General features: G+C 72.1%; 56 protein-coding genes, 1 tRNA gene and 1 riboswitch (2 of these 58 cut by a window edge). Of the genes, 26 read left to right on the top strand and 31 right to left on the bottom strand.

Annotated elements, in window-relative coordinates:
- The 6 genes from JOD95_RS13235 to pstB form a co-directional block, all read left to right on the top strand.
- A protein-coding gene (locus JOD95_RS13235) for an RNA degradosome polyphosphate kinase (protein ID WP_066656733.1) crosses the window boundary here: on the top strand, positions 1 to 86 show its 3' end. Its footprint begins 2,080 nt before the window's first position; 86 of the gene's 2,166 nt are visible here — the last part of the coding sequence; its start codon lies beyond the left edge, outside the window; it ends in the stop codon at positions 84 to 86.
- Complete coding sequence (locus tag JOD95_RS13230; protein ID WP_066656734.1) at positions 83 to 1,030, top strand: NUDIX domain-containing protein; 948 nt, start codon at positions 83 to 85, stop codon at positions 1,028 to 1,030. Before JOD95_RS13235 ends, JOD95_RS13230 begins: the two co-directional genes overlap by 4 nt.
- Before the next feature lie 409 nt (positions 1,031 to 1,439).
- Positions 1,440 to 2,546, top strand: coding sequence for a phosphate ABC transporter substrate-binding protein PstS (locus tag JOD95_RS13225; protein WP_066656735.1), 1,107 nt, complete (start codon positions 1,440 to 1,442; stop codon positions 2,544 to 2,546).
- Positions 2,547 to 2,723: 177 nt separating this feature from the next.
- Positions 2,724 to 3,674 carry a phosphate ABC transporter permease subunit PstC gene (pstC, locus tag JOD95_RS13220; RefSeq protein ID WP_066656736.1) on the top strand — a complete coding sequence of 317 codons (951 nt, stop codon included), beginning with the start codon at positions 2,724 to 2,726 and terminating at the stop codon, positions 3,672 to 3,674.
- A 13-nt stretch (positions 3,675 to 3,687) separates the two neighbouring features.
- Positions 3,688 to 4,773 (top strand): phosphate ABC transporter permease PstA, encoded by a 1,086-nt coding sequence (gene pstA / locus JOD95_RS13215; RefSeq protein WP_209685394.1) that lies wholly within the window; start codon positions 3,688 to 3,690, stop codon positions 4,771 to 4,773.
- 101 nt (positions 4,774 to 4,874) lie between these two features.
- Entirely contained in the window at positions 4,875 to 5,654 is a 780-nt protein-coding gene (gene pstB, locus JOD95_RS13210; protein WP_066656740.1) for a phosphate ABC transporter ATP-binding protein PstB, read from the top strand.
- A 153-nt stretch (positions 5,655 to 5,807) separates the two neighbouring features.
- Here pstB and JOD95_RS13205 read toward each other — a convergent pair whose 3' ends face one another.
- From JOD95_RS13205 to JOD95_RS13195, 3 genes are all read right to left on the bottom strand, one after another.
- The gene (locus tag JOD95_RS13205; RefSeq protein WP_209685392.1) at positions 5,808 to 6,725 is read right to left on the bottom strand and encodes an anti-sigma factor domain-containing protein; all 918 of its coding nucleotides are present in this window, start codon (positions 6,723 to 6,725) and stop codon (positions 5,808 to 5,810) included.
- The gene (locus JOD95_RS13200; protein ID WP_066656745.1) at positions 6,722 to 7,321 is read right to left on the bottom strand and encodes a sigma-70 family RNA polymerase sigma factor; all 600 of its coding nucleotides are present in this window, start codon (positions 7,319 to 7,321) and stop codon (positions 6,722 to 6,724) included. The genes JOD95_RS13205 and JOD95_RS13200 overlap by 4 nt, the downstream gene beginning before the upstream one ends.
- Before the next feature lie 766 nt (positions 7,322 to 8,087).
- Positions 8,088 to 8,717: a DNA-directed RNA polymerase subunit beta gene (locus JOD95_RS13195; protein ID WP_209685390.1), complete on the bottom strand. Its 630-nt coding sequence runs from the start codon at positions 8,715 to 8,717 to the stop codon at positions 8,088 to 8,090.
- A gap of 126 nt (positions 8,718 to 8,843) precedes the next feature.
- Between JOD95_RS13195 and JOD95_RS13190 the strand changes: the two genes are divergently transcribed.
- From JOD95_RS13190 to JOD95_RS13180, 3 genes are all read left to right on the top strand, one after another.
- Complete coding sequence (locus tag JOD95_RS13190; protein WP_139197360.1) at positions 8,844 to 9,005, top strand: DUF2207 domain-containing protein; 162 nt, start codon at positions 8,844 to 8,846, stop codon at positions 9,003 to 9,005.
- Between the two features lie 53 nt (positions 9,006 to 9,058).
- Positions 9,059 to 9,131 (top strand) — tRNA-Lys (locus JOD95_RS13185).
- A gap of 180 nt (positions 9,132 to 9,311) precedes the next feature.
- Entirely contained in the window at positions 9,312 to 9,632 is a 321-nt protein-coding gene (locus JOD95_RS13180) for a hypothetical protein (RefSeq protein WP_066656746.1), read from the top strand.
- A gap of 292 nt (positions 9,633 to 9,924) precedes the next feature.
- Here JOD95_RS13180 and JOD95_RS13175 read toward each other — a convergent pair whose 3' ends face one another.
- Entirely contained in the window at positions 9,925 to 10,860 is a 936-nt protein-coding gene (locus tag JOD95_RS13175) for an aldose 1-epimerase family protein (protein WP_209685388.1), read from the bottom strand.
- On the bottom strand, positions 10,857 to 11,708 hold the full coding sequence (locus tag JOD95_RS13170; protein WP_209685386.1) for a DeoR/GlpR family DNA-binding transcription regulator: 852 nt from the start codon (positions 11,706 to 11,708) through the stop codon (positions 10,857 to 10,859). The genes JOD95_RS13175 and JOD95_RS13170 overlap by 4 nt, the downstream gene beginning before the upstream one ends.
- Before the next feature lie 64 nt (positions 11,709 to 11,772).
- Here JOD95_RS13170 and galT point away from each other — a divergent pair, with 64 nt between their 5' ends.
- On the top strand, positions 11,773 to 12,870 hold the full coding sequence (galT, locus tag JOD95_RS13165) for a galactose-1-phosphate uridylyltransferase (RefSeq protein WP_209685384.1): 1,098 nt from the start codon (positions 11,773 to 11,775) through the stop codon (positions 12,868 to 12,870).
- On the top strand, positions 12,867 to 14,003 hold the full coding sequence (gene galK, locus JOD95_RS13160) for a galactokinase (RefSeq protein WP_209685382.1): 1,137 nt from the start codon (positions 12,867 to 12,869) through the stop codon (positions 14,001 to 14,003). Before galT ends, galK begins: the two co-directional genes overlap by 4 nt.
- 199 nt (positions 14,004 to 14,202) lie before the next feature.
- On the opposite strand, the gene JOD95_RS13155 is transcribed toward galK, so the two are convergent.
- The 3 genes from JOD95_RS13155 to glyA form a co-directional block, all read right to left on the bottom strand.
- Complete coding sequence (locus JOD95_RS13155; RefSeq protein ID WP_066656753.1) at positions 14,203 to 14,652, bottom strand: hypothetical protein; 450 nt, start codon at positions 14,650 to 14,652, stop codon at positions 14,203 to 14,205.
- 153 nt (positions 14,653 to 14,805) lie between these two features.
- Complete coding sequence (locus JOD95_RS13150; RefSeq protein WP_066656755.1) at positions 14,806 to 15,729, bottom strand: tetrahydrofolate dehydrogenase/cyclohydrolase catalytic domain-containing protein; 924 nt, start codon at positions 15,727 to 15,729, stop codon at positions 14,806 to 14,808.
- Entirely contained in the window at positions 15,726 to 17,015 is a 1,290-nt protein-coding gene (gene glyA / locus JOD95_RS13145; protein ID WP_374109584.1) for a serine hydroxymethyltransferase, read from the bottom strand. The genes JOD95_RS13150 and glyA overlap by 4 nt, the downstream gene beginning before the upstream one ends.
- A 51-nt stretch (positions 17,016 to 17,066) precedes the next feature.
- A riboswitch (ZMP/ZTP riboswitch) is annotated at positions 17,067 to 17,152 on the bottom strand.
- 64 nt (positions 17,153 to 17,216) lie between these two features.
- Here glyA and clpS point away from each other — a divergent pair.
- The 4 genes from clpS (at position 17,217) to JOD95_RS13125 (ending at position 20,044) form a co-directional block, all read left to right on the top strand.
- Positions 17,217 to 17,516, top strand: a complete 300-nt coding sequence (clpS, locus tag JOD95_RS13140; protein WP_209685381.1) for an ATP-dependent Clp protease adapter ClpS — start codon at positions 17,217 to 17,219, stop codon at positions 17,514 to 17,516.
- Positions 17,513 to 17,986 carry a DUF2017 family protein gene (locus tag JOD95_RS13135; RefSeq protein WP_066656760.1) on the top strand — a complete coding sequence of 158 codons (474 nt, stop codon included), beginning with the start codon at positions 17,513 to 17,515 and terminating at the stop codon, positions 17,984 to 17,986. The genes clpS and JOD95_RS13135 overlap by 4 nt, the downstream gene beginning before the upstream one ends.
- Before the next feature lie 202 nt (positions 17,987 to 18,188).
- Positions 18,189 to 18,608 carry a MarR family winged helix-turn-helix transcriptional regulator gene (locus JOD95_RS13130; protein ID WP_209685378.1) on the top strand — a complete coding sequence of 140 codons (420 nt, stop codon included), beginning with the start codon at positions 18,189 to 18,191 and terminating at the stop codon, positions 18,606 to 18,608.
- Entirely contained in the window at positions 18,497 to 20,044 is a 1,548-nt protein-coding gene (locus JOD95_RS13125; protein ID WP_280915866.1) for an MFS transporter, read from the top strand. Before JOD95_RS13130 ends, JOD95_RS13125 begins: the two co-directional genes overlap by 112 nt.
- Before the next feature lie 9 nt (positions 20,045 to 20,053).
- Here the strand turns inward: JOD95_RS13125 and JOD95_RS13120 are convergent, their stop codons facing one another.
- Both JOD95_RS13120 and JOD95_RS13115 read right to left on the bottom strand, forming a co-directional pair.
- Positions 20,054 to 20,686 carry a nucleotidyl transferase AbiEii/AbiGii toxin family protein gene (locus tag JOD95_RS13120; protein WP_307810449.1) on the bottom strand — a complete coding sequence of 211 codons (633 nt, stop codon included), beginning with the start codon at positions 20,684 to 20,686 and terminating at the stop codon, positions 20,054 to 20,056.
- 26 nt (positions 20,687 to 20,712) lie between these two features.
- Positions 20,713 to 21,036, bottom strand: coding sequence for a hypothetical protein (locus JOD95_RS13115; RefSeq protein WP_066656763.1), 324 nt, complete (start codon positions 21,034 to 21,036; stop codon positions 20,713 to 20,715).
- A gap of 176 nt (positions 21,037 to 21,212) precedes the next feature.
- Here JOD95_RS13115 and purU point away from each other — a divergent pair, with 176 nt between their 5' ends.
- The 4 genes from purU to JOD95_RS13095 are packed head-to-tail and all read left to right on the top strand — an operon-like array spanning position 21,213 to position 23,973.
- Positions 21,213 to 22,073, top strand: coding sequence for a formyltetrahydrofolate deformylase (gene purU / locus JOD95_RS13110; protein WP_066656765.1), 861 nt, complete (start codon positions 21,213 to 21,215; stop codon positions 22,071 to 22,073).
- Positions 22,074 to 22,080: 7 nt separating this feature from the next.
- The gene (locus tag JOD95_RS13105) at positions 22,081 to 22,488 is read left to right on the top strand and encodes a YrdB family protein (protein WP_209685373.1); all 408 of its coding nucleotides are present in this window, start codon (positions 22,081 to 22,083) and stop codon (positions 22,486 to 22,488) included.
- A gap of 50 nt (positions 22,489 to 22,538) precedes the next feature.
- A complete protein-coding gene (gene nagA / locus JOD95_RS13100) occupies positions 22,539 to 23,699 on the top strand; it encodes an N-acetylglucosamine-6-phosphate deacetylase (protein ID WP_209685511.1) in 1,161 nt (386 codons plus the stop codon).
- 31 nt (positions 23,700 to 23,730) lie between these two features.
- Complete coding sequence (locus JOD95_RS13095; RefSeq protein WP_209685371.1) at positions 23,731 to 23,973, top strand: VOC family protein; 243 nt, start codon at positions 23,731 to 23,733, stop codon at positions 23,971 to 23,973.
- 27 nt (positions 23,974 to 24,000) lie between these two features.
- Here the strand turns inward: JOD95_RS13095 and JOD95_RS13090 are convergent, their stop codons facing one another.
- The 3 genes from JOD95_RS13090 to JOD95_RS13080 form a co-directional block, all read right to left on the bottom strand.
- Entirely contained in the window at positions 24,001 to 25,545 is a 1,545-nt protein-coding gene (locus JOD95_RS13090; protein WP_209685370.1) for an alpha-L-fucosidase, read from the bottom strand.
- 83 nt (positions 25,546 to 25,628) lie between these two features.
- Positions 25,629 to 26,129 (bottom strand): hypothetical protein, encoded by a 501-nt coding sequence (locus JOD95_RS13085; protein ID WP_209685368.1) that lies wholly within the window; start codon positions 26,127 to 26,129, stop codon positions 25,629 to 25,631.
- A 54-nt stretch (positions 26,130 to 26,183) separates the two neighbouring features.
- Complete coding sequence (locus JOD95_RS13080; RefSeq protein ID WP_209685366.1) at positions 26,184 to 27,011, bottom strand: helix-turn-helix transcriptional regulator; 828 nt, start codon at positions 27,009 to 27,011, stop codon at positions 26,184 to 26,186.
- A gap of 122 nt (positions 27,012 to 27,133) precedes the next feature.
- Here JOD95_RS13080 and JOD95_RS13075 point away from each other — a divergent pair, with 122 nt between their 5' ends.
- Together JOD95_RS13075 and JOD95_RS13070 are read left to right on the top strand one after the other, a co-directional pair.
- Entirely contained in the window at positions 27,134 to 28,072 is a 939-nt protein-coding gene (locus tag JOD95_RS13075; RefSeq protein WP_209685364.1) for an SDR family oxidoreductase, read from the top strand.
- A gap of 31 nt (positions 28,073 to 28,103) precedes the next feature.
- Entirely contained in the window at positions 28,104 to 29,273 is a 1,170-nt protein-coding gene (locus JOD95_RS13070; protein ID WP_209685362.1) for a MalY/PatB family protein, read from the top strand.
- Between the two features lie 16 nt (positions 29,274 to 29,289).
- On the opposite strand, the gene nagB is transcribed toward JOD95_RS13070, so the two are convergent.
- Positions 29,290 to 30,075 carry a glucosamine-6-phosphate deaminase gene (gene nagB, locus JOD95_RS13065; protein WP_209685360.1) on the bottom strand — a complete coding sequence of 262 codons (786 nt, stop codon included), beginning with the start codon at positions 30,073 to 30,075 and terminating at the stop codon, positions 29,290 to 29,292.
- A gap of 58 nt (positions 30,076 to 30,133) precedes the next feature.
- On the opposite strand from nagB, the gene JOD95_RS13060 reads away from it, so the two are divergent.
- Complete coding sequence (locus JOD95_RS13060; protein ID WP_209685358.1) at positions 30,134 to 30,613, top strand: NUDIX domain-containing protein; 480 nt, start codon at positions 30,134 to 30,136, stop codon at positions 30,611 to 30,613.
- Between the two features lie 169 nt (positions 30,614 to 30,782).
- Here JOD95_RS13060 and JOD95_RS13055 read toward each other — a convergent pair whose 3' ends face one another.
- From JOD95_RS13055 to JOD95_RS13040, 4 genes are read right to left on the bottom strand one after another with little or no spacing between them, the layout of a single operon-like run.
- Positions 30,783 to 31,853, bottom strand: a complete 1,071-nt coding sequence (locus JOD95_RS13055) for an ABC transporter ATP-binding protein (RefSeq protein ID WP_209685356.1) — start codon at positions 31,851 to 31,853, stop codon at positions 30,783 to 30,785.
- Entirely contained in the window at positions 31,850 to 32,698 is an 849-nt protein-coding gene (locus tag JOD95_RS13050; protein WP_307810447.1) for an ABC transporter permease subunit, read from the bottom strand. The genes JOD95_RS13055 and JOD95_RS13050 overlap by 4 nt, the downstream gene beginning before the upstream one ends.
- 23 nt (positions 32,699 to 32,721) lie before the next feature.
- On the bottom strand, positions 32,722 to 33,807 hold the full coding sequence (locus tag JOD95_RS13045) for an ABC transporter permease subunit (RefSeq protein WP_307810446.1): 1,086 nt from the start codon (positions 33,805 to 33,807) through the stop codon (positions 32,722 to 32,724).
- Between the two features lie 5 nt (positions 33,808 to 33,812).
- Entirely contained in the window at positions 33,813 to 34,952 is a 1,140-nt protein-coding gene (locus JOD95_RS13040) for an ABC transporter substrate-binding protein (RefSeq protein ID WP_066656808.1), read from the bottom strand.
- A 295-nt stretch (positions 34,953 to 35,247) separates the two neighbouring features.
- On the opposite strand from JOD95_RS13040, the gene JOD95_RS16480 reads away from it, so the two are divergent.
- The gene (locus JOD95_RS16480) at positions 35,248 to 35,685 is read left to right on the top strand and encodes a YdeI/OmpD-associated family protein (RefSeq protein WP_271826393.1); all 438 of its coding nucleotides are present in this window, start codon (positions 35,248 to 35,250) and stop codon (positions 35,683 to 35,685) included.
- 154 nt (positions 35,686 to 35,839) lie between these two features.
- On the opposite strand, the gene JOD95_RS13030 is transcribed toward JOD95_RS16480, so the two are convergent.
- The 9 genes from JOD95_RS13030 to JOD95_RS16740 form a co-directional block, all read right to left on the bottom strand.
- The gene (locus tag JOD95_RS13030; protein ID WP_209685352.1) at positions 35,840 to 36,724 is read right to left on the bottom strand and encodes an NAD(P)H-hydrate dehydratase; all 885 of its coding nucleotides are present in this window, start codon (positions 36,722 to 36,724) and stop codon (positions 35,840 to 35,842) included.
- Positions 36,714 to 37,454 carry a histidine phosphatase family protein gene (locus JOD95_RS13025; protein ID WP_209685350.1) on the bottom strand — a complete coding sequence of 247 codons (741 nt, stop codon included), beginning with the start codon at positions 37,452 to 37,454 and terminating at the stop codon, positions 36,714 to 36,716. The genes JOD95_RS13030 and JOD95_RS13025 overlap by 11 nt, the downstream gene beginning before the upstream one ends.
- 141 nt (positions 37,455 to 37,595) lie before the next feature.
- Entirely contained in the window at positions 37,596 to 38,555 is a 960-nt protein-coding gene (locus JOD95_RS13020; RefSeq protein ID WP_209685348.1) for a hypothetical protein, read from the bottom strand.
- Positions 38,556 to 38,938: 383 nt separating this feature from the next.
- Positions 38,939 to 42,067: a glycoside hydrolase family 38 C-terminal domain-containing protein gene (locus JOD95_RS13015; RefSeq protein WP_209685347.1), complete on the bottom strand. Its 3,129-nt coding sequence runs from the start codon at positions 42,065 to 42,067 to the stop codon at positions 38,939 to 38,941.
- Positions 42,068 to 42,128: 61 nt separating this feature from the next.
- On the bottom strand, positions 42,129 to 43,028 hold the full coding sequence (locus JOD95_RS13010) for a carbohydrate ABC transporter permease (protein ID WP_081985110.1): 900 nt from the start codon (positions 43,026 to 43,028) through the stop codon (positions 42,129 to 42,131).
- Between the two features lie 2 nt (positions 43,029 to 43,030).
- Positions 43,031 to 43,981, bottom strand: coding sequence for a carbohydrate ABC transporter permease (locus JOD95_RS13005; protein ID WP_081985112.1), 951 nt, complete (start codon positions 43,979 to 43,981; stop codon positions 43,031 to 43,033).
- Between the two features lie 103 nt (positions 43,982 to 44,084).
- A complete protein-coding gene (locus JOD95_RS13000) occupies positions 44,085 to 45,449 on the bottom strand; it encodes an extracellular solute-binding protein (protein ID WP_066656825.1) in 1,365 nt (454 codons plus the stop codon).
- A 379-nt stretch (positions 45,450 to 45,828) separates the two neighbouring features.
- The gene (locus tag JOD95_RS12995; protein WP_066656827.1) at positions 45,829 to 46,671 is read right to left on the bottom strand and encodes a PhzF family phenazine biosynthesis protein; all 843 of its coding nucleotides are present in this window, start codon (positions 46,669 to 46,671) and stop codon (positions 45,829 to 45,831) included.
- A gap of 139 nt (positions 46,672 to 46,810) precedes the next feature.
- Positions 46,811 to 49,366, bottom strand: coding sequence for a lamin tail domain-containing protein (locus tag JOD95_RS16740; protein ID WP_209685345.1), 2,556 nt, complete (start codon positions 49,364 to 49,366; stop codon positions 46,811 to 46,813).
- 160 nt (positions 49,367 to 49,526) lie between these two features.
- Between JOD95_RS16740 and JOD95_RS12985 the strand changes: the two genes are divergently transcribed.
- Positions 49,527 to 49,955, top strand: coding sequence for a hypothetical protein (locus tag JOD95_RS12985; protein WP_209685343.1), 429 nt, complete (start codon positions 49,527 to 49,529; stop codon positions 49,953 to 49,955).
- Between the two features lie 165 nt (positions 49,956 to 50,120).
- Here the strand turns inward: JOD95_RS12985 and JOD95_RS12980 are convergent, their stop codons facing one another.
- Positions 50,121 to 51,371 (bottom strand): ROK family transcriptional regulator, encoded by a 1,251-nt coding sequence (locus JOD95_RS12980; protein WP_066656834.1) that lies wholly within the window; start codon positions 51,369 to 51,371, stop codon positions 50,121 to 50,123.
- A 98-nt stretch (positions 51,372 to 51,469) separates the two neighbouring features.
- Between JOD95_RS12980 and JOD95_RS12975 the strand changes: the two genes are divergently transcribed.
- Positions 51,470 to 51,925, top strand: coding sequence for a GNAT family N-acetyltransferase (locus JOD95_RS12975; RefSeq protein ID WP_066656837.1), 456 nt, complete (start codon positions 51,470 to 51,472; stop codon positions 51,923 to 51,925).
- A gap of 6 nt (positions 51,926 to 51,931) precedes the next feature.
- Positions 51,932 to 52,312, top strand: a complete 381-nt coding sequence (locus JOD95_RS12970; protein WP_066656839.1) for an MGMT family protein — start codon at positions 51,932 to 51,934, stop codon at positions 52,310 to 52,312.
- Positions 52,313 to 52,316: 4 nt separating this feature from the next.
- On the opposite strand, the gene JOD95_RS12965 is transcribed toward JOD95_RS12970, so the two are convergent.
- The 3 genes in view from JOD95_RS12965 to JOD95_RS12955 are tightly spaced (at most 31 nt apart) and all read right to left on the bottom strand, a layout consistent with a single transcriptional unit that may run on beyond the window.
- The gene (locus JOD95_RS12965) at positions 52,317 to 52,739 is read right to left on the bottom strand and encodes a DUF805 domain-containing protein (RefSeq protein ID WP_209685342.1); all 423 of its coding nucleotides are present in this window, start codon (positions 52,737 to 52,739) and stop codon (positions 52,317 to 52,319) included.
- A gap of 31 nt (positions 52,740 to 52,770) precedes the next feature.
- Positions 52,771 to 54,693, bottom strand: a complete 1,923-nt coding sequence (locus JOD95_RS12960; RefSeq protein WP_245172345.1) for an ABC transporter ATP-binding protein — start codon at positions 54,691 to 54,693, stop codon at positions 52,771 to 52,773.
- A protein-coding gene (locus tag JOD95_RS12955) for an ABC transporter ATP-binding protein (RefSeq protein ID WP_209685340.1) crosses the window boundary here: on the bottom strand, positions 54,690 to 56,082 show its 3' portion. 431 nt of this gene lie beyond the right edge of the window; 1,393 of the gene's 1,824 nt are visible here — the last part of the coding sequence; its start codon lies off the right edge, out of view; its stop codon occupies positions 54,690 to 54,692. The genes JOD95_RS12960 and JOD95_RS12955 overlap by 4 nt, the downstream gene beginning before the upstream one ends.

Below are 56,082 nucleotides of genomic sequence, written 5' to 3'. Positions count from 1 at the left end.
CCACCGACCCGGACGGCCGCCCGCTCGACGACGTGCAGAATGTGCTCATGCGGAAGATCTCGGCCCGGAAGCGTTCGGCTCGGTGAGCGGCGGCCCCACGGGGCCCGTCGTCGCGGCGGGCGCGGTCGTCTGGCGTGAACGGGACGGAGTACCGCTGGTGCTCCTCGTCCACCGGGACCACCACCAGGACGTCTCCCTGCCCAAGGGCAAGGTCGACCCCGGCGAGAGCATCCCGACGACCGCCGTCCGGGAGATCGACGAGGAGACCGGGTACCGCGTGCACCTCGGGGCGCCGCTCGGCACGGCGGAGTACGTGCTCCCGAGCGGTCGCGACAAGGTCGTGCACTACTGGGCCGCCCGCGTCGGCTCGAAGGAGTACGACCGCGCGGGCAAGTTCCGTCCGAACGACGAGGTCGCCGCGATCGAGTGGGTGACCGTCGACCAGGCACGGGCACGGCTCACGTACGAGCGCGACGTGGCGATCCTCGACCGGTTCGCCGACCGCGTCGCCGCCGGTGAGCACCGGACCTTCGCGCTGATCGCCCTCCGGCACGCGAAGACCGTGCCCGGTTCGGACTGGGACGGCCCCGACGCCACCCGCCCGCTGCTGCCGGTCGGACGGTCCCAGGCCAAGGCCGTCGCAGCACCCGTCGCGGCGTTCGGTCCGAAGAAGATCGTCAGCAGTACGGCGGCGCGGTGCCTCGCGACCGTCGAGCCGCTCTCCGCGCGCACGAAGGTCGGTGTCTCCAGCACGACGGACATCAGCCAGGACGCCCACGACCGCGGAGCCGCAGACGTCAAGGGCGTCGTGCAGAAGCGGATCGCGAAGGCCAAGTCCGCGGTGCTCTGCTCCCACGGTCCGGTGCTGCCGGACATCATCGCCCGCATCGCCTCCGCGACCGCGGACGACCGTCGTCGCTTCGACCTGCGCCGCGCCGCGATGCTCTCGGTGGGGGACTTCGCCGTGCTCCACATCGCGGGCGAGAAGCTCGTCGCCGTCGAGACGCACCGCAACACCGTCCCGGCCTGAGTCGACCGGGGCGGAGACGACCGTCCGCTCGGTGAACACCAGGCCGAGAACCGAGGCGGTGGTGAGCCGCGCCTCCAGGCCGGGCTCCGCGACGGTCGTGAGCCGCGCCTCCGGACAGTCCACGACGAAGACCCTTCGGACCAGCGCTCGGCGCGGCGATCCGACCCGCGCCGCCGCCGCGTGAACCGATGCACCTGCATGGGTCTCACCCACGCACGGTGACCCGATCCTGCACCCACCACGGCTCGGTCGTCCGGCACCCGAGCCGGGACAACCCCTCGTTCACCTCCCGTTCACCGAGGAGCGTCATCCCCGTCACCTCGCGTCCCTACAGTCGCTCCCGGGTCAGCACCGGCCCGAGGGACCAGCAGCGGTCCCGCCTGCACTGACATTCCCGAAGGGACCCCTGTTGAACATCAAGCGAATCGGTTCGATCGCAGCGATCGCGATCGCCGGCGCCGTCGTGCTGTCCTCCTGCGCGGCGAACGAGAGCGGCAGCGGCGACACCGCAGCGCCGACCTCGAGCTCGGGCACCGACTACTCGAAGCTCTCGGGCACGCTGACCGGCTCCGGCTCGTCGGCGCAGCAGACCGCTGAGGCCACCTGGGCTGCGAACTTCCAGAACGTCGCCTCCGGCGTGACGGTCAACTACTCGCCGGACGGCTCCGGCGCCGGTCGCAAGAACTTCATCTCGGGTGCCGCGGACTTCGCCGGCTCCGACGCTGCACTGAAGGACGAGGAGCTCTCGGGCTCGTTCGACCTGTGCACGGACAAGGCCATCGACATCCCGGTCTACATCTCCCCGATCGCCATCGCCTACAAGGTGGACGGCGTCTCCGACCTGACGCTCGACGCGAAGACCATCGCGGGCATCTTCTCGGGCAAGATCACCAAGTGGAACGCCTCGGAGATCGCCGACCTGAACAAGGGCGTCGACCTGCCGGACTCGAACATCACCGTGATCCACCGCTCGGACGACTCGGGCACCACGCAGAACTTCTCCGAGTACGTCTCGGCGAACGCGTCGGACGTCTGGACCGAAGAGCCCAGCCAGACCTTCCCCTACCAGGTCGGCGACTCGGCCAAGGGCACCTCGGGCGTCGCCTCGGCGATGGCCAGCGCCTCGAACGCCATCACCTACATCGACGACTCGGGCGCCGGTGACCTCGACAAGGCGAAGCTCATGGTCGGCGACAAGGCCACCGAGATCTCGGCCGAGGGTGCTGCCAAGGTCGTCGCGGACTCCGAGACGGTCTCGGGCCGTGAGGAGAACGACCTCGCGATCGACATCAACCGCAAGGACACCGCCGAGGGTGCGTGGCCGCTGGTCCTCGTCTCCTACGCGATCGCCTGCCAGGAGTACAAGGACGCCGACAAGGGTGCGCTCGTGAAGGGCTACCTCGACTACGTCGTCACGCAGGACGCGCAGGAGGCCGCCGCGAAGGAGGCAAAGTCGGCCGCCCTCTCCTCCGACCTGTCGGAGAAGGCCGCGAAGGCCGTCGCCTCCATCAAGTAAGGCCCGCTGAGCACCCGGACGCCGGTCCCACCCACCCTGACCGGCGTCCGGGTTCTCGCCCGTCCGGCCCGGACGCAGCACCAGCACCACCGGGTACGCCCGGCCTCACCAGCACCACCCCGTCGCCTCCCCCGGCCGCTCCTCCACGAGCCCGGCCTCCCCTCCGACAGGAGTCCCATGACGACCGCACCGGCCCAGCCAGGGGCCACCGTCTCCCCCGCCAAGCCGAAGGCCGTCGTCCGCGTCGGCGACCGGGTGTTCTCGACCGCCTCGGTGGTCGCCGGCAGCCTGATCCTCTTCGTGCTCGTGCTCGTCGCCGCCTTCCTGGTGTGGCAGAGCCTCCCGGCCTTCTCGGCGAAGGTCGGTGAGCTGCCGAACAACGCCTCGAACTTCTGGGTCTACGTCGGTCCGCTCGTCTTCGGCACCGTCTACTCGGCACTCATCGCGCTCGTGATCGCCGTCCCGCTCTCCCTCGGCATCGCGCTCTTCATCTCGCACTACGCACCGCGCCGCATCGCGCCGGTGCTCGGGTACGTCATCGACCTGCTGGCCGCGGTGCCGTCGGTCGTCTACGGCCTCTGGGGCATCGTGGTCCTCGCGCCGCTCCTCAAGCCGTTCTACGGCTTCCTCAACGAGTACCTCGGCTGGTTCCCGCTGTTCTCCGGCCAGGTGTCCGGTACCGGCCGCACGATCCTGACCGCGTCGATCGTCCTCGCGGTGATGGCGATCCCGATCATGACCGCGGTCATGCGCGAGATCTTCCTGCAGGCGCCGACCCTCAACGAGGAGGCCGCGCTCGCCCTCGGCGCCACGCGCTGGGAGATGATCCGCCTGTCCGTCCTGCCGTTCGCGAAGTCCGGCATCGTGTCGGCGATCATGCTCGGCCTCGGTCGTGCGCTCGGCGAGACGATGGCGATCGCCCTCGTGCTGTCGGTCTCGACGAACGTCACCTTCCAGATGCTGACGTCGCTCAACCCCTCGACGATCGCGGCGAACATCGCCCTGCAGTTCGCCGAGGCGTCGGGCACGGCCCTGAACGCACTGGTCGCGTCGGGCCTGATCCTCTTCGTCATCACCCTGGTCATCAACATGCTGGCGCGCTACATCGTGCGCAAGCGGGTCTCCTGAGAGGTCACGCCCGATGTCCCTCGCCCTCCGTCAGACCGGCGCCGCCGGCAACGTCTACGCCAACGGCAAGCTGCACAAGTCCGTGCCGTGGCTCCTCCTCGTCGGCTCCTGGGTCGCCCTGGTCGCGGTCTTCGCCCTGCTGAACGCAGGCGGTGCGGTGAAGGACTTCAACGTCGTCGCCGCCCTGTTCCTCGGCACCGTCCTGTTCGACGTGCTCATCGTCGTCGTCTCGCGCATCGTCGAGGGCGGGCGCAAGGCGGTCGACCGGCTGATCACCTCGCTGGTGGTCACGGCCTTCGTCATCGCGGTGCTGCCGCTGGTGTCGCTGCTCTGGACGGTCCTGGCCGACGGCCTCGCCCGCTTCGACGCCCAGTACTTCAACTCGTCGATGCGCGGTGTCATCTCCGAGGGCGGCGGCGCACTGCATGCCCTCGTCGGGACGCTCGAGATCACGCTGTTCGCCGCGCTCATCTCCGTGCCGATCGGCCTGCTCACCTCGATCTACCTGGTCGAGTACGGCAAGGGCGCCCTCGCGAAGGGCATCACCTTCTTCGTCGACGTCATGACGGGCATCCCGTCGATCGTCGCCGGTCTCTTCGCCTACTCGCTGTTCGCGCTGTTCCTCGGCCCCGGTGCCCGCTTCGGTCTCGTCGGCTCGATCGCCCTGAGCGTGCTGATGATCCCCGTGGTCGTCCGCTCCACCGAGGAGGTCCTGAAGATCGTCCCGATGGAGCTCCGCGAAGCGTCCTACGCACTCGGCGTGCCGAAGTACCTGACGATCCTCAAGGTGGTGCTGCCGACGAGCCTCGCCGGCATCACCACGGGCGTCATGCTGTCGATCGCGCGCGTCATCGGCGAGACCGCGCCGCTGCTCGTGACGGCCGGCTTCACCGCGAGCATGAACTACGACCTGTTCAAGGACCCGATGATGACGCTGCCGGTGTTCGCGTACACGCAGTACTCGCAGCAGGGCGCCAACCCGGTGCCGTTCGTCGACCGGGCCTGGACCGCGGCACTCGTGCTCATCCTCATCGTCATGGTGCTCAACCTGCTCGCCCGCTTCATCACCCGACTCTTCGCCCCCAAGCTCCCCCGCTAGCACCGAGCGCCCGCGCTCCGGCCGACAGCATCGGCCAGCACGGCCCGCCCGCGCACCGCGTCAGCGGAGCGGCAACGACCACCCACCCCGGAGGAAACCACGTGTCCAAGCGCATCGAGGTCGACGGCCTCAACGTCTACTACTCGAAGTTCAAGGCCGTCGAGGGCGTCGACATGACGATCGAGCCCCGCACCGTCACCGCCTTCATCGGCCCGTCGGGCTGCGGCAAGTCCACCTTCCTCCGCACGCTGAACCGCATGCACGAGGTCATCCCCGGCGCGTACGTCGAGGGCTCCGTCAAGATCGACGGCGACGACCTCTACGGCCAGGGCGTCGACCCCGTGCTCGTCCGCCGGCAGGTCGGCATGGTGTTCCAGCGTCCGAACCCGTTCCCCACGATGTCGATCCGCGACAACGTGCTCGCCGGCGTGAAGCTCAACAACAAGCGCGTCTCGAAGTCCGAGGCCGACGACGTCGTCGAGCGCTCGCTGCAGGGCGCGAACCTGTGGAACGAGGTCAAGGACCGCCTCGAGAAGCCCGGCATGGGCCTGTCCGGTGGGCAGCAGCAGCGGCTCTGCATCGCCCGGGCGATCGCCGTGCAGCCGGACGTCCTGCTCATGGACGAGCCCTGCTCGGCGCTCGACCCGATCTCGACCCTCGCCATCGAGGACCTGATCGAGGAGCTCAAGAAGGACTTCACGATCGTGATCGTCACGCACAACATGCAGCAGGCGTCGCGCGTCAGCGACAAGACCGCGTTCTTCAACATCGCGGGGACCGGTGCGCCTGGCAAGCTCATCGAGTTCGACGACACCGCGACGATCTTCTCGAACCCGTCGGTGCAGGCGACCGAGGACTACGTCTCGGGTCGCTTCGGGTGATCGGCACCCGGTCCGTCTCCTGACGGTCGGCCTGGAGGCCCGGTGCACGTCCGCCACGGACCGCACCGGGCCTCCGTCGTGCACTCCGCTGCCCCGCACGGACGAACGGCGGGCAGCGGATGATCCGCCGCCCGCCGTTCGTCCCTGCGGGTGCTACGCCTGGGTCGTGGGGACGGCCATGAGCGGCGTCGAGGTCGGCTGGTCGGAGCCGCCCTCCGGCTCGACCGTCATGCCGATCGCCGCACCCGGCGTGAGCTTGCCGTCGAGGACCGCCGTGTGCACGCCGTTGCGGGCGCCGTCGACCAGACCGGCGGGGACGATCTCGCCACCCTCGGAGCCGATGTACCAGAGCTCGTACGTCTTGCCCTGCGGCGCCTGCTCGACGCCGTCGAGGATCACCGCGGACTTGCCCACGTCGTGCGACCAGACCACGGTCGCGGAGCCCCCACCGGGGACCTTCGCGGTCGTGCGCTGGAAGTCGGACGCGGCGTAGATCGAGTCGAGCGTGCCGGAGGCCTGCGTGGTCCCGGGGCTGGTCCCCTCGGTCTGGCCGAAGTTCGTGCCGACACCGAGCCCGACACCGAGGAACACCACGGCGACGGCGGCTGCGGCGGACAGGGCGGCTGCCGGACGCTGGAACCAGCGGCGGCGGGCCTTCGCGGATGCCGCACCGTCGGCGTACCCGGCGGCGTCAGCCGCTCCGAGACCGATGACGTTCCCGGTCTCGGCGACCGGCGCCGGGGCGGGAGCTGCTCCGACGACGGGCGCGGGGGACGCGGCGGAGGCGAGCGGAGCCTCCAGGCCGGCGACCGGCGCCGTGCGGTCCGTCGGCGCGGCCTGCGGGGTCCGTGCGATCTGTGCCATCAGCGACGCCTTGAGCGACGCCGGAGGGTCGATCGGTTCGACGGCGTACGCGAGCTGCAGCGCGGTCTCGCGGAGCGAGTCCGTCTCGGCCTGCAGTTCCGGCGACGTCGTCAGAGCGTGCTCGAGGAGCGCGCGCTCGTCGTCCGACAGGGCGTCCAGGGCGTGCGACCCGGTGAGCAGGGCAGGGTCGTCGTGGCGTTCGGTCATGACGTCACCCCCATCTCGTCTCGGAGTCGGATCATCCCGTCACGGAGACGGGTCTTGACGGTGCCGATCGGGACACCGAGCCGTTCGGCCATCTCGCTGTGCGAGTAGCCGCCGTAGTACGCGAGCTGCACCGCCTGGCGTTGGAACTCGGTGAGCTTGGCGAGCGCGCGGCTGACGCGTTCGTGCTCGATCCGGATCTCGACCGACTCGGAGACCTGGTCGAAACCGGACTCCAGGTCGCGGATGCCGATCTTGGTGTCCCGGTCGTGCGACGCCTGCGATGCCCGGACCCGGTCGACCGCTCGTCGGTGGGCCATGGTGAGGACCCAGCTGGCGGCGGTGCCGCGCGAACGGTCGAAGCGGGTGGCCTGCTGCCACACCTCGAGGAAGACCTCCTGCGTGACCTCCTCGGACTGGGCGCGGTCCTTCAGGAGTCGCGTCACCAGACCGAGCACACGACCCGACAGGGCGTCGTAGAGGTCAGAGAAGGCTGCCTGGTCGCCGGAGGCGACGCGGGCGAGCAGATCGTCAGGCGACACGGGGGTGGGCTCGGTGGAGCTCCAGGCCTCGGTGTCGTGTTCCACGAGCGCAAGCATTGCAGGTTTCCCCCCTCTCGGTGGCATCGGTTCCGACATGTGCAATCACTTCGCAGGTCGGGTTCGGGTGGTTCGGATCCTCGCGGCGGTGGAGTCTGGGCGAGGGCCGCACGACCCGCAGGGAATTGACCGGCGGGTACCGGACCGGGTCGAGCGGGCCCTCGCTGTGACGTCCGCGAGGAGCGTCACACCAACTGTTCGGCACCGTCGCCCGAGCGGATTGGGCGACGTGCCCGTCCCGGGTGCAGGAACTGTGTCCGGCTCGTGTCTGCTGGTCGCCTGCTGCGCGTCCGCCCGCCCGGTGTGCAGGGTGCGGATGCGCGGTTGTGCGCTTGGGACGTCTGCGCGGCTGCGTGCGCTGCGGCTGCGTGCGCTGCGGCTGCGTGTGTCCGTGACGCGCCCGACCGCGCAACGTGTCCACCGAGAGTGAACACGGCCACGTGCACAGGACGTGTCTCGTAGAATCGATCTCGCCGGGCCGCAGCAAGCCCCGGGCTCCAAAATTCGCCGCTTCGAGCGGCCTCGCGCCGAGAGGCGCTTCTGCGGCCCGGTCTTCGCATGTCCGGGGGCGGTCGGGTCAGGCCGTCCACCGTCGCAGGCCCTGCTCGTCGCCGTCCGCCGTCCGCCGTCGCGGTCTGTCGCTGCGCCCCGCCCTCGCCCGGACGTCGCCCCGTGTGCTCAGGCGTGTGACGTCCGAGCGGGGGCGCGATCCGGCGTGGGCGGTAGCCGGTCTGGAGGCGCGGCGTCGATCCGCCCCGCCCCTCGCTCAGTCCAGGCTGTCGCGACGCCAGAGCGCCGCCGCCTCGGTCAGGTCGGCCGCGAGCTCCGTCAAGCGCAGCGCCCGACGCGTCAGCTCGCTCGCGCGGTCCCCCGCGGTCAGGTCGGCGTCGTCCGCCACCGAGGTCGCGCCCGCCGCGGTCAGCCGGCAGAACGCCGCGCCGCGGTCGAGCGCCACCGCGAGGTCCCCCGTGTAGAGGCCGTGCAGGATGTGGTCCGCCAGGGTCAGGATCTCCGCAGGACCCGTCGGCTGCTCGGCACCCGCGACGGCCTCGTCGATCGTGCCGATCCGCTCCGTGCCCCGCTCGAAGAAGTACGCGATCTCCTCCGGGTTCTGCCGGATGACGACCCGCACCAGGTAGATGCGCCACAGTGCCCCCGGGAGCGTGTGCGCGCCCACGCGGGCCCACAGCTCGGCGATCGCATCGATGCCGTGCACGTCCGTGTACGTCACGAGACGCTCGACCACCACCGGGTCCGGGTCCTGCCGCACGCGGTGGAGCAGCGCGTTCGCCGTCTCGTGCGCGACACGGTTCACCAGTGCCGGGTCCTCGCCGCCCTGGATCGCGGCGAACTCCTGGTCGGTGAAGTGGACGGGACGGTGGTGATCGCGAGACACCCGGCGAGTGTAGGCGCGGCCGCTGACGCCCACGTCCCCCGTTCGCCACGAACGCAACGGGGCGCGCACGGGTACCGTGCTCCGGCAGGGAGGCACTCCTCCCGGACGTTGAGAAGAGGAGACTCCATGAACGCCCTGCTCGTCATCCTGGCCGTGATCGCGGTCGTCCTGCTGTTCGTCGGTGGCTTCACCGCGAGCCTCAAGTTCCTGCTGTGGGTCGGCATCGTGCTGCTCGTCATCGCGGTGGTCATGTGGCTCCTGCGGACGCTCACCGGGCGCCGCAGCTGACCGACAGCACTGGTTCTCGTCTGGAGGCCCTCACCCGCTAGCCTTGCGGGTGAGGGCCTCTAGCTCAGTCGGTAGAGCACCGGACTTTTAATCCGAGGGTCGTGGGTTCGAGCCCCACGGGGCCCACCTCCTCCTTCGTGAGACGCCTACCGGGGTACAACTCCGTCACAGGATGTTCATGGTGCGTCTTGTGCACAGTCCAGACCCTGTTCAGCGGTTTGCCTGAACAGCGCCGATAGTGTCGTTCCCGGTCCTGATCCACGGACCGAACAGCACCGCAGCACCAGAGAACGAACGGGGTACACCGTGACCGAGCCCATCGACGCCACGCAGGCCAGCACCACCGGTGACGCGCGCCGCATCGTCGAGCTCGCCGCAGCGACGAACACCACGATGAGCAACCAGCTCCTCCTCGACACCCTCCGCCGGAACGCCCGCGTCACCACGCGGCACATCCGCACCGACTTCGTCGAGGTCGCCACCGCCACCGCCGTCCTCGGCTACGTGTGCCGGCAGGGCAAGGAGTACACGGCCCTGCGCGGCGACGACCCGGCCTGGGCACAGGAGATCGGGCGCTACGGCACGGAGTCCCTCGCGGTCGAGGCGCTGCGCATGCGCCGCGCCTGACGCACCGGAAGCACGTACGACGAAGGCCGCCCCGGACGGGGCGGCCTTCGTCGTGTCCGGAGGTCTCGTGGTCGCTCACGTGCTGCGCATGCATCTCGCGTTCGCAGGTCTCGTGCCCGCCGTCCTGGTCGCACAACGCGCCGCCCGAGATCGTTCCGGTCGCACGACGTGCCGCTGGCCGAGGACCTGAGCGGCATGTCTCGCGACCAGGAACCACGACCGGGTCCGGCCGGGTCCGGGTCCGGGTCCGGGTCCGGATCCGGCAGAGCGGTCCCAGGCGAGACCGCGGCGCTCAGGACCAGACGCGGCGGATGCCCCAGGTGCCGGTCCACGACTCGTCGGGCTCGAGCCAGCGCAGGCCCTCGCCGGAGTTCAGGGCGTTCGCGGGCGCGGTCATCGGTTCCACCGCCACGGCGAGCCCGGTGCCGTCGCCGCGGGGGAACTCGCGGGACGTGAAGACCTGCACGTACGGGAACGACTCGTCCTGCCAGAGCTCGACGCCGTCGCCCTCCGGGCCGTGCAGCGACGTGCGGCGCACGCCGTGCTCGTCGGCGGCGACGTCCCGGTACGCGGTGTCGAGGTCGGCGTCCCCGGCGCGCTGCCCCGATCGCAGGTCGTAGGGCGTGCCCTCGACGGACACCGTGCCGTCCGGGATCTTGTGCTCGTCGACCGTGAACGCCGTGGCGGCGTCGAGCGTGACGACGAGGTCCTCGGCGGGGGTGTCGCCCGCACGGAGGTACGGGTGCGCGCCGACCGCGAACGGAGCGCGGACGCCGGAGCGGTTGACGATGGTGTGGGTCACCCGGACACCGTCGTCGACGAGCTCGTGGTGCACGCGGGTCTCGAGCGTGAAGGGCCAGCCGTGCTGCGGGTGGATCGTCGCCTGCTGTTCGATCGACGACCCGGTCTGCGACACCACGCGGTACGGCGAGAACCGCAGCAACCCGTGCGAGGCGTTGCCGTACTTGGGCTCGGAGACGTCCAGCTGCTGCCGCTTCCCGTCGAGCTCCCAGACGGCACCGGCGACGCGGTTCGGCCACGGCACGAGCACGATGCCGTCGGCGCCCGGCGGCAGCGACGTCACCGGGAACGGCTCGGTCAGGTCGAACCCGGCGACCCGGAGCTCCCGGATCCCCGCGGCGACCTCGGTGACGACGGCCTCGACGACCCCGTCCGGTCCTGCGTGCCGGAGGTGGTACTGCCCTCCGGTGGGTGCTGCTGCGGTCATGGCTGCGACTTCCTTCCGTCTGGTGCTGCACGGCCGTCCTCGTCCGCCACGACCACCTCGACGCCGGCCGCCCGGATCGGAGCGACCGCGTCCGCCGTGACCCCGGCGGTGACGACGACGTCGATGTCCTCGAGCGGACGGACGACACCGAGGTGGGCCCGGCCGAACTTCGAGCCGTCCGCCACCACGACGGTACGCCGGGCCGCGGCGGCGAGCATCCGCTTCGCCTCGGTCTCGGGCAGGTTCACGTTCGTCAGGCCGTGCCCGACGTCGAGTCCCGTCCCCCCGAGGAACACCAGGTCGGCGGCGATCATCGGCAGCACGGCACCCATGAACGGCGCGACGAGGGAGTGCTGCAGCGGCCGGAGGGTGCCACCGGTGACGACGAGGGTGAAGCGCGGGACCGCCCGCTCGAGCGCGAGTGCGGTGGTGAGCGAGTTCGTGACGACGGTGACGTCGACCAGGTCGGACCGCGCCACCAGGGCCTCCGCGACCGCCGCGGGCGTGGTGCCGACGTCGAGCACGACGCACTGACCCGACCGGACCAGGTCGGCCGCAGCGCGGCCGATCGCGGCCTTCGCCACCTGGTGCTCGACGGCGGTCTCCTCGAAGGGGCGCTCGGTGGAACCGACCCCGAGGCGGACCGCACCGCCGCGCACCCGCCGGATGCGGGCCTCCTGGTCGAGCAGGGCGAGGTCCTGGCGGACGGTCACCTCGCTCGTACCCAGCGCCGCCGCGAGGGCGGCGGTCCGGACCAGCCCGGGCGCGCCCTCGACGATGGAGACGATGCGGTCCTGCCGCAGCGGCGCGGGCAGCGACCCGGCGAGGAAGGAGAGGTCGTCGTCCACGGCACGAGTTTCGCGCACTTACGGAGCCTTTCGCAACGCTTCACGAGCGCGGTAGGGTGGGTCGGTGATCACCAAGCGCGTGACGACGCTCGCCGACGGCCGCGAGCTCATCTACTTCGACGACGCCGACACGCAGCTGCCCGCCGAGCGCAGCATCGACCAGCGTGTCCTCGACCCCCGACCGGAGACGGCTCGGATGCGGCAGGACGTCCTGACCGGCGAGTGGGTGTCCATCGCGGCGAGCCGGCAGAACCGCGTGTTCCTGCCGCCGGCCGACCAGGACCCGCTCGCGCCGCAGACCGCCGCGAACCCGTCGGAGATCCCGAGCCGCTACGACGTCGCGGTGTTCGAGAACCGCTCGCCCTCGTTCGGACCCCTGCTCGAGGCCGAGGACGGCCCGGAGTCGCTCGGATCGCTGTCCGACGTCGGGCTCAACCGCCAGCTCCGGAGCGTCGGTCGTTGCGAGGTCGTGTGCTTCTCCCCCGAGACGAGCGGCTCGTTCGCCTCCATCAGCGAGTCGCGCGCCCGCACCGTGGTCGAGGCCTGGGCGGACCGCACCGCGGCGCTGTCGGCGATGCCCGGCATCCAGCAGGTGTTCCCGTTCGAGAACCGGGGCGAGGCGATCGGCGTCACGCTGCACCACCCGCACGGGCAGATCTACTCGTACCCGTACGTCACGCCCCGCACGCAGCGGCTCCTCGCGTCGATCGAGCGCTTCGGTCCCGACCTGTTCGAGCAGCACCTCGCGAACGAGCGCGCCTCCGAGCGCGTGGTGCTGCAGGGCGAGCACTTCACCGCTTTCGTGCCGTTCGCAGCACGCTGGCCGATCGAGATCCACATGCTGCCGCACCGGCACGTCCCCGACTTCGCCGGCCTGACCGACGCCGAGAAGGACGAGCTGGCGCACATGCACCTGCGGCTCACCCGCGGGCTCGACGCGCTCTACGACACCCCGACGCCGTACATCGCCGCGTGGCACCAGGCGCCGGTGCACACTGCGCGGGACACCGTGCGGCTCATGCTGCAGATCACGTCCCCGCGTCGCGCGGCGGACAAGCTCAAGTTCCTGGCCGGCAGCGAGGCCGCCATGGGCGCCTGGATCGGGGACCTCGTGCCCGAGAAGGCGGCCGAGTTCATCCGAGGAGGGATCGAACGCGCATGACGTTCCAGCAGGTCTACGGGTACGAGCCGGCGGTGCGGTACTCCGCGCCCGGCCGCGTCAACCTGATCGGTGAGCACACCGACTACAACGACGGCTACGTGCTGCCGTTCGCGATCGACCGCCGGACGGTGGCGTCGATCGCGCAGCGCGACGACCGGCTGATCCGGGTCGCGTCGGCCTTCGAGCCGGACGCGGTGCACGAGCTCTCGCTCGACGCGCTGTCACCGGAGAACATGGAGGGCTGGTCTGCCTACGTGTTCGGCATCGCCTGGGCGCTCCGCGAGCAGGCCGGAGCCGACCTGTCCGACAAGACCGGCTTCGACGTCTTCATCGAGTCGGACGTCCCGGTCGGCGCCGGCCTGTCGTCGAGCGCCGCGATCGAGTGCGGCGTCGCGCTCGCCTTCACCGACCTGTGGGAGCTCGGCCTCGACCGCAAGGCACTCGCCCGCGTCGGGCAGTACTCCGAGAACCACGCCGTCGGCGCCCCGACCGGCATCATGGACCAGTCCGCCTCGTTGCTCGGTGAGCAGGACGCGGTCGTCTTCCTCGACTGCCGCACACTCGACACCGCCGTGGTCGACCTCGCGCTCGAGGCGAACGGCCTCGAGGTCCTGGTCATCGACACCCGCGTCCAGCACGCCCACGCGACGGGCGGCTACAAGGCCCGGCGCAACTCGTGCGAGCGCGGCGCTGCGGCCATGGGCGTCGAGGCACTCCGCGACGTCGCCGTCGAGGACCTGCCCCGCGCACAGGAGCTCCTCGACGACGAGACCTTCCGACGGGTCCGGCACATCGTCACCGAGGACCAGCGCGTCCTCGACACGGTGCGCACACTCCGCGAGCAGGGTCCGCGCGCGATCGGCGAGCTGCTCGTCGCCTCGCACGCGTCGATGCGCGACGACTTCGAGATCTCGGTGCCGGAGCTCGACCTGGCGGTCGAGACGGCGATGGCGCACGGCGCTGTCGGCGCACGCATGACCGGTGGCGGCTTCGGCGGTGCGGCGATCGCGCTGGTCGACCGGGAGGCCCGTGGCGCGATCACGGACGCCGTCATGTCCGCCTTCGCCTCGGCCGGGTACCGCGAGCCCACCGTGTTCACGGTGCACGCCGCGCAGGGCGCCCGGCGCGACTGACGCGCGGCAGCGCGTCGCGCTTCCGCACAACCGGAAGCGGCTCGCGCCACGGAGTCCCGTGGCGCGAGCCGCTTCTCGTTGTGCGGGGCCAGGACGGTCTGCAGCGAGCGCTGCACGCTGCACGGCCACGAGCGGCCGACCGGCCCGCCGGCCCGCCGGCCCGCCGGCCCGCCGGCCCGCCGGCCCGCCGGCCCGCCGGTCAGCCTCCGTAGTCGGCGTACCGCGTCGTCTCGACGACGTTCCCGAGCACGAACGGGTGCGTCCGACCGTGCTCGACGGCCCACTGCACCCACGCCGTCTGCACGGGCATGAGCAGCCACACCGCCACGGTGACGCCGAGCACGCCGGCGAGGGTGAGTCCCATCACGGTGTGCTCGTCGAACCGGCTCGCGCCTCGGCGGGCGACCGCGACGGCGAACCCGACGAGGGCGATGCCGACGGTCAGGAGCGTCGTCCCGAGGGCCGGCGACGACCGGAAGTCGAACTCCTGCCCGGCGTGGACGAAGGTCGTGCTCCAGCTCGAGCCGGGCTGCTGGAACAGGATGCAGAGCACCACGATGAGGACCAGCCAGCGGGCGTCCTTCGTGAGCTGCGACGGCTCGGGCCGCGGGCGCAGCACCGGTTCGGTCAGCTGTCGTTCGTCCCCCATGGCGTGACCGTAGCACCGCGGGAGGCGCGTGGCGGGGGTGATCCGCGCCTCCCGTCCGAAGCCGCACACCGAGACTCGGCCGAGCGGACAGTTTCGTCCTGCACAGGGGACGGAAGTGTCCGCCTGGCCGAGTCTCGGTCGACCGGGGTCGCGCTACCGCAGGTGGCGCTCGGCGGCCTCGACGACGTTCTTCATGAGCATCGCGCGGGTCATCGGCCCGACCCCGCCCGGCGTGGGCGACAGGAACCCGGCGACGGACGCCACGGCGGGGTCGACGTCGCCGCGCAGCTTTGCCTTGCCCGTCTCCGGGGAGACGACGCGGCTGATGCCCACGTCGATGACCGCAGCACCCGGCTTGACCCAGTCCGGCTGCACGAGCCCGGCGACCCCGGCCGCGGCGACGATGATGTCGGCGCGACGGCACTCGGCGGCGACGTCCTCGGTCAGCGAGTGCGTGAGGGTGGCGGTCGCCTCGAGCCGGGTGAGCAGCAGGCCGAGCGGACGACCGACCGTCAGGCCCTGCCCGATGATCGTCACGTGCTGCCCGCGGATCGGGACGTCGTAGGCCTCGAGCATCGCGACGATGCCCCGCGGGGTGCACGGCAGCGGGGCGTCGATCGTGCCGGCCCCACCGGGCACGGCGAGCACGAGCTCACCGAGGTTCGTCGGGTGCAGGCCGTCGGCGTCCTTCGCCGGGTTCATCAGCTCGAGCATCGGGATCGGGTCGATGCCCTGCGGCAGCGGGAGCTGCACGATGAACGCGGTGACCCGGGGGTCGTCGTTCATCTGCAGGATCGCGGCGCGGATGTCGGCGGCCGAAGCGGTCTCCGGGAGGTCGATGCGGACCGAGTCGAGCCCGATCTGTGCCGAGTCCTTGTGCTTGCCGGCGACGTACGACACCGACCCCGGGTTCGCGCCGACCATGATCGTGCCGAGCCCGGGCCGGAACCCGTGGTCGTGCAGGCGGTCGATGCGGACCTTCAGGTCGTCGAGCGTGCGCGCGGCGAGGGCGGTGCCGTCGATGCGGACGGCACTGCCCTCCCCCGCCCAGCGCTCACGTGGGAGCGCGGCGCTCACGCGTACAGGGGGAACGCGTCGGTCAGGGCCTTCACCCGTGCCGAGAGCGCTGCGATGTCCGGGTTCGGCATGAGCGTCAGCGCGATGATGTCGGCCACCTCGGTGAACTCGGCGTCGCCGAAGCCGCGGGTCGCCAGCGCCGGGGTGCCGATGCGGACACCGGAGGTGACCATCGGCGGGCGCGGGTCGAAGGGGACGGAGTTGCGGTTCACGGTGATGCCGACCTCGTGCAGCAGGTCCTCGGCCTGCTTGCCGTCGACCTCGGACGCACGGAGGTCGACGAGCACCAGGTGCACGTCGGTGCCACCGGTGAGGACGTCGATGCCGGCGGCCTTCGCGTCGGGCTGCGTGAGCCGGTCCGCCAGCAGGCGGGCACCGCGCAGCGTGCGCTCCTGGCGGTCCTTGAACTCCGGCTGGCCGGCGAGCAGGAACGCGGTGGCCTTCGCCGCGATCACGTGCATGAGCGGACCGCCCTGCTGGCCCGGGAACACCGCGGAGTTCAGCTTCTTGAAGAGCGACTCCTCGTTGGACAGGATGATGCCCGAGCGGGGACCGGCGAGCGTCTTGTGCACCGTCGACGACACGACGTGGGCGTGCGGCAGGGGCGACGGGTGCAGGCCCGCGGCGACGAGCCCGGCGAAGTGCGCCATGTCCACCCAGAGCGTCGCGCCGACCTCGTCCGCGATCTCGCGGAACTTCGCGAAGTCGAGCTGGCGGGGGTACGCCGACCAGCCGGCGATGAGGACCTTCGGCTGGTGCTCGATGGCCTTCGCACGGATGTCGTCGTAGTCGACCTCGAACGTCTCCGGGTCGACGCCGTAGGACACCGCGTTGTAGATGCGGCCGGAGAAGTTGAGCTTCATGCCGTGCGTCAGGTGACCGCCGTGGGCGAGCTCGAGGCCGAGGATCGTGTCCCCGGCGGAGGCGATGGCGTGCAGCACCGCGGCGTTCGCGCTCGCGCCGGAGTGCGGCTGCACGTTCGCGTAGGCGGCACCGAACAGGGCCTTCGCCCGGTCGATGGCGAGCTGCTCGGCGACGTCGACGAACTCGCAGCCGCCGTAGTAGCGCTTGCCCGGGTAGCCCTCGGCGTACTTGTTCGTCAGGACGGAGCCCTGTGACTCGAGGACGGCGCGCGGGACGAAGTTCTCGGACGCGATCATCTCGAGGGTGTCGCGCTGGCGGCCGAGCTCGTTCTGCAGCACGGCGGCGATCTCGGGGTCGACCTCGGCGAGCGGGGCGTTGAACGTGGACTGCGCGGTGGCAGGCGTCAGATCGGTGATGGACACGGGACTCCTCGTTGTCTGAGTCGCCGCGCGGACGCGACGAGGTGGACGGGTGGGCGCGGCCCAGGCGTACGGCCGCGCTCCGTGTCAGGTGTCGCTCCCCGATGGTGACCCATCCAACGCCAGTCGCGACCCGTCGATCGTACCGAGCGCGCACGTTCGTGTCACCCTTGGGGACATGCACCCGAGCATCCCCGTCGACGCATGACGCTGATCAGCCCCGACGTCGAGGAGCGCACCGACCTCGCCGCGCGCCTCGACGTGCCGTGGGTCACCGTGGTCTGGGACGACCCGGTGAACCTGATGTCCTACGTCACCTACGTCTTCCAGAGCTACTTCGGCTTCACGCACGCCCGCGCCGAGCGACTCATGCGCCAGGTGCACGACGACGGTCGGGCGATCGTCGCGACCGGCGCCCGCGAGGCCATGGAGCGCCACGTCGAGGCCATGCACGGCTACGGCCTGCAGGCCACCGTCGACCGCGCGGCGGGACCGGACGCGTGATCCCCTTCAGCCGGCGCCAGGACGGTGTACACCTCGCGATGTCCGAGGGCGAGCGCGCCGTCCTCACGTCGCTCACCGAACAGCTGCAGCAGGTGCTCGGCGGCGACCTCGCGTCCGACCCCGTCGCCGCGCGGATGTTCCCGGACGCCTACCCGTCGGACACCGAGGCGAGCGACGAGTTCCGCCGTTGGACGCAGGCGGACCTGCTCACCCAGAAGACCGCGAACGCCGACGTCGTGCACGACTGGCTGACCGGTGCGCGGGACGGCGCGATGACCCCGCCGGACGAGCAGGCCTGGCTCCGGTGCCTCACCGACCTGCGGCTGACGATCGCGGAGCGGCTCGGCATCACCGACGCCGCGTCGGAGGAGGCCTCGTCCTCCGGGGACGCCGGCCTCGGTCTGCGCGACGTCTACGACTGGATCGGGTACGTGCAGGAACACCTCGTCACGACCCTCACCACCCGCTGACGGGACGGCCGGGAGGCGCGGCGCACGTCCCGCCTCGTCAGTACCGGCCCGTCAGCTGGTCGCGGTGGTCACGGTGGTCGCGGTGGTCGCGATGGTCGCGGTGGCCGCGGTGGCCGCGCATCTGGGCGAGCAATGAGGGGTCGGCACCATCTGATCAGAAGGCAACCTTGCAAGGTGCCCTGTTCAGTCGTACTGTTCCACCGTGGAACCGATCGACACGCTCGCAGACGACCTGCTGACCCTGCACGGTCGCATCCGCCGCACGCTGCTCGCCGGGAAGGCCGACGAGGTCACCGCGTCCCAGACCGCCGCGCTCGGTCGGCTCCTGCGCCACGGCGAGAGCACCGTCGCCGACCTCGCGCGCGCCGAGGGGGTCCGCCCGCAGTCGATGGGCGCGACCGTGCAGGCCCTCGTCGACCTCGGGCTCGCCGAGCGTCGCCCCGACCCGACGGACGGCCGCCGCACGCTCGTCCGGGCCACGGAGACGGGCTCCCGAGCCCGCGCCGACGCATGGACCACCCGGACCCGGGTGCTCGCGGACCGTCTCGCCGCGCTGCCCGACGAGGACCGGGTGACGGTCGCCCGCGCCCTCGCGATCCTCACGCCGCTCACCGACGACTGACCCCAGGAAGAAGCCCCCTCACGTCCACGTCGACCTCCCCCGTCCCGACCGTCCCCGACGCCGGCACCACCGGCGGCAGCGGCTTCGGCCCGAAGCTGCTCGTCCCCGTCCTGGTCGGTCCGCTGCTCAACCCGATCAACACGACGATGGTGTCCGTCGCCCTCGCGCCGATCTCCCGCGACCTCGGCATCGGTGCCTCGCAGGCGATCTGGTTGGTCGCCGCGCTCTACCTGGCGAGCGCGGTCGCGCAGCCGACGATGGGCAAGCTCGCCGACCGGTTCGGCCCGAAGAAGGTCTTCCTCACCGGACTCGTGATCGTCGGCGTCGCCGGCGTCGTGCCCGAGGTGCTGACCGGGTTCGGCGGGGCGGTCGCCGCACGGGTGCTGATCGGGATCGGGACGTCGTCGGCGTACCCGGCCGCCCTCACCACCCTGCGGCAGCACTCCGCCAGGATCGGGAAGCCGACACCGCCACTCGTGCTCGGGGCGCTCTCGATCACCTCGCTGGTCTCCGCTGCGGCCGGACCGCCCCTCGGCGGCGCACTGATCGCGGCGTTCGGCTGGCACGCGATCTTCCTGGTGAACGTCCCGCTCGCCGTGTTCGGCCTCGTCGTCGCCGCGATGTGGCTGCCGTCCGACCGGCTCCGACCCCGTGACGCCGAGCAGCTGCCGGTCCGGACCGCGCTCGACCCGCTCGGCATGGTGCTCATGACCGGCACGGTGTCGGCGCTCCTGGTGTTCCTGCTCGACCTCGGCGCCGGACTCTGGTGGCTGCTCGCGGTCGCCGTCGTGCTGCTCGTGGCGCTCGTGCTCTGGGAGCTGCGCGCGACGAAGCCCTTCGTCGACGTCCGCCTGCTCGTCCGGAACGGCGCGCTGTCCCGCACCTACGCGCGGCTGTTCCTGACCTACCTGCTCGCCTACACGATGACGTACGGGTTCTCGCAGTGGGTGCAGGACGTCGCGGGCTACCCGAGCGACGTCGCCGGGTACCTGCAGCTCCCGGCAGCCGTCGTCGCCGGGGTGGTGTCGTTCATGGTCGCCCGCCGCACCGCCGTCCGCCGGCCGCTCGTCGTCGCGGCGCTCGTCCCCCTGGTCGGCGCCGGGCTCCTGCTCCTGCTGCACGCCGGGTCGCCGCTCGTGCTGCTGCTCGTCGTACCGGCGCTGTTCGGGGTGCCCCAGGCGCTGGCGTCGGTGTCGAACCAGGCGGCGCTGTACACGGTGGTGCCCTCGGAGTACATCGGTACCGCCGCCGGACTGTCGCGCACGAGCATCTACATCGGCGCGATCGCGGCGTCCTCGCTGATCGGCGGGGTGTTCGGCCAGGCCCCGACCACGCCGGACCTGCACGTGCTCGCGTGGGTGATGCTCGGCGTCGGCGTGCTGCTCAGCGTGCTGACGCTCGCGGACCGGGCGCTGGCGCGGGCGGACCGGCGCTGACGTGGCGCGTCAGCGCTCGGCGCCGATCGCCGCTTCGATCTGGTCGGCCCAGTCGGTCAGCCTCCGCTCGACACCCGCCAACTCGGCGGGGGTCACGCCGTACTCACGCACACGCCGCGAACCGATCCTCCGCACCTGTCGGAGCGCCTCGGCGAAGAGCTGTCGATCGAAGCCGTCGTCGTGTTCGGCTGCGCCGTCGAGGAGCTCGGCGTCCGAGAACCTCCCGCTCCGGCGGATCGCGTCGACGTCGAGGTAGTCTCGCGCTTCCGCACGCGAGAACAAGGCTGCAACCTTGTTCGACACCGCGTCGTACTCGTCGAGCACCGGGCCGAGGGCGAGCACGACGGGTTGCCGAGCGCGCCGGTCGGCTCCCAGGTCGACCTCGACCACCTCACCATCGAGCGTGACCCGCAGCCTGGCGAAGAGCTCGAAGCGTCTGGCGACGGTGACGACGAAGCCCTCGGAGGCGAGCTGCGCGATGACATCGCCGAGAGCGCGCTCGAACCCACCTGCGTCCCGTCGGTCGGTGAAGAGGTCCACATCAGCAGTGGGGCGAGCCGTGAACCCGTGCTCACGGATGGCACCCGACCCTGCCAGTGCGAACCCGGAGTCGTCGGTCGCGGCGAGGGCGATCGACGCCACGCGTCGCTGCATCGCCTCGCTCGCGATCACGAGACGAGTTCGGGGAACCGGCTCTCCCACGCACGTCGGATCCGGACGGGCAGGAAGAGCCGCGACCACCATCGCCGGAGGACCGCCGGACTGACCAGGGCCTGGACGTCAGCAAGCGTGCCCTCACGCAGGGTTGCTTCGTACGCCTTCGCGACATCGTCCCAGTGGGCCAGGTCGACGACCGGGTCGGGCCCCCAGTACACCGTGTCGGGGAGCCGGAGCGAGCCCTCGGCCGGGCCCGTGAGATCGTCCAAGCTGGCGGGCACGGCGAAGCCGCGCGTGGCCTGGGTGCGGACCCGCACCGCTGAGTCGATCGTCATCGCACCCTCCCCTCTCCAGGGTACCGATGCCCCCACGACAGGACCAGCCCCTGTGGACGCGGCGCCCGGGGGGGGTCAGCCCCGGCCTGTCGGCGACGTGGACCGCCTGTCGGACGCGCCACGGGCCTCCCGGCCGAACCGCCGGAACGCCGGAGCGCCCCGGTACCCTGATCTCCGTGACCGCCCCGAACCCCACGCACTGGACCCTCACGCTCGTCTGCGACGACCAGCCCGGGATCGTGCACGCCGTCTCCGGAGCCGTGGTCGCGGCCAACGGCAACATCACCGAGTCGCAGCAGTTCTCGAGCGCCGACACGAACTCGTTCTTCATGCGCCTGCAGGTCATGGCGCCGGTCGACCGCGAGACGTTCGAGCAGGCCCTCGCACCCGTCGTCGAACGCTACGGCATGCGGGTCCAGCTCGACGTGGTCGGGCGTCCGATGCGCACCCTGGTGCTCGTGTCGAAGGCCGGGCACTGCCTGAACGACCTGCTCTACCGGCAGCGCGGCGGCCAGCTGCCGATCGAGGTCCCCCTCGTGCTGTCGAACCACGCCGACCTGTCCGGGCTGGCGGCGTTCTACTCCGTGCCGTTCGAGCACCGACCGGTCACCGACGCGGACGCGAAGCGGGCGATGGAGCAGCGGATCCTCGAGGCCGTCGAGGAGCACGACATCGAACTCGTCGTCCTCGCCCGCTACATGCAGATCCTGTCGCCGGAGCTCTGCGCCGCGCTCGAGGGCCGCGCCGTCAACATCCACCACTCGTTCCTGCCCGGCTTCAAGGGCGCCAACCCGTACCGGCAGGCGCACGCGCGCGGCGTCAAGCTCATCGGTGCGACGGCGCACTTCGTGACGAGCGACCTCGACGAGGGCCCGATCATCGAGCAGAACGTCGTCCGGGTCGACCACACGAAGGAGCCCGCCGAGCTGGTCTCGATCGGCCAGGACGAGGAGTCCCGGACGCTGACGCAGGCGGTGCGCTGGATCGCGGAGGACCGCGTCCTCCTCGACGGCGCCCGCACGATCATCTTCAGGTAGGCACCGCATGACGAACGCACCGCAGAGCCCCGTCGACTGGGGCGACGTCCCGCCGCCAACGGACCCGGCACCCGCACGCCGTCGCGTCTCCGGCTGGACGGTGCTGCGCGTGCTCGTGTGCGCGTTCGGACTGCTGTCACTGGCGTACTGGGGCTACCTCGCGTGGCCGTTCCCGTTCCCGGGGGTGCTGTTCATGGTCGGGGCACCGCTGTTCGCCGCGGTCGTCTGGTTCCTCTTCCGTTCGCCGCGCTCGCCGATCGACACCGACGTGGTGGGCAAGGTGGTCGTCGAGACCGCGCTGGTCATCGCGGCCGGCGGCGCCTGGGTGTCGCTCGGGCACCCGGTGGTCGGGTTGGTCTTCGTGCTGGTCGCGGCGCTCTCCGGCGTGGTCGCGTTCCGGCGGGAGACGGCGTGAGCTCCGGGTCTGCGTCGGTGTCCAGCCTCGGCTCCGGGTCCGGGTCCGGTCTGGAGGCGCGGCGCACGCTGGTCCGCGCCGCCCGTGTCGTCGACGCGGCCGGCGTGGTCGACGACGGCTGGGTCCTGCTCGCCGGTGCGGTGATCGAGGCGGTCGGCTCCGGCGCCGACCTGCCGACCGCCGCCTCGTCCCCGGACGTGGTCGACCTCGGCGACGCCGTCCTGACGCCCGGGTTCATCGACCTGCACGGGCACGGTGGTGGCGGCGCGGCCTACGAGGACGACACCTTCGACGCGGCGCTCGCCGTGCACCGGACGCACGGGACGACCCGTTCGGTCCTGTCCCTCGTCGCGAACCCCTCGGCAGCGCTCGCGACGTCGCTCGAGCGCATCCGCACCGTCGCCGCGACGGACCCGCTCGTGCTCGGCGCGCACCTGGAGGGGCCGTTCCTCTCCCCCGACAACAGGGGCGCCCACAACGCCGCCCACCTGGTCGATCCGTCGCCGGCGGCCGTGGACGCCCTGCTCGACGCGGGTGCCGGGGTCCTGCGGCAGGTCACGATCGCGCCCGAGCTGCCGGGAGCGCTGGACGCCGTCCGCCGCTTCGTCGACGCCGGGGTCACCGTCGCCGTCGGACACACCGTCTGCTCGTACGACCAGGCCCGAGCGGCCTTCGACGCCGGTGCCACCGTGCTCACCCACGCGTGCAACGCCATGCCGGGGTTGCACCACCGGGCGCCGGGTCCGATCGCCGCGGCGACCGAGGACGACCGCGTGACGCTCGAGCTCATCCTCGACGGTGTGCACGTGCACCCCGCCGTCGCCCGCGTGCTGCTCCGTGCGGCGCCGGGGCGCGTCGCACTGATCACCGACGCGATGGCCGCGGCCGGGTCGCCCGACGGCTCCTACGCGCTCGGGTCGCTGACGGTGGACGTGGTGGACGGCGTCGCGCGCGTCGCCGGGACGGACACGATCGCGGGTTCGACGCTGACGCAGGACGCGGCGCTGCGGCTCGCCGTGTCGGCCGCCGGAGCGTCGCTGCCCGAGGCGGTCGCGGCGCTGACGAGCGTGCCGGCAGCGGCGCTCGGGCTCGGGGACCGGCTGGGCCGGGTCGCGCCCGGGTACGCCGCGGACCTCGTGGCGCTCTCCCCCGCGCTCGAGGTGCAGCGGGTGTGGGGCGCCGGTCGGGAGCTGGTGCCCGCCAGGTCTTGACCCGGGCGGCGCGCGGCGGGACCATCTCCGCATGGCGCTCTACGTCTCCTGCCCGGTCGAGAGCGTCGAGCGCGCCACCCCGTCGAAGGTCACGCTCTCGTTCGACCTCGACAGCCGACAGGCCGTCGACGAGCTGGTCGAGCGGGCCCGCGCTGCCGGCGGGCGGATCGGGGACACCGACGAGTACCCGTTCATGTACCAGCGGCAGTTCGACGACCCGGACGGGTACCACTGGTCGCCGTTCTGGATGCACCCCGACACCGCCAGCGCGTGACCTCGTCCGCGCGCTCCCGCCGGACGGTCACTGGTGCAGGAAGTCCTGACGGGGCTGCTCCTGCTCCGGCGCGAAGCGGATCCGCAGCACGGGTCCGCTGTCCTCGGTCGTGGAGCCGCTGACCTCCACCTCGAGGGCGTCCGGGGTCCGGTCCCACCGCGTGACGGTCCCGGCGCCGAGCACCGCGACATCGCTGATCGTGCGGGTGAGGAGCGCCGACGCCGACCCGAGCGACCGCAGTCGTACGACGCCGTCGTCGGGCCGGGCGAGCAGGACCGCGTAGAGGGAGTCGCCCGTGACGTCGTGCCGCACGGTGTACCGGACGTCCTCCGCCGTGTACGCCGGAGCGGCAGCGTCGACGAACGACCCGGCGGTCACCGCGGTCGGTCCCTCGGACGGTACGGTCCAGGGCCGGGTGCCGTAGATCGCCTCGCCGTGCAGGCCGAGCCAGTGCCCGATGCCCTCGAGCAGGCGCTGCTCCTCGACCGGGATCGTGCCGTCCGGCTTCGGGCCGACGTTGAGCAGCAGGACCCCGCGCTTCGCGACGACGTCGACGAGCTCGGCGACGAGTTCGCGCACGCTCTTGTACTCGTGCCCCTCGACCCAGCACCAGGAGGTCCGTGACACCGACGTGTCGTTCTGCCACACGGTCGGCTCGGTGCCCGCCACGGCTCCGCGCTCGATGTCGTAGACCGCGGTGCCGGGCGCGAAGGCTCCCCACTTGTAGTTGATGACGACCTCGCGTCCCCACTCGGCCGCCCGGTTGTAGTAGTACGCGGCGAGGGTCTGCAGCACCGGGGCGAACGCCGGTTGCTCGATCCACCAGTCGAACCAGAGCACCTGCGGCCGGTACTTCTCGATGACCTCGACGGTGCGCAGGAGCCAGTCCTCGAGGAACCGCTCGTTCGGAGCCGTCTCCTCACGCTGCGCGGGACCGTAGAAGTCCGACCACCGCGGGTCGAGCACGTCGGAGTCGAACCGGGCACCGCCGTTCATGAAGAACCAGTGCTCGGCACGGTGCGACGAGGCACCGCGGACCATCCAGGCCTCGTCGACCGCTCGGGAGAGGTCGCCGAAGACGTCGCGCCGTGGCCCCATCCGTGCGGCACTCCAGCGGGACCGGTCCGTGTCGTACATCGCGAACCCGTCGTGGTGCTCGGCGACGGGCACGACGAACTGCGCACCCGCACGACGGAACAGCGCTGCCCACGCGGCCGGGTCGAAGTGCTCCATCGTGAACGACGGGATGAAGTCCTTGTACCCGAAGTCGCGGTGCTCGCCGTGCGTCGCGAGGTGGTGCTCGTACGCGTCGGTACCCTGCCGGTACATCTCGCGGGAGTACCACTCGTTGCCGAAGGCCGGGACGGAGTACACGCCCCAGTGCAGGAAGACCCCGAACTTGGCGTCCTCGTACCAGCGTGGAGGCTCGTAGGCGGCCAGGGACGCCCACGTCGCGTCGAAGGGTCCGGCGGCGACGACCTCGTGCACGGCACGCATCGCCTCGGTGTTGTCGCTGACGTCGACCGGCTCCGGGAGCGACTCCGGGTCGAGCGGTCCGTGGCGGTCCGGCATGGGGCACTCCTCCGTGCGTCGGATGCGGTCCCCCACTTCTACCGGTCGAGTTCGGGAGTCGGGTGGGTCACGGATGCCGGCGGTCAGGGCAGCCGGACGACGACCTCGGCGGTCGAGGGCCCACCGCACTGCTCGGACCCGCCGTGCCGCACCCACGTGAAGTGGACGCCGCGCTCGACGAGCACCCGGCCGTCCGCGCCGAGGACCGCCACGTGCCCGCGCCCCGCGGTGTCCGGCGAGGTCGGCACGGACCACACGTCCCCGTCGCGTTCGACCATGGGGAGCACTGCCGTCGGCGCCGTGCCGTCCGGCAGTGTCCCGACCGCTGGCGCGCCCGGTGTGGCTTCCCCAGGGGCGGTCGGCACGGCTGGTTCGGGCGGCACCCCGGGCGTGCAGTCCGGGCCCTGGCAGACGACGATGCCCGCGACGCCGGACGCCGGGTCCGCGGAACCCGGGACCTCGACGGCGACGGTGTCGGTCCAACCGATCGCCGTGCACGCCGTCGGCCCGATGCCGGCGCAGCCGGTCGTCACGAGCACCAGCACGGCCGATGCCGTGGCGAGTCCCCTCGTCCCCCGACGCATGCGTCCATCGTCACCGATCGATCGCGGACGGGTGGTCACGATCCGGCGACGGTGTCAGGCCGCGACGACGGACAGCAGCCGGAGTCGGTCGTGGCTCTCGGTCCCGGGGACGGCGGTGTAGACGAGCAGCACGTGCGCCTGCTCCGGGTCGAGGAGCACCTGGCAGTGCAGCTCGAGTCGGCCGACCTCCGGGTGGTCGTAGCGCTTGACGGTCCCCGGGACGAGGCCGACCTCCTGCCGGTCCCACAGCGTCCGGAACTCGTCGGAGCGTTGCAGGAGCTCGTCCGCGAGCCGCGCTGCCCGGGACCCGGGACCGCGCCGGGTCGCGACCTCACGCAGTGACGACACGTACAGCCGCGCGGTGGTGTCGCGGTCCTCCGGCGGGAAGAGGTCCCGCGCACCCGGTTCGGTGAACCAGCGCCAGCCGATCGAGCGCGACGGCCCCTGCCGCTGGCTCGCGTCCCCGAACAGTGCGGCGGCGAGCGGCGTCTGCAGGAGCGTCTCGCCGAGTTCCGTGACGACCTCGGCCGGCGTGTCCACCAGGCGGTCGAAGATGCGCATCATGCCCGGGCCCACGTGGTCCGAGCCCGCGCCGGACTCCGGCGGTCGGTGCCCGGCGAGGCGGAAGACGTGGTCGCGTTCCGCCCGGCTCAGGTGGAGCCCCTGCGCGATCGCGGCGACCATCTGCTCGGAGGGCTGCGGACCGGTGCCCCGTTCGAGCCGGGCGTAGTAGTCCGGGGACATGTGGCAGACCGCCGCGACCTCCTCGCGGCGCAGCCCGGAGGTCCGGCGCCGCTGTCCCGGCGGGAGGCCGACGTCGGACGGTTGCAGGGCCTCCCGGCGTCCGCGGAGGAAGGCGCCGAGCGCCGGTCGATCGATCACGGGCCCATCCTCGCCGGTCCGCGTCCTCCGCAGCCACGGTCCGTCAGGTCCTGGTTGCGGTCCGGCCGCCGACGCAGGCTGGCACCAGCCCGACGACGGGCGACGATCCCGAGGAGACCACCGTGCCGACACGACCCATCGACATCACCCTGCCGCGACTGGACGGCACCCGCGCCGTCGTCACCGGTGCGAGCGACGGCATCGGCCTGGGCATCGCGACGGCACTCGCGGGCGCCGGCGCCACGGTCGTGCTCCCCGTGCGCAACCCGAGCAAGGGCGAGGCCGCACGCATCCGGGTGCTCCGCGAACACCCGGACGCCGACGTGCAGCTCGGCGCGATGGACCTGTCGTCCCTCGCCTCGGTGGACGCGTTCGCGGAGTCGATGCGGTCGGCCGGTCAGCTGGTCGGCCTGCTCGTGGGCAACGCCGGGGTCATGACCCCACCCGAGCGGCAGACCACGGCCGACGGCTTCGAGCTGCAGCTCGGCACGAACCACCTCGGACACGTCGCACTCGTCCGCGGACTCCTGCCGCTGCTCCGTGCGGCGCGCGGCCACGTCACGTCGCAGATCAGCATCGTCGCGCGCAGCGGCGCCGTGCACTGGGAGGACCCGAACTGGGAGCGGAGCTACGACGGGATGCGCGCGTACCGGCAGTCGAAGATCGCGTTCGGCCTGTTCGGGCTCGAGCTCGCCCGACGGAGCGCCGACCGCGGATGGGGCATCACGAGCAACCTCGCGCACCCGGGCGTCGCGCCGACGAGCCTGCTCGCCGCGCGCCCGGAGCTCGGCCGGAGCGGGGACACCCCGCAGGTCCGAGTGATCCGCTGGTTGTCCGCTCGGGGCCTGCTCGTCGGGACCCCGAGGACCGCCGGGTTACCGGCGCTCGTCGCAGCCACCGACCCGGCCGTGCGGGACGGCGGGTTCGTGGGTCCGACGGGTGCCGGCGGTGTCGGCGGAGCGCCCGGACGGACTCCGCTGTGGAAGCCGCTCCGCAGTGCCGAGGACGCCCGACGCGTGTGGGAGCTGTCCGAGGAGCTGCTCGGCACGTCGGTCGCGTGACGTCCGAGACCGGCGCTGTCAGGATGGCCGCATGAGCGTCATGATCTCGGTGTTCGATGCGCAGCGCACCCGCACGAGCGAGAAGTACACCGCGTACCCGCCCGAGGTCCTGCCGATGTTCGTCGCCGAGATGGACTCGGTCCCCGCCGAGCCGGTGCGCGAGGCACTCGAGCGCGCCGTCCGCAACGGGGACACCGGGTACGTCGGGCACACCCGGGTGCTGCCCGAGGTCTTCGCCGACTTCGCCGACCGCCGGTGGGGATGGGACGTCGACCCCGACCTCGTCCGGACCACCACCGACGTGTCGGTGGCGGCGGTCGAGGTGCTCCGACGGGTCGTCGACCCCGGCGACCAGGTCGTCGTCATGCCGCCCGTCTACCCGCCGTTCTGGGAGTACGTCCGCGAGGCCGGCGGCACCGTGACCGAGGTGCCGCTGCTCGCCCCGGACGGCGAACCCGACCCGTTCGACACCACGGCCGGATGGCGGATGGACCTCGCCGGGGTCGAGCGCGCCTTCGCCGGCGGCGCCCGGACGGTCCTGCTCTGCAACCCGCACAACCCCCTCGGGCTCGTGCACGCCCGCGACGACCTGGTGGCACTCGCCCGGCTCGCCGCGGAGTGGGACGCCGTCGTCGTCTCCGACGAGATCCACGCCCCGCTCGTGCACGCGGACGCGGTGTTCACCCCGTTCCTCACCTGCGGACCCGAGGCGATCGAGCACGGCGTCGCCCTGACGAGCGCGAGCAAGGCGTGGAACCTGGCCGGGACGAAGTGTGCGCTCATGGTCGGGGCGTCTCAGCGGGCGCGCGGCTGGTTCGACGGGCTGCCCGTCGAGGTCGTCGAGCGCACCGGGATCCTCGGGTACACCGCGAGCGTCGCCGCCTTCCGTGACGGGGAGCCGTGGCTCGCGTCGCTGCTCGCCGAGCTGGCCGGCAACCGCCGTGTGCTCGCCGAGGAGCTCGGCTCGGCCCTGCCCGGTGCTGGGTACCGGCAGCCGCAGGCGTCCTACCTGGCCTGGCTCGACCTGCGGGCCCTGCCGTGGGGCGACGACCCCGCCCTGCAGCTGGTCGACCGGGCGAAGGTCGCGCTGACGAACGGTCGCGACTTCGGGCAGCCGGGCATCGGCCACGCCCGGCTCAACTTCGGCTGCTCCGAGGAGACCCTGCGCGAGGGGATGACGCGCCTGGCGTCCGCCCGCTGATCCCGCTCGGCAGGCGTCACTCGAAGCGCTGCCACTCCGGCTTGTTGGCGTACGTGTACCGGTAGTAGTCCGCCAGACGGAGCCCGGCTGCGGCCTCCTCGTCCACCACGACGGTCGCGTGCTCGTGCAGCTGCAACGCCGACCCGGGCACGAACGACGACAGCGGCCCCTCGACCGCGGCGGCCACGGCGTCGGCCTTCGCCGAGCCCTGCGCGACGAGGACGAGCTCACGCGCCTCGAGGATCGTGCCGAGCCCCTGCGTCATGCAGTGCGTCGGCACCTGATCGAGCGAGTCGAAGAAGCGGGCATTGGCCTCACGCGTGGACGGTGCGAGGGTCTTGATGCGGGTGCGGGACGCGAACGACGACGTCGGCTCGTTGAACCCGATGTGCCCGTTCGCCCCGATCCCGAGGATCTGCACGTCGACCCCGCCGGCGGCCCGGATCGCAGCGTCGTACTCCTTCGCCGCGAACGCCAGGTCCGTCGCGCGGCCGTCCGGCACCCGCACCCGCGAGGGGTCGAACCCGAGCGGCTCCACGACGTCGCGCTGGATCACCGACGCGTACGACTCCGGGTGCTCGAGCGGGATCCCGACGTACTCGTCGAGGGCGAACCCGCGGGCCGCGGCGAAGGACACCTCGCCCGCCTCGACCCGACGACGCAGGTCGGCGTAGATGCCCTGCGGGCTCGACCCGGTGGCGAGACCCACGACGGCGGACGGCTTCTCGGCCACGACCGAGGCGATCTTGGCGGCAGCGACACGACCGACCTCGGCCGGCGTCGGCAGGATGATGATCTCCACGCCCTCACCCTACTGGTCATGACCAGTCGCCGACAGGGGTGGTCGGTAGCGTGGGGGCATGCCCACCCCTGACTTCGTCCTGTCCCTGCGCGAGAAGGTCGGCAACGACCCGCTCTGGATGACAGGCATCACCGCCGTCGTCACACGCGGCGAGGGCCCCGACCGCGAACTGCTCGTCGTCCGTCGTACGGACAACGGCGCGCTGACGCCGGTGACGGGGATCGTCGACCCGGGTGAGGAACCCGCGGTCGCCGCCGAGCGCGAGGTCCTCGAGGAGGCCGACGTCGTCGCGGTCGCCGAGCGCCTGACCTGGGTGCACGTCCTGCCCGAGATGACCTACCCGAACGGTGACCGGGCGCAGTACCTCGACCTGGTCTTCGCGTGCCGGTACGTGTCCGGCACGCCCGCCCCCGCGGACGGCGAGAACACCGAGGCGTTCTGGGCGCGGCTCGACGCCCTGCCGGAGATGTCCGCGGACATGCTGGAGCGGGTCCGGGCGGGCCTGTCCGACGAGCCGGCCGCGCGCTTCGAGCGCTGACCCGCCGCCGGTCTGGAGGCACGGTGCGGGCCCGCCCCGCGCCTCCCGACCGGCACCTGGTCGCCCCGGCCGGGGCCGGGTCTCGCGTCCAGCGACGGATCTCGGGCGGCGCGGCCCGCGATCCGTCGCTCAGCCCGGGTCTCGGCGGGACGGCCCGAGCACGGGGTCGCTACGCGAGCGGGGCGACCGCGGCCGGGGCGCCGAGCAGCCGCAGGGCCACGGCGTCACCGGCCACGCGGCGGTCGCCGACCTCGTGCTGCACCGTCACGACCGTGTCGTCATCGAGCCGGACCGTCGTGCGCCGGATCGACCCGAGGAAGCTCGACGTGACGACGGTGCCGGTGACGCCCTCGGCGGCGAAGGCGACGTCCTCGGGGCGGACGTAGGCGAGCACCGGACCGTCCGCGGTGTCCGCTGCGAGCGCCGGGACGCGGAAGCCGTAGACGAACACGTCGCCGCTGCGCAGGTCGCCACGCAGGCGGTTCGACTGCCCGACGAAGTCCGCGGTGAACGCCGAGACGGGGTGTCGGTAGAGCTCCTCGGGCGTCCCGACCTGCTCGATGCCGCCGGCGTTCATCACCGCGATGCGGTCGGAGACGGCGAGTGCCTCCTCCTGGTCGTGGGTGACGAAGACGGTCGTGATGCCGAGGTCGCTCTGGATGCGGCGGATCTCGTCACGCAGGGACACCCGCACCTTCGCGTCGAGCGCGGACAGCGGCTCGTCGAGCAGGAGCACGCGCGGGCGGGTGACGAGGGCACGGGCGAGGGCGACCCGCTGCTGCTGCCCGCCGGAGAGCTGGTGCGGGAACCGGTCGGCGAGGCCGGCGAGGTGCACCATGTCGAGCGCCTCGATGACGCGCTCGCGGCGTGCTGGGGCGGCGACCTTCCGCATCTCGAGGCCGAACGACACGTTCTGCCGCACCGTCATGTGCGGGAAGAGCGAGTACTGCTGGAACACCATGCCGATGTCGCGTCGTTCGACCGGCACCGCGGCGACGTCCGCTCCGTCGATGCGGATCGCGCCGGCGTCGATCGCCTCGAGACCGGCGAGCGCACGCAGCGCGGTGGTCTTGCCGCAGCCGGACGGCCCGAGCAGCGAGACGAACTCGCCGGGCTCGATGCGGAGCGACAGGCCGGCGAGCGCACGGTGGGAGCCGTAGTGCTTCTCGACCGCCTCGAGCTCGACGGTCGCCCCCTCGGTGGACAGCGACGCCGGGGCGGCGGGAGCGGTGACGGTCATGTGGACTCCTTCGGGGTGCGCCGGCGGCCCGCGCCGACCCGGCCGATGACGACGAGCAGCACGAAACCGAACAGCAGTGCGGCGAGCGAGAAGATCGCGGCCACGTACGGGTCGGTCTGCTGCACGAGCACGAGCGCGGTCTGGAACGTGGTGCGGGACAGGAACGAGGCGAGGGTGTACTCGCCGAGGACGACCGTGACGGTCAGGAAGCACGCGGCGGTGATGCCGCGGCGGAGGTTCGGCAGCAGGATCCGCCACGTCACGGTCCACCACGAGGCACCGAGCGAGCGAGCGGCCTCGGACAGCACCGTGACGTCGACCGAGGTCAGCGCCGCGGCGATCGGGCGGAACGCGAACGGCAGCGACACGATGCCGATCGCGAAGGCCAGGGTCCACGCGCCGGAGCCGAACACCTGCGCGACGACCTGGTACACGGGGATGAAGCCGACGACGAGCACGACGACGGGCACCGTGATCGGCACCAGGCAGACGAACTCGAGCACGCGGCGCAGGCGGGGGTAGCGGAGCGCGGTGACGATCTGGGCGGGCAGGAGCACGAGCAGCACGATCGCGACGGTGATCACCGCGATGAGCAGGGACGACGCGAGGCCGTCGAACACCGGCTGGTAGGTGGACGCGTTCGCGGGGTCGACGATCGCGGCGTAGTGGTCGAGCGTGAGCGCCCCGTCGGTGCCCTGGCGGAACGTGAACTGTGCCAGGGCGACCAACGGCACGGCGACGACGAGTCCGACCAGGGCGAGCACGGCGACGGCGGTGCCCCGGGACGGAGCGACGCCGAAGCGGCCGATGCGGGTGGGGCCTCCAGGCCGGGATGCGGCGGCCACGGGGCGGACCGAGGGGACGGCGGTCACCGCTGCCACCGCGCAGCGCGACGCTGGAGCAGCGAGTAGGCGCCCATCACGACCGCCATGACCACGACCATGCCGAGGGCGAGCACACCTGCGACGTTCTGCAGACCGATGATCGTCTCGCTGGTGAGCTGCGCGCGGATCGTCAGCGGCACGATGCCGCCCTGCGAGATGAGTGCCGCCGCGGTGGCGAACGACGAGAACGCGTTCGCGAAGAGCAGGAGCAGCGACCCCCAGAACGCCGGCGCGAGCACGGGCAGGGCGATGCGCCGCCATGAGGTCGCGCGCGAGGCGCCGAGGGTGGCGGCGGCCTCGCCCCACTGGGGCTTGACGCCCTCGAGGGCGGGCATGAACGTGAGGACCATGAGCGGCACCTGGAAGTAGACGTACGGGATCACGAGACCGGGGACGGTGTACAGGAGGGTCCCGTTCGCGTTGAGGTCGAGACCGAAGGCCGACACCAGCCAGGTGGTGACCAGTCCCTGCGCGCCGATCGTGGCGATGAACGCGAACGCGAGCATCACGCCGCCGAACTGTGCGAGGACGCTGGCGGCGGAGTCGATCATCGAGCGGACGAGCCCGTCGGGCCGGAGCGCGGCGAGCGCCCAGCAGACCAGGGCACCGACGACGGCGCCGATCACGGCCGAGACCGCGGACAGGCCGAACGAGCCGGCGAATGCGCGGAGGACGGACGGGTCACGGAGCGCTGCGAGGTTCGCGAGCGTGAACCGCCCGTCGCCGGTGGAGAACCCGCTGCCGACCGCGATCACGGCGGGGACGGCCAGGAAGAGCAGGACGTACGCGGCGAACGGGGTGAGGCCGAGCCAGGCGAGGCCGGGGCGGCGGCGGGCCCGGGTCCCGGTGCGACGGGCGGCGGTGGCCGCATCCGCATCGGCGCCGGACGACGCGACGGGGGCCGCTGCCGCGCTGGTGGCGGCGGGGACCGGGACTGCCGTGCCCGCGCCCGTACCCGTGCCCGTGCTCGTGCCCGTGCCCGTGCCCGTGCCTGTGCCTGTGCCCTTGCTCGCGCCCTTGCTCGCACCCGGGATGAACGCGCTGCCGCCCGGCGCCGATGCGGTCGTCATGCTGCTCAGGACCCCATCGTGGCGGACCACTTCGCGGCGAGGACCTTCGCTGCATCCGTGACCTGCGCGTCGGTCAGCTCGACGTAGTCCTTCGGCATCCCGCCTGCGGCCCGCAGGGCGTCCTCGTCGACCTTGCCCGACTGCTCCATCGCCGCGAGGGTCGACGGGAAGGCGCCGGCCTGGAGGTACAGGTTCTGGGCGTCGGGGCTCGCGATGTACTCCTGCCACAGGCGTGCCGCCGCGGGGTGCGGCGCGTCCTTGTTGATGGCCTGCGAGTAGTACGAGCCGAGCGCCTGCCCCTCGGGGACGACCGTCTTCCAGTCCTGGTTGCCGCTCGACCCGGCCGCCGGGCCCCAGGCGAGGTTGTTGTACGACCACTGGATCACGACGGGCGTCTCCCCCGAGGCGACCGTCGCCTGCGTGGGCAGCACGTTCTGGAAGTTGCCGGCCTGCTGCAGCTTGCCGAAGTAGTCGACGCCCTTCGTGATGTCGTCCGCCGACCCGCCGTTCTCGAGCGCGGCGAGGTACACCGCGGACGCCGCCTGGTTCGCCTGCGTCGGGTCGCCCGCGATCGAGACCTTGCCCTTGTACTCGCTGCCGAGCAGGTCGTCCAGGTCCTTCGGGGCGTCCGTGATCTTCGACGAGTCGTACCCGATCGACATGAGGCCCGTGTAGTCGCGGGTCCACTTGCCGTCCGCGTCCTTGAGCGTGTCCGGGATGTCCGACCAGTTCGCCACCTTGTAGTCGGTGAGCAGGTCGAGGTTCTGCTGCATCACGGCGTTGCCGAGGTCGAGCACGTCGGGGGCCGTCGACTGGCCCTGCTGCGACTTGACGGCGGCGACCTCGTCGGCGCTGGAGCCGTTCGGGTTGGCCGAGTTGATCTTGATGTCGTACTTCTGCTCGAAGCCGTCGATGATCTTGCCGTAGTTCGCCCAGGTCGGCGGGAGGGCGATGACGTTGAGCTGCCCCTCGGCCTTCGCGGCCTTGATGAGGGCGTCCATTCCGCCGGCCGACTCGGCGCTCGTGGCGGTCTTCCAGTCGGTGTCGCTCGACGTCGACGCGCTGCTCGTCGCCGAGCAACCGGCCAGGGTGACGACTGCTGCTGCGGCCAGGGCGATGCCGGCCAGGGTGCGGGTGTGCTGCACGGGGTGTGCCTTCCGGGTGCTGTGGGGATTCGGGTGTCCGGGGGTCCGGCTTCGGCACGATCGTGGACGCGCCCGGTTTCGGGGTCGTGCTGCGGCGGTGAACGGTGGCGGAACAGCGGGTACGGCTGTACGGTTTCGCTGCCGGGGACGGTCCCCGGCGAGGGTCGATCGCGGCGGGCTCGACGTCCGGTCGCGCGTCCTGCGCTCGACCGGTACGACGCACGGTCGCGTCGGTCGCGTCGGCCGCGTCGGCCGCGCGGGTGCGGTCACGACCGCGGACAGCCGGGAGGCACGGGTGCAGTTCACGACGACGGTCCTGCAGGCGAGGAAGACGGCCACCGGCCTGCCCGTCCCCGAGGAGGTCATCGACGCCCTCGGCTCCGGGAAGCGCCCTGCCGTGGTGGTCACGATCGACGGCGGCTACACCTACCGGTCCACGGTCGGGGTGATGGGCGGGCAGTTCCTCGTGCCGCTGTCGGAGGCGCACCGCACCGCAGCGGGGATCGGCGCCGGGGACACCGTCGAGGTCACACTCGAGCTCGACACCCTGCCGCGCACCGTCGAGTTGCCCTCCGACCTGGCGGCGGCGTTCGACGCGGCCGGGGTCCGTGCGGCGTACGAGACCCTGTCGGCGTCACGGCAGCGGGCACTCGTGGACCCGGTGCTCGCGGCGAAGGCCCCGGAGACGCGGCAGCGCCGGATCGACAAGGCCGTGGAGGCGCTGCGCGGATAGCGGGGGGAGCGGTGGCGCTGGCGCTGGGCATGGCTTCGCCGGGCGCGGTCGGGCGTACCTGGTAGATCCGGGCGTACCTGGTCGTTCGGTTCCACCAGGGACACCCGTTCTGACCAGGTATCGCAGTCGTTCTGGGAAGGAACGAGCGCCGTCGTCAGCCGCCGAGCTCGACCAGGACCCGCGGGATCTCGGTCAACAGTTCGCTGGCGAGGTAGCCCAGTGGCCCGACCTGCACGGCGAGGCGGTCACCCGCGGCGGCGTGCACGTACGACGCCCAGGCGACGGCCTGTGCCGGCTCGGCACCGCGGGCGAGCAATCCGACCACCACACCCGACAACACGTCGCCGCTGCCGCTCGTCCCGAGCCCTCCGGAGCCGGTGCCCTTCACCCAGGCACGGCCGTCCGGCGCCGCGATGACGTCGGACAGCGCGACCACGGCGCCGTACCGCTCGGCGATCTCCCGGGCGTCGGCGACGTCGTCGTCCCCGCAGTCCCGACCCAGCAGCCGCTCGGCCTCACCGCTGTTCGGCGTGAGGACGAGACGACCGCGCAACGGCCTGAGCCGGTCCTCGACGTCCGCCGCGACGCCGAGCGCGAAGGCGTCCAGCACGACGAAGGTGTCCGGACCGACCGCGTCCGCGATGCCCGCGACGAGGTCCCGAGCGCCGTCCGGTTCGTCCAGCCCGGGACCGACCAGCACCGCGTCGGCAGCACCGGCCGTGTCGAGCACGGCATCGATCGCGCCGACGGCGACGTGTCCGCCGTCGTCCTCGGCGAGCGGGACCACGCCCGACTCGGGCACGGCGACCGCGACCTGGTTCGCCACGCTCGACCCGACCGCCAGGGACAGTCGGCCTGCTCCGACCCGCAGTGCGGCGAGCGCCGACAGCATGGCGGCACCCGGGGTGTGGGCGGCGCCGCCGACGACGAGGACCTGTCCCCGGCCGTACTTGCCGGCGCCGGCGTCGGGCAGCGCCCACTCGCGGAGGACGTTCGGCGTGATGTGCTGCGGTGCTGCAGGCTCCTGGTCAGTCGACACGGGCGTCGTCCTTCCGGCCGCTGTGCTCGGTGACCTCGTCGTCGTCGAGGTGCCCCACCGCGGAGAACTCCTCGAGCGTCCAGGGGGCACCGGGCCCGTCGCGGTGCAGTCGTGTCAGGGAGGCGTTCGCGACCGTGTGGTCCTCGGCGAACGCCATGAGGGCGTGTTCGTCGAGGTCGAGGCAGACCGCGACGGCGAGCATCACCACGGCGTCGTGCGCGGCGACGAGCAGTCGTTCGGTGCCCTCGAGCCGGTCGACGTCCGTCAGCACGGTGCGGAGGCGGAGCATCACGTCCGCCCAGGACTCCCCGCCGGCGGGACGGTGGTAGTACTTGCCGAGCCACTGTCGTCGGCGTTCCTCGTCCGGGTACCGGTTCCGCACGCCGTCACGGGTGAGCAGGTCGAGGACGCCGAGCTCCCGGTCGCGCAGCCGCTCGTCGACGCGCTTCGGCGGCTCGGTCAGCCCGCCGGCCTCGAGCGCGATGCCGATCGTCTGCTGCGCCCGGCGGTACGGCGAGACCCAGAGGGCGACCGGGACGTCGTCGACGCCGCGGTCGGCGAGCTCCTGCCCGAGCGCTCGGGACTGTTCCTCCCCCAACGGACTGAGCGGGACGTCGGCGTCGCGGTGGCCGACCTCGATGACGTCCGCGCCCTCGGCTTCGGCTCTGGCGGCGGCGACGTTCGCGGTCGACTCCCCGTGCCGGACGAGCCAGATCTCGGTGACAGCCATGGGCGCGACGCTAACCGCGGGCCCCTGGGTCGGCTCCCGGCCACGTCGTCGTCGAGCTGCGGCGCGCTCGGGCCGCTGCGCGCGTGCCTGCAGATCAAGCCGCTCCGGGCCGTGCGCTCCTCGATGCGCGTGCCTGCCGGGTCAGGCCGCCCCGGGCCGTGCGCTCCTCGACGGTCGGACCGGGCACGGTAGTCCCGCGGCCCGGAAGCGTCGGACCAGCCCATCGAGGTCGAACAGGTCGCGCCACTCGAGCCGGACGATCGTCCGCACGCCGGGCACGGTCAGCAACTGCTCGTGCCGCCGCTTCTCGTCGAGGAACACCTCGGTGGGGCTCCGACCCGCGAGGTACCGCTCCTGCGTGTACTTCGCTCGACCGTCGATCTCGACGACCACACCCTGGTCCGCGAACCAGAAGTCCACCGTGAACCGTCTCCCGCCGACCACGAACTCCTGCTGCAGGACCGGCCCTGGCAGCCCGAGCTCGAGGAACACCACCCGCGCGAAGGACTCGGCGACCGATCCGGCGCGCCCGTCTGCGAGGCCGAGCACGTGCTCCGCTCGACGGTGCCCGCGTGCTCGGGGGTCGACCGCCGCCAGGAGCTCCGCCGCTCCGGTCCCGGCTCGCACCGCAGCGTCCGCCACGACCACCGCGGTGCGCAGGTCGTCCTGCATCGCGATGTCGACGACGGTGCGGGGCACGGTCGTCACCCGGATCCCGTCGGCCGCCACTAGCTCGTCGCCACGAACGGGACGCGTGTGCAGGACGAGGTCCCGCGTCCGCCCGCGGTACATCGTCTCGGGCACGGTCGCGTGCACGGGGACCTGCCAGCCGCCCAGGGCCGGGAGCCCGAGGACCGCAGCCGCCGACACGTGCGAGGCGACCGCCGCGGTACCGATCCGCCCGAGCCGTGCATGGACACGGGTCACGTAGCGCTGCCGAGGCCCCGCAGCGTCCCAGCGGGCGCCCTCGACGAAGGCGTTCGGGCCGACGCGGATCAACCGGTCAGCGCCGCTCGATCGTGCGCGGCGGCGCAGGGTCGTCGGGTCACACGCGATCTCGCGTGCCGGTCCCGCACGGAGGATGGGGAGTGGACGTTCCATGCCGCGATCGTGCCCGGTCTCCACGCGCCGACGGGTGCCGATCGTGGCAACTGTGGACGAGCCTCCAGTCCGGTCGCCCTGTGCAGGACGCTCGTTCCTTCCCAGAACAGGTGCGGTACCAAGCGTTTCCGGGCGTACCTGGTCGGAACGGAAGACCAGGTACGCCCGGATCGACCAGGTGTGCCCGATTCCGCGCGGCGGGGGCGGGGCGAGGGCGGGGGCGGAGCGGGGCGTAGCGCCCCGGGCCAGCGCGGCACAGCCCGGTGCGCGCGACGCGGCGCCGGGGGAACGCACCCGTGCTCCCCCGGCGCCGCTGTCTCTCCGTCGGCCCCGCTGCCACGGGCCCGACGCCGCCGCCCCGCTGCCACGGGGTCGGCGTGGCCTCAGGCCCGCCGCACCCGCAGCGTGACGATCTCGAACGGGCGCAGGGTGAGCACGACGGGTTCCCCGGCCGCCCACGTCCCCGAGCCGAGCGGCCGCTCGAGCAGGTCCACGGCCTCCGCCGAAGCGACGTCGAACCCGAACGACACCCCGACGTCCGACGCCCGACCGCCCGAGGCCTCGTAGAGCCGCACGACGACGTCGCCGGAGCGGTCCTCGGCGAGCTTCACGGCCTCGACGAGCACCTGGGGCGAGGACACGACGACCAGCGGCGACACGTCGGCCGATCCCGACCCCGGCACGGACCGCACCGGCAGGTTGAGCCGGTACCCGGAGTCCGCCGCGTCGAGCACGGACTCCCCGACGCGCAGCACCGTCCGGAAGACGTGGTGCCCCTGGTCGGCGTGCGGGTCCGGGAACGTCGGCGCGCGCAGCAGGGACTCCCGCACCAGCGTCGTCGTCCCGCCGTCGGCCCGGGTCGAGCGGGTGATGTCGTGCCCGTACGTGGAGTCGTTCGCCACCGCGACCCCGAAACCGGGCTCTGCGACGTGCACCCACCGGTGCGCGGCGGTCTCGAAGCGCGCCATGTCCCACGAGGTGTTCTGGTGCGTCGGCCGGTCGATGTGCCCGAACTGGATCTCGCTCGACGCGACGGACGCCCGGACGTCGAGCGGGAACGCGAGCTTGAGGAGCTTCTGCTGCTCGTGCCACTCGACCTCGGTCTCGACGTGCAGCTCCGGCTGCCCGGCGACGGCCGAGTACCGGGTGGTCACCGACGACGAGCCGAAGGGACGCGTCACGACGAGCGCATCGCCGACCACCTCGACGGAGGCCGCCGCCAGCACGGTCCCGCTGCGCTGGTAGGCGCGGTCGATGTCCCACGCCTCCCACTGGTTCGGGGTGTCGCGGAACACCGTGTACTGCGCGGCGGCAGCGCCGGGCGCGATCGCGTCGCGTCCGGTCGCGTGGTCGACGAACGACACGACGTGGCCCTCCGCGTCGACGGTCGCGGTGACGACACCGGTGTCGAGGACGAAGCGGTCACCGCTCCGGACGGGAGGCACGGCCTCCGTCTCCGACACGGCGGAACCACCCAGGGCGGTCACCCCGCCCGCTGCGACCGGCGAGGCGTTGAAGCGCACGACCGTCCCGTCATCGGCGCTGCCCCCGGTCCCGGCGGCACCCGGACCACGCGGAGCGTCGAGCGGCGCCCCACCGTCCCCGGCGAAGGCGGTCGCCGACGCCCCGACCCCGGCGAGCGCCGGCGCACCACCGCTCGCGAGCGTGGTCGTCGAGGCACCGATGAGTTCCTCGAGCACCTCCGCCACCCGGGCGTACTCGGCCTCGGCGTTCTCGTACACCCACGCGATCGACGACCCCGGCAGGATGTCGTGGAACTGCTGCAGGAGCACGGTGTGCCAGACGGACTCGAGCTCGTCGTACGGGTACTCGGCGCCGAGTCGCACGGCTGCGGTGGCCGCCCAGAGCTCGGCCTCGCGGAGCAGGTGCTCGGAGCGCCGGTTGCCCTGCTTCGTGCGGATCTGCGACGTGTAGGTGCCGCGGTGGAACTCGAGGTACATCTCCCCCGACCACACGGCGGGCTCCGGCAGGACGCGCTCGAGCTCCTCGAAGACCTGGGCGGGGGTGCCGAGGTCGACCCGCGGCGAGCCGTCGAGGTCGTGCTGGCGCCGTGCTGCCGCGACCATCTCGCGGGTGGGTCCGCCACCGCCGTCGCCGAACCCGTAGAGCAGCATCGACGTGTTCGCGACGCCGCGCTCCTTGTTCCCGCGCTCGCCGCGGTGCAGGTCGGCCGCCGAGACGTCCGAGTTGTAGGTGTCCGCCGGGGGCAGGTGCGTCAGGACGCGCGAGCCGTCGATGCCCTCCCAGTGGAAGGACGTGTGCGGGATGACGTTCGTCTCGTTCCACGAGGGCTTCTGCGTGACGAACCACTTCGACCCGGCGGCGCGGACGATCTGCGGCAGGGCTCCGGTGTAGCCGAACGAGTCGGGCAGCCAGGCCTCGGGGGTGTCGATGCCGAACTCCTCGAGGAAGAGCCGCTTGCCCGCGACGAACTGGCGGGCCAGGGCCTCACCGCCGGGCAGGTTCGTGTCCGACTCGACCCACATGCCCCCGACCGGGATCCACCGCCCCTCGGCGACGCGCTGCTTGATGCGCGCCCAGATCGACGGGTAGCCGTCACGGATCCAGGCGTACTGCTGCGCCGACGAGCAGGCGAAGGTGAAGTCGGGGTCCTGGTCCATCAGGTCGAGCACGTTCGAGAACGTGCGCGCGCACTTGCGGATCGTCTCGCGGACGGGCCAGAGCCAGGCGGAGTCGATGTGGGCGTGCCCGACGGCGACGGCGCGCCCGGCGGACCCGGCCGCCCCCACGGCGAGCAGCGGCGCGAGCACCTCGCGGGTCGCGGCAGCGCTGCCGGCGACGTCGTCGGGGTCGAGGGCGTCCGCCGCACGTTCGAGCCCGCGCAGGATGTCCGCGCCCCGGGTGCCGTCGGTCGGCAGCTCGGCCATGAGTCCGCGGAGCACCCAGACGTCCTGCTGCAGCTCCCACACGGTGTCGTCCCGCTCGACGAGCTCCAGCGCGCGCAGGCGGTAGATCGGCTCGGTGCCGGCGGTGGTCTTCGAGCCGAGCGGGGTCGCCCCCTGGAAGTCGTCACCGCCGATGTCCGGGTTCGCGGCGGCCTCGACGTAGACCTCGAACGTGCCGCCGGGGCCGACCTCGACGGGCACGGTGTCGTTCCGCGGTTCGATGCCCTTGATCGTGGAGCCGTCGGTGCGCCAGGCGAGCCCCTCGGCCTGGAACCCGGGCTGCCGCTTCGAGAAGCCGAGGTCCACCCGGAGCTCGACGGTGGTGCCGGGGTCGACGCCGAAGTCCTCCGGCACGGTGCCGCGGACGCGGAACCAGGTGGTCCCCCACGGCCGCGCTCCCCAGGCGTCACCGACGCGGAACGGCGTGTACTCGGCTGCGACGGCCTCGGCGAACGGCACCGGTTCGTCCGGCACCTGCCAGGCGTCGACGGTGACCGGCGCCGAGCGACGGTGCACGGCGGGGTCGATGCGGTCCCGGACGAGACGGGCGATCCGAGCTTCGACGAGGGGTTCGTCGTGGTGCATGGAGGTGGTTCCTTTCCAGCAGGGACGGTCGGGCGTGGTGCCCGGCGAGCGTGGGGCGCGGTCAGCCCTTGATGCCGCCGGCGAGGGCGTTGCCCCCACCGAGGCCGCGGGACACGAGCACGTAGAGGGCGATGACCGGCACGGAGTACACGATCGAGAACGCGGCGAGCTGCCCGTAGGCGACGGCCCCGTTCTGCCCGAAGAAGTTGAAGATGCTCACCGCGGCGGGCACCTTGTCGGGCGAGAGCAGCAGGACGAAGGGGACGAAGAAGTTCCCCCACGCCTGGATGAACACGAAGATGAACACGACGGCGATCCCCGGACGCATGAGCGGCACGACGATGCGCGTCAGCGTGGTGAACATCGAGGCGCCGTCCGTCCACGCCGCTTCCTCCAGCGAGATCGGTACCGAGTCCATGAAGTTCTTCGCCATCCAGATCGCCATCGGCAGGCTCGTGGCGGCGAGGAAGAAGATGCAGCCGTAGATGTTGTCGATGAGGTTGAGCGACACGAACAGCGCGTAGACGGGCACCATCATCGCGGTGATGGGCAGGCCGGTGCCGAACAGGATGCTGTACAGGAACGGCTTGTTGACCCGCATCTTGTACCGGGACAGCGGGTACGCGGCGAGGAGCGCCGCGACGACCGTCACCACCGCGGTGCCGCCGGAGAGCAGCAGGCTGTTCGCGAGCGGGATGAACGACAGCTCCGGGGTGAGCACCTGGGTGAAGTTGTCGAGCGTGAACTGCGACGGGATCTTCACGGACAGCGAGGCCTGGGCGTCGACGGAGGCGAGCACGAGCCAGAGCAGCGGCACCGCGAAGCACACGGCGATGACGAGCAGGACGATGTTCGACACCCAGCGGAGGGTGCGCCCCCGCGGAGAGGTCATGTGCAGGGCGCCCGGCGCGGTGACGGACCGGGTGGTGTCGGACACGGGACGGTCAGCGGTGAGGGCCATGGTCAGTCCACCTCCGGCTTCAGTGCCTTGATGTAGATGATCGAGAAGACCGCCCCCACCACGAGCAGGATGGTCGCGATCGCGGTCCCGAAGCCGAGCTGCGAGAACTGGAACGCCTCCTGGTACGCCAGGATCGGCAGGGTCGACGAGTTGGTGCCGGGTCCGCCGCCCGTCATCACGAAGATGAGGGTGAAGACCGACAGCGTCTGCAGTGTCGTGAGCATGAGGTTCGTCGAGATGGACCGACGGATCACCGGCAGCGTGATGTAGACGAGGCGCTGCCAGCCGGTGGCGCCGTCGACCTCGGCGGACTCGGTGATCTCCTCGGGGACCTCCTGCACGGCCGCCGAGTAGACGAGCATCGAGAACGCGGTACCGCGCCAGACGTTCGCCAGGATGACCGCGATCATCGGGTACGTGTAGAGCCAGTTCGGCCCGCTGATCCCGATGGAGGCGAGGAACGAGTTGAGCGTGCCCTCGTCGTGGAAGAAGGCGTACGCGGCGAACGAGGCGACGATCTCCGGCAGGACCCATGCCGCGACGACGAACGTGCCGACGACCGCGCGGACGACCTTGTTCGCGCTGCGCATGAGGAGCGCGAGACCGAGACCGAGCACGTTCTGCCCGACGACGGCGGACGCGAGCAGGAACACGATCGTCAGGACGACGGACTTCGGGAAGTCCGGGTCCTGGAACAGCTCGACGTAGTTCTGGAACCCGACGAACTGCTGGTTCGCGGCGTCGACGCCGGTCAGGGCCGCGTTGGTGAACGACCCGTAGAACGACGAGATGACCGGCCCGAGCAGGAAGATGACGAGGAGGACCACGGCGGGCAGGAGCGGGACGACCCGCGTCGCGTTCCGGAGAGGCCGCCGCTTGCGCGGCACGGGTGGTTCGGTGCGCTTCGGCGCGCCGGGCGCCGACAGCGTCGGCGCGAGAGGGGTGCTGGACACGTGGATGCCTTCCGGGTGCGGAGGGGTTCCGAAGGTGGGGTGGGTCGGACGGGAGGCGCGGTGCACGGGGTGATCCGCGCCTCCCGTCCGTCAGACGGTCACGTCACTGACCGGCAGCGACGGTGCCGTCCTTGCCGACGACGCCCTCGACGGCCTTGTCGTAGACGGCTGCGGCCTCGGACGGCGACTGCTGGCCGGTCATGACGGACTCCATCGCGACCTGGATGGCGTTCGACACCTGCGCGTACTCGCTCGTCGCCGGGCGGAAGTTGGTGTGCTCCACCAAGCCGGAGAAGAACTCGAACGTGGGGTTGGCGCCGGTGTACTCGGGGTCCTCGGCGACGTCCTTGCGGACGGCGATCTGGCTGTTCTCGGCGTCGTACTTGATGGAGCCGTCCTTGTCGAGGAACATCGTGATGAAGTCGAACGCGGCCTGCGGGTCCTTCGACTTCGCACCGACCGAGAGCGTCCACCCGCCGGACATCGAGTTGTACCCGGGCTCCTGGCCGTTCTGGGTCGGGAAGGGCGCCTGCCCCATCACGTCGTTCCACTCCTTCCACGGAGCGGTGCCCGTCTCGAGCCACGTGCCCGACTGCCACGAGCCGTCGAGGTCGATGGCGAGCTTGCCCTCGGGCAGCCACGTCTGCGTGATCGTGGTGCCGATGTTCGTGTCGAGCGCCTGCTGCGGGGTGGGGCCGAGGTCACCCTGGTAGACGTCCTCGATGAACTGCAGCGAGTCCTCGAACTGCTTCGACCCGACGACCCACTTGCCGTCCTGGTAGAGCGTGTTGCCGTCACCGTCCGCGCCGTAGAGCAGCATCTCGAAGCCCTGCATGGTCGAGGCTTCGCCCTGTGCCTTGCCGGAGTAGATGTTGAACGGGATGACGTCCGGGTCCTGCTCCTTGATGGTCTTCGCCGCGGCGAGCACGTCGTCCCAGGTCTTCGGCTCCCACGGGACCGGCAGGCCGACCTTCTCGAAGATGTCCTTGTTGTACCAGAGCGCGCGGGTGTCGGTGCCCATCGGGACGCCGTAGATCTTGCCGTCCTCGCCCTCGCCGGCCTGCTTGGCGTTGTCGTAGAACTGGTCCCACTCGTCCCACTTCTCCGTGTACTGGTCGATCGGCAGCAGGTACCCGGCGTCGGCGTCCGCCTTGATGCGGAAGGTGTCCTCGTAGATGACGTCGGGGGCGGTCGCGGGGGCGCGGTTCATGAGGGCGAGCTTCGTGGCGTAGTCGTCCTCCTGCGCCTGGATCGGGACGAGCTCGACCTTCTTGCCGGGGTTGGCCTTCTCGTACTCCTGCTTGACGACCTTCATCTGGGCGTCGAGCTGCTGGAAGGCACCGAACTTCTGGTAGGCGATCTTGATCGTGTCGCTCGAGGCAGAGCCCGAGCTGGAACAACCCGCCAGCCCGACCGCGGCGGCTGCCACGGCTGCGAGTCCGGCGATGATTCGGGTGCGGCGTTTCATCGGTGCTCCTTTGCACGGGATGTCCGCGGGCTCCGTCACCCGCGCGCAGGATTAGTACAACGGATGGACTTATTCGTGTCAAGCACTTTCCGTCACGGGTCGGCAACGGCCCCGCGGGCGCAGGGTGGTCCCGTGCGCGCCGGGGCCCGCGGCGTCCGCGCGGGCTCGAAGCTGTCGCGCGTGCCCGGTCGGAACGGGCGTACCTGGTCGGAACGGGCGTACCTGGTCGGAACGGGCGTACCTGGTCTGCCGGAACGACCAGGTACGCCCGGAAGCGCCAGGCATCGCAGGCGTCAGGGGAAGGAACGGGCGCCCGAGCATCGCGGGCGTCAGGGGGAGGAACGGGCGCCCGGCGTCGCGCGCAGGCGGTGCCGCCGGGTCAGGCGATGGGGGTGGCGCCGCCGGTCACCGTGATGCCGCCGGACTCGGGCACGTCGACGAGCAGCACGCTCGGACGCCCGACGTGTCGACCCTGCCGGATCACCACGCGTGCCCCGGGCGACACCGCGCCGACCGCGCGCAGGTACGCACCGGTCGAGGCCGCCGCCGAGCCCGTCGCCGGGTCCTCGGTGATCCGGCCGGCGGGGAAGAGGTTCCGCGCCTCGAACTCGAGCGGACCCGTCCGGTGCAGGACGGTGACGGTGCCCTCCCACCCGTACTCCCGCTTGAGTGCGGCGAGCGCGGCGGGGTCGAAGCGGAACTGGTGGAAGAGCTCCACGTCGGCGAGCACGACCACGGGGTGCCGGTTGCCGGCGGAGGACTCGAGCACGGGGAACCCCTCGGCGACGTCACCGTCGACGAGCCCGAGCACGGCGGCGAGCCGCTCCCACCGGACGGGATCGATCGGACGGGTCGACGGCTCGACGCTCGTCATCGCAACCTGGACACTGCCGTCGGGTGCGGTCGTGGCGTCGACCGCGATGTCCCCCGCGGCCGTCGAGAACACCCGGGCCCCGGTCCCCTCGCGCTCGGCGAGCACGACGGCGGTGGCGACGGTGGCGTGTCCGCAGAAGGGGACCTCGGCGGCCGGCGAGAAGTAGCGCACCCGTGCGCCGTCCGGCGTCCGCGCGACCACGAAGGCGGTCTCCGGGTACGCCACCTCCTGCGCGACCGCGAGCATCTCGTCGTCGGTCATCCCCTCGGCGTCGAGCACGATCCCCGCGGGGTTGCCGCCCCCGGGCTCGGCGGCGAAGGCGGTGTAGCGGAGGACCTCGGAGCGCATCCCCCGACGCTACCGCGGAGCCACCGACGCCATCGCGGTGCTGGGACGCCATCGCGGAGGCACCGACGCCCCCGCGCGGGACACCGACGCCCCCCGCCGTCCGGTGGGACGACGGGGGCGTCGGTCGGGTCGTGCAGCGTCAGGCCGGCGAGCCGACCGTCCGACGACGGCGTGCCACGAGGACACCCGCACCGGCTGCCAGGAGCAGGAGCGCCGCGGCGATCCCACCGCCCAGCTCGGCACCGGTGAACGCGAGCGACCCCGTCGCGGGGTCGATCGTGATCCCGGTCCACCCGAGCACCGTGCCGTCGAACGCGGCCACCGCGATGCGGTGCTGCCCTGCCGGGACGTCGGCGGGGACGGCCACCGTCACCGTGCCGTCCGCGACGACGACCGGCGTCCCGAGGAGTCGTGGCTCGGAGAACAGCCAGACCGCGACGCGCTCCCCGGCGTACCGCGTCCCGACGTCGATCGTCAGCGAGCTGCCCGCACGGACGTTCGACGGCGCGGAGACCGAGGCACGGTTCCCGTCGACGAGCGCCGAGACGTCCGGCGCGACCGGAGCCGCGGGCGCCGCCGGACCCGGAGTCGTCGGGCCAGGAGTCGTCGGGACCGGGGCCGGGCTGCTGCCACCCGTGCCCGGAGCCGGGGTGCTGCCGCCGCCGTCACCCGGCGCGGGCGTCTCCCCGCCACCGGGCGCAGGCGCCTGCCCGTCACCCGGCGCAGGCGCCTCCCCGTCACCCGGCGCAGGAATCCCGCCATCGCCGTCACCCGGCTCCTCCACCGCGTCGCACGGGTACGTCCCGGCGCGCAGCGAAGCGCCGTTCGTGTCGTTGTCGTCGGCGTAGAAGGTCGCCCGAGCACCGTCCACGCAGCGCCCCGAGATCGCGAAGCCCTCGTTGGCGAGCGTCCGGTCGGCGTTCGCCGGGGCCTCGTACAGCGTCGCGAGCGTGAACGCCCCGTCCTGCACGTCGAACAGCGCGGTGCGGCCGGAGCACGCCTCGTCGCACACGACCCAGAGCGCGTCGAGCGTCGGGTCGAACTGCACCTCGGCGACGAGTGAGAACGGCGTCGCGATCGTGGCCACGCGCTGGGACGAGCCGTCGTCCATCAGCGCGTAGGCGTACACGCTCGCCGTGCCCTCGACGCCGACGAGGAAGAGCCCCTCGCCGTGCCCCGGGTACGCGGCGGGCGCGTAGGTCGCACCGGTGTGCTGGTCGACGAACCCGCGGGACGTCAGCCACGCGTCGGGCACCCAGGTCACGCCCTCGAGCCCGGCGTTCGCGCCCAGGCCCGGGAAGTCCGCGGCGAGGTCCCACTCGTCCGTGGCGCGCAGGACCGACTCGGAGCCGTCCGTGGTCGCGAAGCGCAGCACGGCGGGGCGGCTCACCTTCGACACGTCGTTGTCGCGCTCGGTCGACACGTACACCGCGCCGGGGTCGTCGGCCGTGACGGTGACGCCCTCGGCGTCGGGCGTTCCGGTGCCGTCGGCGTAGCGCAGGTCGACGCCCGCGGTGTTCGTCGGAGCCCAGCCACCCCGGCCGTCCGGGACGAGGTGGTACAGCAGCCCGTCCCCGTTCTGCACGGCCCAGAGCTGCCCGTCCTGCGAGGAGGCGGAGGACGTCCAGTCGAGGCCGCTCAGGTCACCGGTGAAGGTGTCCTCGGCGTCCAGGACGGTCTCGTCCGGGCCGCCGGGCCACGCCTCGGCGGTGACGACGCCGGCGAAGCGGTTCGTCGAGCCCTTCGTCGGCTCGGCCGTCTCGGCGAACGCGCCGGTGCCGTCGGGGTTCCGGCCGTACGTGGTCGCGGCGTGCGCGGTCCACGAGTACTCGTCGACCAGGACGCCGCGGGCATCCGAGAGCCGCACACCGTCGGCCTTCCCGAGCCCGAAGCCGAACCCGGCCCCGGCCCCGGTCCCGGTCCCGGTCCCGGCCCCGGCCCCAGGAGCGGTATCGGCGTCCGCACCGGCCTGCGCCTCGTCGAGCACGGTGAACCCGCCCGGCGCGACGGTGGTACCGGCGGGGACCGTCCACACGTGGTCGTCCTCGCTGTCCCGCAGCACGTACCCGCCGAGGTCGACCGTGGTCGTCCCGACGTTCGTCAGCTCCACCCAGTCACCCGGGATGCCGCCCTGCGACTCGACCTCGTTGATGCGGACGGGCGACGAGCAGTCGTTCGGTCCGCCCTTCGTCGACGCGGTCGTGTCCACGAGCGTGCCGGAGCCGTCCGGGCAGCTGCCGTACGTCACGGCGGCGTGCGTCGTCCACGCGTACCGCAGCGTCAGCGTGCCGGAGGCGTCGTACAGCCGCACCGAGTCGGCACCGCCGAGCCCGAAGTCGAAGCCCGACCGGGTGGTGGTCTCCTGGTCGACGACGAGGTACCCGCCGGCGGCGATCGTCGAGCCCTGCGGCAGCGTGTACGCCGTGTGCGACGAGTCGGAGTCGAGGAAGCGCCAGCCGCTCAGGTCGATCGCGACGGACGAGGTGTTCACCAGCTCGACCCAGTCGGTGTCGTCGGCGTTCGACTCCACCTCGTTGATCGCGAGCCCGGTGGCGGGGCCGGTGGTGACGCGGGCGCCGACGGTCGGGTCGTCGTCACCGACCGCGGCGACGGCGGGGGTCGCGGTCAGCACGCCGGCGGCGAGGGCGATGCCCGTCGCGAGGCCGGCACCGAGCCGCAGGGCGGGGGTGTGCATGCAGGGTCCTTCTCGGGGAGGTCAGGGGGACCTGCACGACTGTTCAGCATCCCGGCGTCCGGCCGGTGGCTGCCGGGTGAACGACCGGTGCCGCGTCCTCCCAGCAGGCGTCAGGAGGATGGGAGCGACCACGCGAGCGCGTTCGGTCGGAGAGGGAACCGTGACGGACGACACCAGCAACACCGCACTGCAGTCGATGATCGAGCGTGCCGGGCAGATCACCGCCGAGGAGGCCGAGGCGCTCGACGTCGTCTGGAAGGCCGACGAGCAGATCGTGGTGCCGGAGGCGAGCGCCTCACTCGCGATCCAGGGCGGCGCCGACGGCCGGATGGTGACGAACGCCGACCTGCTGGCCGCGTGGAAGCACGCACTCGACGCCGCCGGCGAGGCCGGTCGCGTCGACGAGATCGAGGCGGCGCAGGAGGCCGGCAAGGCCGTCAAGCACGGCGGTGCACACCTCCGCGACCGCGCCGGGGCCGAGGAAGCGGTCCGCTCGGCGGTCCTCGCCACCGGCGTCCGCGACCTCCTGACGGACGAGGAGTACGACACGCTGACGGCGGCGTGGCGGAGGGTGCTCGGCGCGGCCTGACGGGACGTCGTCGGACGGGAGGCGCGGGGCGGACCGTCACCGCGCCTCCCGGTCGACGGACGACCGGACGGGAGGCGCGGGGCGGGCACGCCCAGGGCCTCCCGTCCGGCACGCGGTCACCGGCGGGTCGTCGGCCAGCCGCTCCTGTCGACCCGCGTCGACGGGTCAGCGGCGGATGAGCAGCGCGCTCGCGCGCGGTGACAGCGCCGCGTCGAGCACGAGGCACGCGGCGCCGACGGCCGCCACGTCCGCACCCCGCCCGCTGTCCACGACCGCGATCGGGTGCTTCGGGACGAGCAGCGGCGACCCCGTGATCGCGGCCCGCGCCGCCGGGAGGGCGACCGGGGCGATGCGGGACCAGAACGGTCCGCCGAAGACCACGCGGTCGACGTCGAGCAGGTTGACGATGACCACGACGGCCCGGCCCATGACGGTCCCGGCGTCGGCCGCGAGTCCCGAGGCGACCTCGTCGCCGGACGCGATCGCCTCGCCGAGGGAGTCCCAGGCCCGCTGCACGGCGGTGACGTCGTCCGCCCGAGCAGCGCCGGGCAGCCGGAGCCCGCGGTCCCGCGCGACCTCGACCAGCCGTGCCGGGGCGACCGCGGCCCCGACCTCACCCCGCGGACCGGAGCCGTCGGGGGTCCCCGCGAGCGCCCCCTGGTCGACCATGATGTGCCCGGCGTCGCCCGCGTTCGAGCCGGTACCGCGGACGGGTTCGTGGTCGACGACGAGCCCGACGCCGAAGCCCGTCCCGAAGTAGACGAAGGCGAAGTTCCGCGCCGAGGACTCCCCCGCCAGGAACATCTCGCCGACGACCGCCGCGGTGACGTCCTTCTCGAGCAGCACCGGGAAGCCGGTCGCCTCGGCGAGCGCGTCGCGCAGCGGCACGTCCCGCCAGCGGGGCAGGAACGGCGGGTCGAGCACGACGCCGGCGTCGACGTCGATCGGCCCGGGGCTCGCGATGCCGACGCCGAGCACGCTCTCCGCCGCGACACCGGCGTCCGCGACGAGGCCGTCGACGGCGGTCGCGATGGTCCGGACGACCTCGGCGGGGTCGTCCGCGGAGGGCGTCGACGTGGTGGTCTCGGCGACCACGCTGCCGGCGAGGTCGAGGAGCACGTACGTCACGACCGCGGGGTCGACGTGCACACCGACCGCGTACCGGCTCGTCGCCTCGAGCCGCAGGATCGTCCGGGGCTTCCCACGGCCGGCGACCACGGTGCCGGACTCGACGATCATGCCGGCCTCGATCAGGAAGCGCGTGACGTTCGACACCGTCTGGGCGCTCAGGCCCGTGCTCGCGGCGAGCTCCACACGGCTCAGCCCGTCGGGCGAGCGGCGGACGGCGTCGAGCACGACGGTGCGGTTGAAGCCGCCGATCGACGGCAGGTTCGCCCCGCGCCGATGCTCCGCCATGCCGCGACCCTACCGCCGCCCGTGCGCACGCAACGGTGCTGCAACGCTTCGCACGTCGTCCTGGCACCCGGACGGGGTGCACCGCTACCCTGAGCGGCATGACGGACCTCCGCCTCGAAGCCCTCTCCGCGTCGACCGCCGCCGCGGCCAACTCGCTGACGCTCAAGCCCGGGCAGGAGCAGTTCGTCCAGCCGACGACGTACGGCGTCGCCGAGTCCGACGTGAAGCCGAGCTCGGCGTGGACCCGCGTGGTGCTCGACGGGGACCGCGTGGTCGGGATGATCATCGGCACCTTCGACGAGGACAACAACGAGGAAGAGCTCCGCAGCGCGATCTGGCGCGTCAACGTCGCCGCCGACGCGCAGGGCCGCGGTGTCGGCCGCTTCGCGGTGCACGGTCTCGCGGACGAGGCCCGGAGCCGCGGGTTCGAGCGGCTCACGGTCGTGTACGAGCCGGGCGGCCACGGCGGCCCCGAGGCGTTCTTCCGCGCCCTCGGGTTCGAGGTCGTGCGTGAGACGCAGTACGGCGACCACTACGCCGTCCTCGCGCTCTGACCGGGCGTGGACGGAGCCGAGTCCGGACCCGAGCCGGACTCCGGGGCCGAGCCGGACTTCGGGGCCGCCGTCGCCGAGGTGGTCCGGCTGATCCCGGCGGGACACGTCATGACGTACGGCGACGTCGCCGCCGTCCTCGGGTCGCGGGCCGCTCGCGCCGTCGGCACGGTGATGGCCCGCGAGGGCGCCGACCTGCCGTGGTGGCGCGTGGTGCGCGCCGGCGGGCTGCCGCCCGTCCGGCACGAGGCGCGGGCCCTCGAGCACTACCGTGCCGAGGGCACGCCGCTCGTGGAACGGTCGTCAGCTGCGTCGGGCTCGTCGGCCTGGAGGATCGACGTGCGTCGGGCGCGCTGGTCACCCGCCACGGACGCCGACGACCCGTTCTGAGCGCTCAGTCGAAGCGCGAGCCCTTCGGGTTCGGCGGCAGCAGGAACATCACCAGCAGCACGAGCGAGCCGATGCCGACGACCACGTGCAGGAACTGCCAGAAGCCGGACAGGTTCGCGTCGTGCAGCCGACGGGCACCGAGGGCGAGCGACCCGATCAGTGTGGCCAGGCCCCAGAGCACGAACAGGTACGAGCCCACCGGGTTCTCGAGCACCGGGGTCCCGGGCGTGAACACCTGCGGGACGAGCTGGAGCACGAGCCCGATCACGGACGACGTCAGCCACCACCACCAGGCCTCGGAGCGGGAGGCCCGTCCGGTGAACACGGTGTACTTCCGCCAGAACCGTCGGACCGCCTCGGCGAAGGGTGCCCCGTAGAAGGGGTCGCGCAGGGCGACGCCGCCGGGCTGCACGCTGTCGTTGCTCATGGAGTCAGCAAACCACGTGCAGCCCGGTCCGTCAGACGAGCGAGTCCCGCCAGGCGGCGTGCAGCTGGGCGAACCGCCCGGTCCCCGCGATCAGGTCGTCCGGCGTGCCGTCCTCGACGATCCGCCCGTACTCCATCACGAGCACCCGGTGGGCGATCGCGACGGTCGACAGGCGGTGCGCGATGATCACGGCGGTGCGGTCCGCGAGCAGGGTCTCGAGGCCCTCCTGCACGAGCCGCTCGGACGGGATGTCCAGCGACGCCGTGGCCTCGTCGAGGATGAGCACCTTCGGGTCGGCGATGAACGCCCGGGCGAACGACAGGAGCTGCCGCTGCCCGGCCGACACCCGGCCACCGCGCTTGTTCACGTCGGTGTCGTACCCGTCGGGCAGGGCCTCGATGAACGCGTCCGCCCCGACCGCCTTCGCCGCGCGCACGATCTCGTCCCGCGTCGCCCCGGGCTTGCCGAGCGCGATGTTGTCCGCGACGGAGCCGGAGAACAGGTACGCCTCCTGCGTGACCATGACGATCGCGCGGCGCATGTCCTTCGGGTCGATGTCCCGCAGGTCCACGCCGTCGAGCCGCACGGAACCCTTCGACGGGTCGTAGAACCGCGCCATGAGCTTCGCGAGCGTCGACTTCCCGGCACCGGTCGACCCGACGAGCGCGATGGTCTGCCCCGCCGGGATGTGCAGGTCGAACTCGGGGAGCACGACCTTCTCGGCGTTGTACGCGAACTCGACGTCGTCGAAGTCCATCGCACCGGTGGCGTCCGGCAGCCGCACGGGCTTCGCGGGGTCGGGCACCGACGGGCGTTCCTCGAGGACGCCGGAGATCTTCTCCATCGCCGCCGAGGCCGACTGGTACCCGTTGTAGAACATCGCGAGTTCCTGGGCCGGGTCGAAGAACCGCTTGGCGTACAGCGCGACCGCGAGCAGCGCGCCGACCTCGAGCGAGCCCCCCACGATCCGGAAGCCGCCGACGATGACGACGGCCGCGAGCGTGGCGTTGCCGATGAGGACGAGCACGGGGTCGAACGTGCCGAACAAGTTGAAGACCTTCGTGTTCGCCACCCGGTAGTCCTCCACGTAGCCGCCGTACTCGTCGCGGTTGCGGGACTCCTTCCGGAACGCCTGCACCGCCCGGATGCCGGTCATGGTCTCGACGAAGTGCACGATGACGCGCGCCGAGGTCACACGGGTGGCCCGGAACAGGGTCTGCGAGTTCGTCTGGAACCAGCGGATCAGGAACCACAGCGGCACGAGCGACACCGCGAGCACGAGCCCGGAGGTCGGGTCGAGCAGCACGAGCGCGATGCCCGTGAACACCATGTAGAGCACGCCCTGGATGAGCTGGTTCAGGCCGGAGTCGAGCAGCTCGCGGATCGAGTCCAGGTCGCTCGTCTGGCGGGAGATGATCCGCCCGGACGTGTACGTCTCGTGGAACTCGAGCGACAGCCGCTGGGTGTGCAGGAACACGCGCTTCCGCAGGTCGAACAGGATCGCCTGGCTGATCCGCGCCGCGAGCACGGTGTACCAGGCGGTGAGGACCGCGCCGAGCACCGCGACGACGATGTACGTCGCCACGACGCCGAACGCCGGTACCCAGTCGTTCTCGTCCATCACCCGGGGCAGGGCGTTGTCGATGCCCCACGCGATGAGCGCGGGACCCGCGACGGTGCCCGCGGTGGAGACCACCACGACGACGCCGAGCAGCACGAGGCGTGCCTTCAGCGGAGCCGCGAGCGACCCGAGCAGGGCGAGGGAGCGACGCCGCAGGCGCTTGCTCTCCGCCTTGCTGAAGTCCTCGCGCTCCTCGCCGCGCACGCCGAGCGTGGTGACCGCGGCGGTGACGGGGCCGGCCGCCTTCGTGTCCGCGACGTCGTCGAGGACGGGATCGGGGCCTCCCGGCCCGGCTGCCGTGTCCACGGGCGGTACCTGGTCCTGCTGGCTCATGCCATCGCCTCCTCTCGGGCGGGTGCGTCGTCCTCGTCGAGCGAGGAGATGACGTAGCGGTAGTGCTCGTTGGTGGCCATCAGCTCCGAGTGGGTGCCGACGGCGGTGATGCGTCCGCCCTCCATGAGCGCCACCCGGTCGGCGAGCGTCACGGTCGAGGGGCGGTGGGCGACGATGAGCGACGTGGTGTCGGCCAGCACGCGGCGGAGCCCGGCCTCGACCCGCGCCTCGGTGTCGACGTCGAGCGCCGACAGCGGGTCGTCGAGCACCAGGACCGACGGCCGCGCGGCGATCGCGCGAGCGAGCGCCAGACGCTGCCGCTGGCCGCCGGAGAGCGACAGCCCCTCCTCGCCGACGCGGGTGTCGACGCCCTCGGGCAGGTCGTCGACGAAGGACGCCTGCGCGATGTCGAGCGCCTCGCGCATGATGCGCTCGGCCTCGTCGCCGGACAGGTCGGGCCGGCCGAGCAGCACGTTGTCGCGGACGCTCGTCGAGAACAGCGTGGCGTCCTCGAAGGCGACACCGACGTGCCGACGGAGGTCCGCGCGGGTGAGGTCGCGGACGTCGACGCCGTCGATCGTGATCGAGCCGCCGGTCACGTCGTACAGCCGCGGCACCAGGGACAGCAGCGTCGTCTTGCCGCTGCCGGTCAGGCCGACGAGCGCCATGGTCTCGCCCGGGTGCAGCTGCAGCTCGACGCCGTCCACCAGGTCCGGGTACTCGTCCGTCGCGTCCTGGTACCGGAAGTGCACGGCGTTGAACGACAGCGCACCGTGCGGCTCGTCGATGGTCCTCGGTGACGCCGGGTCCTGGATCGTGTTCTCGGAGTCCATGACCTCGAAGAACCGGTCGACCGCGGTCCGGGTGTCGAACGTCATCGACAGGAAGAACCCGATCGACTCGATCGGGAACCGCAGCACGGTCGCCGTCGCGAAGAACGCGAACAGCTGTCCGACCGTCAGCTCGCCCTGCGACGCCAGCCAGATGCCGGCGAGCAGGCACAGCGCGAACGCGACGTCCGGCACGAGCAGCAGCCACAGCCAGATGCTCGCGATGGCCTTCGCCTTCTCGATCTCGGTGCCGCGGAGCGCCTCGGCCTGCTCACTGAACTCGTCGAGCTTGAAGCGACCGCGGCCGAACGCCTTGAGCACGCGGATGCCGTGCACCGACTGCTCGACGCTCGTGGCGAGGTCGCCGACCTGGTCCTGGCTGCGCCGCGCGACGACGGAGTACTTCCGCTCGAACAGCAGGCCGTTGATCCACAGCGGGATCGACGCCACGAGGAAGATCAGTCCGAGCAGCCACCCGAAGGTGAAGAGCACGACGAAGCCGACCGCGATCGTGACGATGTTCACCACGAGCAGCACGACACCGAACGCCAGCCATCGG

Source organism: Curtobacterium sp. 1310, assembly GCF_017834105.1.
GTDB lineage: Bacteria > Actinomycetota > Actinomycetes > Actinomycetales > Microbacteriaceae > Curtobacterium.
This window is presented reverse-complemented; position numbering and strand designations above follow the sequence as displayed.

What these genes read in the sequence shown, in the direction of transcription:
- JOD95_RS13205 (WP_209685392.1), bottom strand. Translation starts at nt 6,725, where the DNA reads ATGACCGAACGCCACGACGACCCTGCCCTGCTCACCGGGTCGCACGCC.
- JOD95_RS13010 (WP_081985110.1), bottom strand. Translation starts at nt 43,028, where the DNA reads ATGGCCCTCACCGCTGACCGTCCCGTGTCCGACACCACCCGGTCCGTC.
- pstC (WP_066656736.1), top strand. Translation starts at nt 2,724, where the DNA reads ATGACGACCGCACCGGCCCAGCCAGGGGCCACCGTCTCCCCCGCCAAG.
- JOD95_RS13045 (WP_307810446.1), bottom strand. Translation starts at nt 33,807, where the DNA reads ATGACGACCGCATCGGCGCCGGGCGGCAGCGCGTTCATCCCGGGTGCG.
- JOD95_RS13155 (WP_066656753.1), bottom strand. Translation starts at nt 14,652, where the DNA reads ATGGGGGACGAACGACAGCTGACCGAACCGGTGCTGCGCCCGCGGCCC.
- JOD95_RS13200 (WP_066656745.1), bottom strand. Translation starts at nt 7,321, where the DNA reads ATGCTTGCGCTCGTGGAACACGACACCGAGGCCTGGAGCTCCACCGAG.
- JOD95_RS16740 (WP_209685345.1), bottom strand. Translation starts at nt 49,366, where the DNA reads ATGCACACCCCCGCCCTGCGGCTCGGTGCCGGCCTCGCGACGGGCATC.
- JOD95_RS13085 (WP_209685368.1), bottom strand. Translation starts at nt 26,129, where the DNA reads ATGCGTCGGGGGACGAGGGGACTCGCCACGGCATCGGCCGTGCTGGTG.
- JOD95_RS13105 (WP_209685373.1), top strand. Translation starts at nt 22,081, where the DNA reads ATGACGAACGCACCGCAGAGCCCCGTCGACTGGGGCGACGTCCCGCCG.
- JOD95_RS12960 (WP_245172345.1), bottom strand. Translation starts at nt 54,693, where the DNA reads ATGAGCCAGCAGGACCAGGTACCGCCCGTGGACACGGCAGCCGGGCCG.
- JOD95_RS13125 (WP_280915866.1), top strand. Translation starts at nt 18,497, where the DNA reads ATGGACCACCCGGACCCGGGTGCTCGCGGACCGTCTCGCCGCGCTGCC.
- clpS (WP_209685381.1), top strand. Translation starts at nt 17,217, where the DNA reads ATGACGCTGATCAGCCCCGACGTCGAGGAGCGCACCGACCTCGCCGCG.
- galK (WP_209685382.1), top strand. Translation starts at nt 12,867, where the DNA reads ATGACGTTCCAGCAGGTCTACGGGTACGAGCCGGCGGTGCGGTACTCC.
- pstA (WP_209685394.1), top strand. Translation starts at nt 3,688, where the DNA reads ATGTCCCTCGCCCTCCGTCAGACCGGCGCCGCCGGCAACGTCTACGCC.
- JOD95_RS13090 (WP_209685370.1), bottom strand. Translation starts at nt 25,545, where the DNA reads ATGCCGGACCGCCACGGACCGCTCGACCCGGAGTCGCTCCCGGAGCCG.
- JOD95_RS13055 (WP_209685356.1), bottom strand. Translation starts at nt 31,853, where the DNA reads ATGACCGTCACCGCTCCCGCCGCCCCGGCGTCGCTGTCCACCGAGGGG.
- JOD95_RS12965 (WP_209685342.1), bottom strand. Translation starts at nt 52,739, where the DNA reads ATGAGCAACGACAGCGTGCAGCCCGGCGGCGTCGCCCTGCGCGACCCC.
- JOD95_RS13015 (WP_209685347.1), bottom strand. Translation starts at nt 42,067, where the DNA reads ATGCACCACGACGAACCCCTCGTCGAAGCTCGGATCGCCCGTCTCGTC.
- JOD95_RS12980 (WP_066656834.1), bottom strand. Translation starts at nt 51,371, where the DNA reads ATGGCGGAGCATCGGCGCGGGGCGAACCTGCCGTCGATCGGCGGCTTC.
- JOD95_RS13020 (WP_209685348.1), bottom strand. Translation starts at nt 38,555, where the DNA reads ATGGAACGTCCACTCCCCATCCTCCGTGCGGGACCGGCACGCGAGATC.
- JOD95_RS13000 (WP_066656825.1), bottom strand. Translation starts at nt 45,449, where the DNA reads ATGAAACGCCGCACCCGAATCATCGCCGGACTCGCAGCCGTGGCAGCC.
- JOD95_RS13060 (WP_209685358.1), top strand. Translation starts at nt 30,134, where the DNA reads ATGCCCACCCCTGACTTCGTCCTGTCCCTGCGCGAGAAGGTCGGCAAC.
- JOD95_RS13115 (WP_066656763.1), bottom strand. Translation starts at nt 21,036, where the DNA reads ATGACGATCGACTCAGCGGTGCGGGTCCGCACCCAGGCCACGCGCGGC.
- JOD95_RS12995 (WP_066656827.1), bottom strand. Translation starts at nt 46,671, where the DNA reads ATGCGCTCCGAGGTCCTCCGCTACACCGCCTTCGCCGCCGAGCCCGGG.
- JOD95_RS13175 (WP_209685388.1), bottom strand. Translation starts at nt 10,860, where the DNA reads ATGACCGCAGCAGCACCCACCGGAGGGCAGTACCACCTCCGGCACGCA.
- JOD95_RS12975 (WP_066656837.1), top strand. Translation starts at nt 51,470, where the DNA reads ATGACGGACCTCCGCCTCGAAGCCCTCTCCGCGTCGACCGCCGCCGCG.
- JOD95_RS13070 (WP_209685362.1), top strand. Translation starts at nt 28,104, where the DNA reads ATGAGCGTCATGATCTCGGTGTTCGATGCGCAGCGCACCCGCACGAGC.
- JOD95_RS13095 (WP_209685371.1), top strand. Translation starts at nt 23,731, where the DNA reads ATGGCGCTCTACGTCTCCTGCCCGGTCGAGAGCGTCGAGCGCGCCACC.
- JOD95_RS13025 (WP_209685350.1), bottom strand. Translation starts at nt 37,454, where the DNA reads ATGGCTGTCACCGAGATCTGGCTCGTCCGGCACGGGGAGTCGACCGCG.
- JOD95_RS13190 (WP_139197360.1), top strand. Translation starts at nt 8,844, where the DNA reads ATGAACGCCCTGCTCGTCATCCTGGCCGTGATCGCGGTCGTCCTGCTG.